Source organism: Nocardioides sp. AX2bis, from assembly GCF_902506435.1.
Taxonomy (GTDB): Bacteria; Actinomycetota; Actinomycetes; order Propionibacteriales; family Nocardioidaceae; genus Nocardioides.
Map to the genome: position 1 here is coordinate 136,459 of NZ_LR733215.1, position 57,671 is coordinate 194,129.

At 74.5% G+C, this 57,671-nt stretch carries 49 protein-coding genes (1 of these 49 running past the window's edge); 31 read left to right on the forward strand and 18 right to left on the reverse strand.

Going from position 1 to position 57,671, the window contains the following annotated elements; translation table 11 throughout:
- Window positions 1–79 precede the first annotated feature (79 nt).
- From GV155_RS00710 to GV155_RS00740, 7 genes are all read left to right on the forward strand, one after another.
- Entirely contained in the window at window positions 80–970 is an 891-nt protein-coding gene (locus GV155_RS00710) for an ABC transporter substrate-binding protein (RefSeq protein WP_160004347.1), read from the forward strand.
- On the forward strand, window positions 967–1,827 hold the full coding sequence (locus GV155_RS00715) for an amino acid ABC transporter permease (RefSeq protein WP_160004349.1): 861 nt from the start codon (window positions 967–969) through the stop codon (window positions 1,825–1,827). Before GV155_RS00710 ends, GV155_RS00715 begins: the two co-directional genes overlap by 4 nt.
- Window positions 1,824–2,576, forward strand: a complete 753-nt coding sequence (locus GV155_RS00720; protein ID WP_160004351.1) for an amino acid ABC transporter ATP-binding protein — start codon at window positions 1,824–1,826, stop codon at window positions 2,574–2,576. Before GV155_RS00715 ends, GV155_RS00720 begins: the two co-directional genes overlap by 4 nt.
- A 153-nt stretch (window positions 2,577–2,729) precedes the next feature.
- On the forward strand, window positions 2,730–3,917 hold the full coding sequence (locus GV155_RS00725) for a CaiB/BaiF CoA transferase family protein (protein ID WP_160004353.1): 1,188 nt from the start codon (window positions 2,730–2,732) through the stop codon (window positions 3,915–3,917).
- 3 nt (window positions 3,918–3,920) lie between these two features.
- Window positions 3,921–4,655, forward strand: a complete 735-nt coding sequence (locus GV155_RS00730) for a glutamine amidotransferase (RefSeq protein ID WP_160004355.1) — start codon at window positions 3,921–3,923, stop codon at window positions 4,653–4,655.
- Window positions 4,656–4,752: 97 nt separating this feature from the next.
- Window positions 4,753–4,953 carry a CsbD family protein gene (locus GV155_RS00735; protein WP_160004357.1) on the forward strand — a complete coding sequence of 67 codons (201 nt, stop codon included), beginning with the start codon at window positions 4,753–4,755 and terminating at the stop codon, window positions 4,951–4,953.
- Between the two features lie 89 nt (window positions 4,954–5,042).
- On the forward strand, window positions 5,043–5,753 hold the full coding sequence (locus GV155_RS00740) for a CPBP family intramembrane glutamic endopeptidase (protein WP_160004359.1): 711 nt from the start codon (window positions 5,043–5,045) through the stop codon (window positions 5,751–5,753).
- Window positions 5,754–5,775: 22 nt separating this feature from the next.
- Here the strand turns inward: GV155_RS00740 and GV155_RS00745 are convergent, their stop codons facing one another.
- Together GV155_RS00745 and GV155_RS00750 are read right to left on the reverse strand one after the other, a co-directional pair.
- Window positions 5,776–6,675, reverse strand: a complete 900-nt coding sequence (locus tag GV155_RS00745) for an NAD(P)H-binding protein (RefSeq protein ID WP_160004361.1) — start codon at window positions 6,673–6,675, stop codon at window positions 5,776–5,778.
- 59 nt (window positions 6,676–6,734) lie between these two features.
- Entirely contained in the window at window positions 6,735–7,490 is a 756-nt protein-coding gene (locus GV155_RS00750) for a MerR family transcriptional regulator (protein WP_236553780.1), read from the reverse strand.
- 154 nt (window positions 7,491–7,644) lie between these two features.
- On the opposite strand from GV155_RS00750, the gene GV155_RS00755 reads away from it, so the two are divergent.
- The 6 genes from GV155_RS00755 to GV155_RS00780 all read left to right on the forward strand — a co-directional run bounded on the left by GV155_RS00755 (window position 7,645) and on the right by GV155_RS00780 (window position 17,469).
- Complete coding sequence (locus GV155_RS00755) at window positions 7,645–8,856, forward strand: acetyl-CoA C-acetyltransferase (RefSeq protein WP_160004363.1); 1,212 nt, start codon at window positions 7,645–7,647, stop codon at window positions 8,854–8,856.
- Between the two features lie 52 nt (window positions 8,857–8,908).
- Entirely contained in the window at window positions 8,909–11,131 is a 2,223-nt protein-coding gene (locus tag GV155_RS00760) for a 3-hydroxyacyl-CoA dehydrogenase NAD-binding domain-containing protein (RefSeq protein ID WP_160004365.1), read from the forward strand.
- A gap of 182 nt (window positions 11,132–11,313) precedes the next feature.
- Window positions 11,314–14,382 carry a S8 family serine peptidase gene (locus GV155_RS00765; protein ID WP_160004367.1) on the forward strand — a complete coding sequence of 1,023 codons (3,069 nt, stop codon included), beginning with the start codon at window positions 11,314–11,316 and terminating at the stop codon, window positions 14,380–14,382.
- 165 nt (window positions 14,383–14,547) lie between these two features.
- Window positions 14,548–15,222 (forward strand): ABC transporter ATP-binding protein, encoded by a 675-nt coding sequence (locus GV155_RS00770; protein WP_236553781.1) that lies wholly within the window; start codon window positions 14,548–14,550, stop codon window positions 15,220–15,222.
- The gene (locus tag GV155_RS00775; protein ID WP_160004369.1) at window positions 15,197–16,735 is read left to right on the forward strand and encodes a hypothetical protein; all 1,539 of its coding nucleotides are present in this window, start codon (window positions 15,197–15,199) and stop codon (window positions 16,733–16,735) included. Before GV155_RS00770 ends, GV155_RS00775 begins: the two co-directional genes overlap by 26 nt.
- Before the next feature lie 26 nt (window positions 16,736–16,761).
- Window positions 16,762–17,469: a histidine phosphatase family protein gene (locus GV155_RS00780; RefSeq protein WP_160004371.1), complete on the forward strand. Its 708-nt coding sequence runs from the start codon at window positions 16,762–16,764 to the stop codon at window positions 17,467–17,469.
- A gap of 27 nt (window positions 17,470–17,496) precedes the next feature.
- Here the strand turns inward: GV155_RS00780 and GV155_RS00785 are convergent, their stop codons facing one another.
- Window positions 17,497–18,273: an SDR family oxidoreductase gene (locus tag GV155_RS00785; RefSeq protein ID WP_160004373.1), complete on the reverse strand. Its 777-nt coding sequence runs from the start codon at window positions 18,271–18,273 to the stop codon at window positions 17,497–17,499.
- A 25-nt stretch (window positions 18,274–18,298) separates the two neighbouring features.
- Window positions 18,299–18,922, reverse strand: coding sequence for an RDD family protein (locus GV155_RS00790; RefSeq protein WP_160004375.1), 624 nt, complete (start codon window positions 18,920–18,922; stop codon window positions 18,299–18,301).
- A 134-nt stretch (window positions 18,923–19,056) separates the two neighbouring features.
- Here GV155_RS00790 and GV155_RS00795 point away from each other — a divergent pair, with 134 nt between their 5' ends.
- The 5 genes from GV155_RS00795 to GV155_RS00815 are packed head-to-tail and all read left to right on the forward strand — an operon-like array spanning window position 19,057 to window position 24,466.
- Window positions 19,057–19,638, forward strand: a complete 582-nt coding sequence (locus tag GV155_RS00795; RefSeq protein ID WP_160004377.1) for a PadR family transcriptional regulator — start codon at window positions 19,057–19,059, stop codon at window positions 19,636–19,638.
- Window positions 19,635–19,784, forward strand: coding sequence for a hypothetical protein (locus GV155_RS00800; protein WP_160004379.1), 150 nt, complete (start codon window positions 19,635–19,637; stop codon window positions 19,782–19,784). The genes GV155_RS00795 and GV155_RS00800 overlap by 4 nt, the downstream gene beginning before the upstream one ends.
- Complete coding sequence (locus tag GV155_RS00805; protein ID WP_160004381.1) at window positions 19,781–20,500, forward strand: ABC transporter ATP-binding protein; 720 nt, start codon at window positions 19,781–19,783, stop codon at window positions 20,498–20,500. Before GV155_RS00800 ends, GV155_RS00805 begins: the two co-directional genes overlap by 4 nt.
- Window positions 20,497–23,136, forward strand: a complete 2,640-nt coding sequence (locus GV155_RS00810) for an FtsX-like permease family protein (RefSeq protein ID WP_160004383.1) — start codon at window positions 20,497–20,499, stop codon at window positions 23,134–23,136. The genes GV155_RS00805 and GV155_RS00810 overlap by 4 nt, the downstream gene beginning before the upstream one ends.
- 52 nt (window positions 23,137–23,188) lie before the next feature.
- Window positions 23,189–24,466, forward strand: coding sequence for an endonuclease/exonuclease/phosphatase family protein (locus GV155_RS00815; RefSeq protein ID WP_160004385.1), 1,278 nt, complete (start codon window positions 23,189–23,191; stop codon window positions 24,464–24,466).
- Between the two features lie 42 nt (window positions 24,467–24,508).
- Here the strand turns inward: GV155_RS00815 and GV155_RS00820 are convergent, their stop codons facing one another.
- Window positions 24,509–25,216 (reverse strand): M50 family metallopeptidase, encoded by a 708-nt coding sequence (locus tag GV155_RS00820; protein ID WP_160004387.1) that lies wholly within the window; start codon window positions 25,214–25,216, stop codon window positions 24,509–24,511.
- A gap of 588 nt (window positions 25,217–25,804) precedes the next feature.
- Between GV155_RS00820 and GV155_RS00825 the strand changes: the two genes are divergently transcribed.
- From GV155_RS00825 to GV155_RS00860, 8 genes are read left to right on the forward strand one after another with little or no spacing between them, the layout of a single operon-like run.
- Complete coding sequence (locus GV155_RS00825) at window positions 25,805–26,422, forward strand: TetR/AcrR family transcriptional regulator (protein WP_328820777.1); 618 nt, start codon at window positions 25,805–25,807, stop codon at window positions 26,420–26,422.
- Window positions 26,419–27,228, forward strand: coding sequence for a TIGR03084 family metal-binding protein (locus GV155_RS00830; protein ID WP_236553783.1), 810 nt, complete (start codon window positions 26,419–26,421; stop codon window positions 27,226–27,228). The genes GV155_RS00825 and GV155_RS00830 overlap by 4 nt, the downstream gene beginning before the upstream one ends.
- The gene (locus tag GV155_RS00835; RefSeq protein WP_236553785.1) at window positions 27,221–29,011 is read left to right on the forward strand and encodes an acyclic terpene utilization AtuA family protein; all 1,791 of its coding nucleotides are present in this window, start codon (window positions 27,221–27,223) and stop codon (window positions 29,009–29,011) included. Before GV155_RS00830 ends, GV155_RS00835 begins: the two co-directional genes overlap by 8 nt.
- A complete protein-coding gene (locus tag GV155_RS00840) occupies window positions 29,008–30,165 on the forward strand; it encodes an acyl-CoA dehydrogenase family protein (protein ID WP_160004389.1) in 1,158 nt (385 codons plus the stop codon). Before GV155_RS00835 ends, GV155_RS00840 begins: the two co-directional genes overlap by 4 nt.
- Window positions 30,162–31,829: an acyl-CoA carboxylase subunit beta gene (locus tag GV155_RS00845; protein ID WP_442938792.1), complete on the forward strand. Its 1,668-nt coding sequence runs from the start codon at window positions 30,162–30,164 to the stop codon at window positions 31,827–31,829. Before GV155_RS00840 ends, GV155_RS00845 begins: the two co-directional genes overlap by 4 nt.
- Before the next feature lie 9 nt (window positions 31,830–31,838).
- On the forward strand, window positions 31,839–33,854 hold the full coding sequence (locus GV155_RS00850) for an ATP-binding protein (protein WP_160004391.1): 2,016 nt from the start codon (window positions 31,839–31,841) through the stop codon (window positions 33,852–33,854).
- The gene (locus GV155_RS00855) at window positions 33,851–35,014 is read left to right on the forward strand and encodes an acyl-CoA dehydrogenase family protein (protein ID WP_160004393.1); all 1,164 of its coding nucleotides are present in this window, start codon (window positions 33,851–33,853) and stop codon (window positions 35,012–35,014) included. Before GV155_RS00850 ends, GV155_RS00855 begins: the two co-directional genes overlap by 4 nt.
- A 54-nt stretch (window positions 35,015–35,068) precedes the next feature.
- Window positions 35,069–36,160, forward strand: a complete 1,092-nt coding sequence (locus GV155_RS00860) for a YihY/virulence factor BrkB family protein (protein ID WP_236553787.1) — start codon at window positions 35,069–35,071, stop codon at window positions 36,158–36,160.
- Between the two features lie 40 nt (window positions 36,161–36,200).
- Here GV155_RS00860 and GV155_RS00865 read toward each other — a convergent pair whose 3' ends face one another.
- From GV155_RS00865 to GV155_RS00900, 8 genes are all read right to left on the reverse strand, one after another.
- A complete protein-coding gene (locus GV155_RS00865) occupies window positions 36,201–37,052 on the reverse strand; it encodes a DUF1295 domain-containing protein (protein WP_236553789.1) in 852 nt (283 codons plus the stop codon).
- A gap of 124 nt (window positions 37,053–37,176) precedes the next feature.
- Window positions 37,177–38,460 (reverse strand): SAM-dependent methyltransferase, encoded by a 1,284-nt coding sequence (locus GV155_RS00870; RefSeq protein WP_160004395.1) that lies wholly within the window; start codon window positions 38,458–38,460, stop codon window positions 37,177–37,179.
- A complete protein-coding gene (locus GV155_RS00875; protein WP_160004397.1) occupies window positions 38,457–39,845 on the reverse strand; it encodes an SAM-dependent methyltransferase in 1,389 nt (462 codons plus the stop codon). Before GV155_RS00875 ends, GV155_RS00870 begins: the two co-directional genes overlap by 4 nt.
- Window positions 39,842–41,920, reverse strand: a complete 2,079-nt coding sequence (locus GV155_RS00880; protein WP_160004399.1) for an FAD-dependent oxidoreductase — start codon at window positions 41,918–41,920, stop codon at window positions 39,842–39,844. The genes GV155_RS00875 and GV155_RS00880 overlap by 4 nt, the downstream gene beginning before the upstream one ends.
- Window positions 41,920–42,663 (reverse strand): anti-sigma factor, encoded by a 744-nt coding sequence (locus tag GV155_RS00885; RefSeq protein ID WP_160004401.1) that lies wholly within the window; start codon window positions 42,661–42,663, stop codon window positions 41,920–41,922. The genes GV155_RS00880 and GV155_RS00885 overlap by 1 nt, the downstream gene beginning before the upstream one ends.
- Window positions 42,660–43,322, reverse strand: a complete 663-nt coding sequence (locus GV155_RS00890; RefSeq protein ID WP_328820778.1) for a sigma-70 family RNA polymerase sigma factor — start codon at window positions 43,320–43,322, stop codon at window positions 42,660–42,662. Before GV155_RS00890 ends, GV155_RS00885 begins: the two co-directional genes overlap by 4 nt.
- 46 nt (window positions 43,323–43,368) lie before the next feature.
- Window positions 43,369–44,064: a fasciclin domain-containing protein gene (locus GV155_RS00895; protein ID WP_160004403.1), complete on the reverse strand. Its 696-nt coding sequence runs from the start codon at window positions 44,062–44,064 to the stop codon at window positions 43,369–43,371.
- 120 nt (window positions 44,065–44,184) lie between these two features.
- Window positions 44,185–45,738, reverse strand: coding sequence for a molybdopterin-dependent oxidoreductase (locus GV155_RS00900; RefSeq protein WP_160004405.1), 1,554 nt, complete (start codon window positions 45,736–45,738; stop codon window positions 44,185–44,187).
- Window positions 45,739–45,897: 159 nt separating this feature from the next.
- Here GV155_RS00900 and GV155_RS00905 point away from each other — a divergent pair, with 159 nt between their 5' ends.
- Window positions 45,898–48,138 (forward strand): HelD family protein, encoded by a 2,241-nt coding sequence (locus tag GV155_RS00905; RefSeq protein ID WP_201300007.1) that lies wholly within the window; start codon window positions 45,898–45,900, stop codon window positions 48,136–48,138.
- On the opposite strand, the gene GV155_RS00910 is transcribed toward GV155_RS00905, so the two are convergent.
- Complete coding sequence (locus GV155_RS00910; RefSeq protein WP_160004409.1) at window positions 48,071–49,531, reverse strand: MFS transporter; 1,461 nt, start codon at window positions 49,529–49,531, stop codon at window positions 48,071–48,073. The two genes, GV155_RS00905 and GV155_RS00910, sit on opposite strands and share 68 nt — an antisense overlap.
- 84 nt (window positions 49,532–49,615) lie before the next feature.
- Between GV155_RS00910 and GV155_RS00915 the strand changes: the two genes are divergently transcribed.
- Genes GV155_RS00915 through GV155_RS00925 form a run of 3 tightly spaced genes read left to right on the forward strand, consistent with a single transcriptional unit; the run spans window position 49,616 to window position 53,446 of the window.
- Entirely contained in the window at window positions 49,616–51,568 is a 1,953-nt protein-coding gene (locus GV155_RS00915; RefSeq protein WP_160004411.1) for an anthranilate synthase family protein, read from the forward strand.
- Between the two features lies 1 nt (window position 51,569).
- Complete coding sequence (locus tag GV155_RS00920; protein WP_236553791.1) at window positions 51,570–52,181, forward strand: anthranilate synthase component II; 612 nt, start codon at window positions 51,570–51,572, stop codon at window positions 52,179–52,181.
- Complete coding sequence (locus GV155_RS00925; RefSeq protein WP_160004413.1) at window positions 52,178–53,446, forward strand: anthranilate synthase component I family protein; 1,269 nt, start codon at window positions 52,178–52,180, stop codon at window positions 53,444–53,446. The genes GV155_RS00920 and GV155_RS00925 overlap by 4 nt, the downstream gene beginning before the upstream one ends.
- Window positions 53,447–53,449: 3 nt before the next feature.
- Here the strand turns inward: GV155_RS00925 and GV155_RS00930 are convergent, their stop codons facing one another.
- Both GV155_RS00930 and GV155_RS00935 read right to left on the reverse strand, forming a co-directional pair.
- Window positions 53,450–54,886: a HAMP domain-containing sensor histidine kinase gene (locus tag GV155_RS00930; RefSeq protein WP_236553793.1), complete on the reverse strand. Its 1,437-nt coding sequence runs from the start codon at window positions 54,884–54,886 to the stop codon at window positions 53,450–53,452.
- Between the two features lies 1 nt (window position 54,887).
- Window positions 54,888–55,607, reverse strand: a complete 720-nt coding sequence (locus GV155_RS00935) for a response regulator transcription factor (RefSeq protein ID WP_236553802.1) — start codon at window positions 55,605–55,607, stop codon at window positions 54,888–54,890.
- Between the two features lie 164 nt (window positions 55,608–55,771).
- Between GV155_RS00935 and GV155_RS00940 the strand changes: the two genes are divergently transcribed.
- Entirely contained in the window at window positions 55,772–56,287 is a 516-nt protein-coding gene (locus GV155_RS00940; RefSeq protein ID WP_160004417.1) for a PKD domain-containing protein, read from the forward strand.
- On the opposite strand, the gene GV155_RS00945 is transcribed toward GV155_RS00940, so the two are convergent.
- Together GV155_RS00945 and GV155_RS00950 are read right to left on the reverse strand one after the other, a co-directional pair.
- The gene (locus GV155_RS00945) at window positions 56,278–57,135 is read right to left on the reverse strand and encodes a fructosamine kinase family protein (RefSeq protein ID WP_160004419.1); all 858 of its coding nucleotides are present in this window, start codon (window positions 57,133–57,135) and stop codon (window positions 56,278–56,280) included. The genes GV155_RS00940 and GV155_RS00945 overlap by 10 nt on opposite strands.
- Window positions 57,132–57,671, reverse strand: partial view of a low molecular weight protein-tyrosine-phosphatase gene (locus GV155_RS00950; protein WP_328820779.1) — the 3' portion only. Its footprint extends 15 nt past the window's final position; the window shows 540 of its 555 coding nt (coding positions 16–555); the start codon falls outside the window, past its right edge; its stop codon occupies window positions 57,132–57,134. The genes GV155_RS00945 and GV155_RS00950 overlap by 4 nt, the downstream gene beginning before the upstream one ends.

Below are 57,671 nucleotides of genomic sequence, written 5' to 3' on the forward strand. Positions count from 1 at the left end.
TCGTGACCCCGGCCACGCCCGGCGCCCACCCCCGTGGACGCGGGCTCCCGTACGCCTCCGCGCGGCCTACGATCCACCCATGCTGCTGCGCCGCCCCGCCCGAGCCGCCCGGGTCTCCCTCGTCACCGTCCCGCTGCTCGTCGCCGCGCTGGCCTGCGCACCGGTCGAGGAGACCGCCGAGGACACCAGCGGGGACGCCGCGGCCCCGGCCGCCGACGAGTGCACGCCCGACCAGCTCGAGACGCAGACGGCCGGGACGCTGACGGTCGGCACCGACTCGCCGGCCTTCGAGCCGTGGTTCGTCGACAACGACCCGACCAACGGCGAGGGCTACGAGTCGGCGGTGGCCTACGCGGTCGCCGAGGAGCTCGGCTTCGCCGAGGACGAGGTGGAGTGGGTGAAGGTGGGGTTCAACTCCTCCTACGCCTCGGGCCCGAAGACCTTCGACTTCGACATCAACCAGATCTCGATCACCCCGGCCCGCGAGGAGGCCGTCGACTTCTCCGACGGCTACTACCAGGCCTCCCAGGCCGTGGTCGCGCTGGAGGGCAGCGCCGGCGCCGAGGCGGCGTCGCTCGACGACCTCACCGACCTGCGCCTGGGCGCCCAGACCGGCACCACCTCGCTGACCGCGATCCGCGACATCATCCAGCCCGCGACCGAGCCGCTGGTCTTCGACGACACCAACGCCGCCAAGCAGGCGCTGCAGAACGACCAGGTCGACGCGATCCTGGCCGACCTGCCCACCGCCTTCTACATCTCCGCGGTCGAGATCCCCGGCTCCACCATCGTCGGGCAGTTCCAGCCCGAGACCGGTGAGCAGGAGGAGTTCGGGATGCTCTTCGAGCAGGGCTCCTCGCTCGTGCCGTGCGTCGACCAGGCCCTGGCCACCCTGACCGAGGACGGCACCCTCGCCGACCTCGAGCAGCAGTGGCTCTCGGACTCGGTCTCGGTGCCGACCCTGCCGTGACGGACCTGCAGGCCCCCTGGGCGCCGAGCGGGCGCGAGCTCGAGCGACGCGAGGTCCGGCGCCGTCGCCGCCGGAGGTCGGTGCTCGTCGCGACGGCCGCGACGGTGCTGGTCGTCGGTGGCCTCGTCCTCGGCGTCGTCAGCTCCCCGGGCTGGCCCACGGTGCAGGAGACCTTCCTCGACCCGTTCCACGCCCGCGAGTCCTTCCCGGCGATCCTCGACGGGTTCTGGCTCAACGTCACGATGTTCCTCATCGCCGAGCCGCTGATCCTCGCGCTCGGCCTCGGGCTGGCCCTCGCGCGGCAGTCCCGGTCGCCGCTGCTGGTGCCGTTGCGCGCGATCGCCGTGGCCTGGACCGACGTCTTCCGTGGCATCCCGACGCTGGTGCTGGTCTTCCTCCTCGTCTTCGGGATGCCCTCGCTGGGCCTGCAGGGCGTCCCCACCTCGATCTTCTTCTGGGCCACCGTCGCGCTGGTCGTCTCCTACAGCGCCTACGTCGCCGAGGTCTTCCGCTCCGGCATCGAGTCGGTGCACCCCTCGCAGCTGGCCAGCGCCGACGCGCTCGGCCTGTCCCGGGGCCAGGCGATGCGCTTCGTGGTGGTGCCGCAGGCCGTCCGCCGGGTCGTGCCCCCGCTGCTCAACGACTTCGTCTCGCTGCAGAAGGACACCGCGCTGGTGGCCTCGGTGTCGCTGTTCGACGCGCTCTTCAGCGCCCGCGACTACGCCAACTTCAACTTCAACTACACGCCGTACGTCGTGGTCGCCGTCTTCTTCGTCGTCCTCACGGTCCCGCTGGCCCGCCTCACCGACGCCCTCGGTCGCCGCTACGCCGAGCGCGAGCGGGCGGGCGCACGATGACCGGGGGGACGGCCGGCCCGCTGCTGGAGGTCCAGGCGCTGCGCAAGACGTACGGCGCCAGGCTCGTGCTCGACGACGTCGACCTGAGCGTCGGCGCGGGCGACGTGGTCTGCCTGATCGGGTCGTCGGGGTCGGGGAAGTCGACGCTGCTGCGCTGCGTGAACCTCCTCGAGGACATCGACGACGGCCGGATCCTGCTCGAGGGCCGCGAGATCTCCGACCCGCTGGTCGACCAGCGCGAGGTCCGCTCGCGGATGGGCACCGTGTTCCAGGCCTACAACCTCTTCCCGCACCTGACCGTGCTCGACAACTGCACCCTCGCGCCGCGCCGGGTGCACGGCGTGGCCCGCCGCGAGGCCGAGACCCGGGCCCGGGCCCTGCTGGAGGAGTTCGGCCTCGCCGAACACGCCGGCCAGCACCCCGACCGGCTCTCCGGCGGCCAGCAGCAGCGGGCCGCGCTCGTCCGGGCCCTCTGCACCGAGCCGAGCCTGCTGCTCCTCGACGAGATCACCGCCGCGCTCGACCCCGAGCTGGTCGGCGAGGTGCTCGCGATCGTGCGCCGCCTGGCCGAGCAGGGCACCACGATGGTGCTGGCCACCCACGAGATGTCCTTCGCCCGCGAGGTCGCCACCACGGTCTGCTTCCTGCACGAGGGCCGGATCCTCGAGCAGGGACCGCCCGAGCAGATCCTCACCGCGCCGCGCGAGGAGCGTACGAGGCAGTTCCTGCGCCGGGTCCTGCCGGGCTGAGCGTCATCCCGGCCCGGGGCTGGACGGGCAGGTTTCGAACATGTCGGCCTTTGCAAAGGCCGACATGTTCAGAAGTCCCCGGCCGACCGGGGACTTCGCGGCGCCCAAGACCGTGACACCGCCGGTGTCAGCGACCGTGCCAGGATGCGGGGCATGGCGGACCAGGAGCAGCAGGAGCAGCAGCCGTACGCGCTGGGGCGCGGCACCGGACCGCTGCGCGGGGTGAAGGTGGTGGAGGTCGCCGGGATCGGACCCGGTCCCCACGCCGCGATGATCCTCGCGGACCTCGGCGCCGACGTGATCCGCGTCGAGCGGCCGGGCGGCTCGTTCCTGGTCGGCGGGCCCGACGACCTGCTCAACCGCGGCCGGCCGAGCGTGGCCCTCGACCTCAAGCAGCCCGAGGCGGTGGCGACCGTGCTCGACCTCGTGGAGGGTGCCGACGTCCTGCTGGAGGGCATGCGTCCCGGGGTGACCGAGCGGCTCGGGCTGGGACCCGCCGACTGCCACGCCCGCAACCCGCGCCTGGTCTACGGCCGGATGACCGGCTGGGGCCAGGACGGCCCCCTGGCCGCCGCCGCCGGGCACGACCTCAACTACGTCGCGCTGTCCGGCGCGCTCTTCGGCCTCGGCCAGGACCCCGCCCGCCCGCACTTCCCGACCAACCTCGTCGGCGACTTCGGCGGCGGGTCGACCTACCTCGTGATCGGCGTCCTCGCCGCGCTGCTGGAGGCGCGTCTGTCCGGGCAGGGCCAGGTCGTCGACGCCGCGATCGTCGACGGCACCGCCCACGTCAACACCATGACGGCGGCCTTCGTCGGCGCCGGCACCTTCCGCGAGGAGCGCGCGGTCAACCTGCTCGACGGCGGCGCGCCGTACTACGACCTCTACGCGACCTCCGACGGCGAGCACATGAGCGTCGGGGCGCTCGAGCCGCAGTTCTTCGCCGCCTTCCTCGACCTGCTCGGCATCGCCGACGTCAGCCCCGGGCAGGCCGACCTCGACCGGTACGACGAGATGCGCGACCTGATCACCGCCCGTTTCGCCTCCCGCACCCGCGCGGAGTGGACCGAGGTCTTCGAGGGCACCGACGCCTGCGTCGCCCCCGTGCTGCGGATCAGCGAGGCCCAGCAGCACCCGCACCTGGCCGCCCGCGGCACCTACGTCGAGCACCACGGCCGGGTGCAGCCGGCGCCCGCACCGCGCTTCTCGCGCACCGCCGCGACCCTGTCCACGCCGCCGCCGGCCCGCCCCGGCACCCAGACCCGCGAGGCGCTCGCGGCCTGGGGCGTCACGGACGTCGACGGCCTGCTGGAGCGCGGCGTCGCGGTGCAGGCCGACTGACCCGTGCGCCCCTTCCTCTTCCTCGGCACCCGCGCCGAGGACCTCGCCGCCGACGGGGAGTACGACGCGGTGCTGCGCTTCACCGGTCTGGCCGAGCGCGACCTGCGCCGCGTCCGGCTCGAGCGCGACGAGCTGCCCCCGCTGGAGCTCGACGACTGGTCGGGCATCGTGCTGGGCGGCGGGCCGTACAACGTCAGCGACCCCGACGAGCTGAAGTCGCCCGCCCAGCACCGGGCCGAGGCACGGCTGGCCGACCTCGCCGAGCAGGTGGTCGAGGCGGACTTCCCCTTCCTGGGCGCCTGCTACGGCATCGGCACCCTCGGGCGGCTGCGCGGCGGTGCCGTCGACCGGACCTTCGGCGAGCCGATCGGCGCGGTCACCGTCACCCTCACCGACGCGGGTCTCGCCGACCCGCTGACCGCCGACCTGCCGGGGTCCTTCGACGTCTTCCTCGGCCACAAGGAGGCCGTCTCGGCCCTGCCGGGCGGGGCCGTGCTGCTCGCCACCGCACCGAGCTGCCCGGTCCAGGCGTTCCGGATCGGCACCCGCGTCTACGCCACCCAGTTCCACCCCGAGCTGGACGTGGACGCCCTCTGCACCCGGATCGAGGTCTACCGCCACCACGGCTACTTCGAGCCGGCTGCGGCCGAGGCCGTCAAGGCGGCGGCCCGCACCGCGACCGTCACCGAGCCGACCCGGCTGCTGGCCCGTTTCGTCGAGCTCTTCGCCCGGCGCTGAGTCCCCTCCATCCGGGGGAGTGCGGCGCTGGGGTGGCGTGGTTCAGTGAAGACATCGAGCGCGGCACCGGCCGCGCCCCCCGAAGGAGGCGACGAGCATGGCGATCGGCGACAAGGCTGAGAACAAGGGCGAGAACCTCGGCGGCAAGATCAAGGAGGGCACCGGCAAGGCGACCGGCAACGAGCGCCTCGAGGCCGAGGGCAAGGGCGACCAGGCCTCCGCCAACCTCAAGGACGGCGTCGAGAAGATCAAGGACGCCGCGAAGAACATCGTCGGCGGGGACAAGAACAAGCACTGACGCAGCACCGCCGGAGCGAGGGGCGGGCACGGTCCGCCCCCCGCACGGACCATCACCCCTCCTCTCCGTACAGTCGGGGACGAGGGGTGATGTGTGTGCAGGCCTGGTTGCAGCGAGCGCTGTGGGACGTCGTCCCGCGCGACCACCGGCAGTCCCAGCGGGACCTGAGGCGGCGCCAGCTGATCACGGCGGGGTTCGTTCTGGCCGGTGCCGTGGTGCTGGGCTTCCTGCTCCGCCTGGAGCCCGGGAGCACGGCGTTCTACGTCACGTCACTGGTCGTCGCGGCCGTGTGGTTCGTCGGCGCGTTCGCCTCCGGCCCGCTCCACCTCGGGCGGATCCCGATCGGCACCGACCTGTCCGGGCCCACCAAGCGCCCGATCACCGCGCCGCTGGCGCTCGGCGCCGGGCTGGCGGTGTTCTTCGTCGCCGGGGGCCTCGTGGTCGCCCAGATCCCGTGGCTCTCCGACCAGGTCGCCAAGGTGATCTCGTACGCCGACGCCGGGTCGCTGCCGCTGCTCGTGGCGATCACCGCGATCAACGGCATCGCCGAGGAGCTGTTCTTCCGCGGCGCGCTCTACGCCGCGATCACCAAGTACCCGATCCTGTGGTCCACGCTGGCCTACGTCATCGCCACCGCGGCGACCGGCAACATCATGCTGGCCTTCGCCGCGATCCTGCTCGGCCTCGTCGTCGGGCTCCAGCGCCGGGCCTCCGGCGGCATCCTGGCGCCGATCATCACCCACTGCGTGTGGTCGATCAGCATGCTGGTGACGCTGCCGTACATCTTCGGCACCGCCTGAGCCTGCCCAGGGGGGCGTCGGGTCAGGCGGGCCTGGACTCCGCGATGGCGCGACGCACGGCCTCCTGGTAGGCCACCGGCTCACCGGGGACGATCTCCCGGATCCGCTGCTCGGTGACGACGACCTCGGTGGCCATGGAGTCGATCAGGTTCTTGCCGGTGGTGGCGTCGACGTCGGTCACGAAGCCGATCCAGTGCGACGACAGCTTCGGCGTCAGCACCGGCACCGTGACCACGAACGGCCGACGGCCGTTCATCACCTCGGCCGCCTGCTGGAGCATCTCGAGGTAGCTGAGGACCTCGGGGCCGCCGATGTCGAAGGTCTGCCCGAACGCGGCCTCGCAGTCGACCACGCCGGCGAGGTAGCGCACGACGTCCTCGATGGAGATCGGCTGCGTCTTGGTCTTCGCCCACTTCGGCACCACCATCGCGGGCAGGTGCTTGACCAGCTGGCGGGTGATCTCCCACGAGATCCCCCCGGCGCCGACCACGATCGCCGCCCGCAGCACGGTGACCGGGACGCCGGCCTCGCCCAGCAGGGTCTCGACCTCGCGGCGCGAGCGCAGGTGGGCCGAGAGCTCGCCGTCCTCGTCCCCGAGGCCGCCGAGGTAGACGATCTGGCGCACGCCCGCCTCCCGCGCGGCGCGGCCGAAGGAGCGGGCGGCCTCGGCGTCCTTGCGCTCGAAGTCGTTGTCGTCGAGGGAGTGGACCAGGTAGACGGCCACGTCCACGCCGGCCATCGCGGCCTCGAGGCTGGGCACGTCGGCGACGTCGCCGTAGACCGCCTCGCCGGGGCCGGTGTAGCCGCCGGGGCGGCGCGTCATCGCGCGCACCGTGCGGCCCTGCTCCACCAGCGCCGGGACGAGGCGCGTACCGACGAAGCCGGTCGCGCCGGTGACCAGGACCGAGACGGAGTCAGACATGGGCCCAACATAGGTGCCGGACCCGGCCCGCTGCCTCGCCCCGGCGGGTCAGCGGAGCGTCAGGGCTCGGGTACGGGCGGCTCGCGCCGCGCCGACCGCTCGGCGCGCTCGGCGATCCCGGCGCGCTTGGTCTCGTCCATCCCGAGCTCGTAGGCGTGCACGAGGCCGTTGATCGACAGCGGCTTGAGCCGCTCCACGACGTCCTGGATCGTCTCGGGGGTCGCCCCGGACTCCTGGTAGACCGGCCAGACCCGCGTGCGGAACACGTCGTACAGCTCGCGGGCCACGGCGCGCCCGTGCTCGGCGTAGACCTCGGCAGCCGCGCGCGCGGCCTCCAGGGGGAAGCCGACGTCGAGCAGCCCGAGGCCGATCGAGAGCTGCGAGACCGCGACCTCGTAGTGGTTCGGCGGACCGGTGGGACCGACGGGCCGGACGATGCCGAGGGCCCCCAGGGTGTCGACGTCGGTCTCCTCGAGCGGACGCCCCGCGCGGCTCTCGAGGTCGCCGCGCGACATCGTCACCGGCAGGTCGGCCTGCCACGGCGCGAGCATCGCCCGGCGCAGAGCGATGTCCTCGGGGCTGGCGTCGTCCGGGATGCCCCCGACGTACCGCTCGATCGCGGCCAGCGTGAAGCCGTGGCTCTGCAGCTCCTGGACCAGCTCGAGCCTGGCCAGGTGGTCGCGGCCGTAGAAGCCCGACCGGCCCCGGCGCACGGGCGGCGGCACGAGGCCGCGCGAGGTGTAGAAGCGCACGTTGCGCACGCTCATCCCGACCCGGGCGGTGAGCTCCTCGAGGGTCAGCAGGTCCTCGTCCACCCGCCCCACCTCCCTCCGGGCCGGCCACGGCGCCGGGCCGCTGGTGACCCATGCCACAGGATCTGCTTGACCACGATGACAGTGATGGTGTCACAATCGGCGTACGCGGTCGTCGGGGACCCGGCCCGCGGCGCACTCGACACCTGGGACGGTCATGGCAGAAGCATTCGTGTACGACCACATCCGCACGCCGCGCGGCAAGGGCAAGGCCGTCGGCAGCCTCCACGAGGTCAAGCCGGTCGACCTCGCGGTCGGCCTCCTGCAGGAGGTGCAGCGCCGCAACCCGGGCCTCGACCCGGCCCGCGTCGACGACGTCGTGCTCGGCGTGGTCTCCCCGCTGGGCGACCAGGGCGGCGACGTCGCGAAGACCGCGGCGCTGGCCGCCGGCTACCCCGACACCGTCGCGGGCGTGCAGCTGAACCGCTTCTGCGCCTCCGGGCTCGAGGCCGTGAACCAGGCCGCGCAGCGCGTGCGCAGCGGCTTCGAGGACCTGATCCTCGCCGGCGGCGTCGAGTCGATGAGCCGGGTGCCGATGGGCTCCGACGGCGGCGCCTGGGCGATGGACCCGGCCACCGCGCTGACCACCGGCTTCGTGCCGCAGGGGATCGGCGCCGACCTGATCGCCACCCTCGGCGGCTGGACCCGCGACGACGTCGACGCCTACGCCGCCGAGTCGCACCACCGCGCCGCGAAGGCGTGGGCCAACGGCTACTTCGCCGGCTCCGTGGTCCCGGTCAAGGACCGCAACGGCATCACCGTGCTCGAGCACGACGAGATGGTCCGCCCCGACACCAGCCCCGAGAGCCTGGCCGGCCTCAAGCCGTCCTTCGCCGGGATCGGCAAGGACGCGGGCTTCGACGACGTCGCCCTGGAGAAGTACCACTGGGTCGAGAAGATCGACCACGTCCACCACGCCGGCAACTCCTCGGGCATCGTCGACGGCTCCGCCATCGTGGCCATCGGCTCCGAGCAGGTCGGCAGCGACCTCGGGCTGACCCCCCGGGCGCGGATCATCTCGGCGGCCGTCTCCGGCGCCGACCCCACGATCATGCTCACCGGCCCGGCGCCGGCCGCCCGCAAGGCGCTGGCCAAGGCCGGCCTCGAGGTCGGTGACATCGACCTGTTCGAGATCAACGAGGCGTTCGCCGCGGTGGCGATGCGCTTCATGCAGGACCTCGACATCTCCCACGAGATCACCAACGTCAACGGCGGCGCGATCGCCATGGGCCACCCGCTGGGCGCCACCGGCGCGATGATCCTCGGCACCCTGGTCGACGAGCTCGAGCGCCGCGACCTGCGCCGCGGCCTCGCCACGCTGTGCGTCGGCGGCGGCATGGGCATCGCGACCATCGTCGAGCGCGTCTGACCGCGGCCCGCCGCCGCCCGCACCCCGCCCCGCAGACCCCGAAGGACTCCCCGTGAGCACCAGCACCACCGAGCAGACCCGCACCGCCGTGCGCTACGAGCGCGACGCGGACGGGATCGTCACCCTAACCCTCGACGACCCCGACCAGTCCGCCAACACGATGAACGACCTCTACCGCGACTCCATGGCCGCGGCCGTGGCCCGGCTGCACGACGAGCTGGCCGCCGACGGCGACAGCATCACCGGCGTGGTCGTGGCCAGCGCGAAGAAGACCTTCTTCGCCGGCGGCGACCTCAAGCAGATGGTCACCACCACCCGTGACGACGCGCCCCAGGTCTTCGCCATGGCCGAGGACGTCAAGGCCTCCCTGCGCCGCCTGGAGACCTTCCCGCGCCCGGTCGTCGCCGCGATCAACGGCGCCGCGCTCGGCGGGGGGCTCGAGATCGCCCTGGCCTGCAACCACCGGATCGCCCTGGACCACCCCGCGACCCAGCTCGGCCTGCCCGAGGCGACGCTCGGGCTGCTGCCCGGCGGCGGTGGCGTGACGCGCGTGGTGCGGATGCTCGGTCTGCAGACCGGCCTGATGGAGGTCCTCCTCCAGGGCGCCCGCTTCAAGCCGGCCCAGGCGCTGGAGAAGGGCCTGGTCGACGAGCTGGTCGCCACCCGGGAGGAGCTGCTGCCGGCGGCGCGGGCATGGATCGCCGCCCACCCGGACCAGGCCGCGAACCCCTGGGACGTCAAGGGCTACAAGATGCCCGGCGGCACCCCGCGCACCCCGGCGCTCGCGCAGTTCCTGCCGGCCTTCCCGGCCCTGCTGCGCCAGCAGACCAAGGGCGCGGTCTACCCCGCCCAGCGCGCGATCCTCTCGGCCGCGGTCGAGGGAGCGCAGGTCGACTTCGACACCGCCTCGCGGATCGAGTCCCGCTACCTGACCTCCCTGATCACCGGTCAGAACTCCAAGAACATGATCCAGGCGTTCTTCTTCGACCTCCAGGCCATCAACTCCGGGTCGCTCCGTCCGCAGGGCATCGCGCCGTGGCGCCCGACCAAGGTCGGGGTGCTCGGCGCCGGGATGATGGGCGCCGGGATCGCCTACTCCTGCGCCCGCGCCGGGCTCGAGGTCGTGCTCAAGGACGTGGCCCAGGCCAACGCCGACAAGGGCAAGGCCTACTCCGAGGGCCTGCTCGACAAGGCGATCGCCAAGGGCCGCTCGACGGAGGAGAAGAAGGCCGAGCTGCTCGGCCGGATCACCGCCACCGAGGACCCCGCCGACCTGGCCGGCTGCGACCTGGTCATCGAGGCCGTCTTCGAGGACCCCTCGCTCAAGGCGAAGGTCTTCGCCGAGGTCGCCCCGCACGTCGACGCCGACGCGCTGCTGTGCTCCAACACCTCGACCCTGCCGATCACCGGCCTGGCCGAGGGCGTCGACCGCCCGGCCGACTTCATCGGGCTGCACTTCTTCTCCCCGGTCGACAAGATGCCGCTGGTCGAGATCATCCGCGGCGAGAAGACCACCGACGACGCCCTGGCCAAGGCCTACGACGTCGTGCAGCTGATCAAGAAGACCCCGATCGTGGTCAACGACAGCCGCGGCTTCTACACCTCCCGCGTGATCGGCACGATGGTCACCGAGGGCCTGGCGATGCTCGCCGAGGGCGTGCACCCGCGCAGCCTCGAGCGTGCGGCGACGCAGGCCGGCTACCCCGTCGGCACGCTCCAGCTCTCCGACGAGCTCAACATGGAGCTGATGGCCAAGATCGAGAAGGCCACCCGCGACGCCCACGAGGCCGAGGGGCGCGAGGTCGTGGAGCACCCCGGCCAGGCCGTGGTGCGCCGGATGATCGAGCTCGGGCGTCCCTCGCGGCTCAAGGGCGCCGGCTTCTTCGACTACGCCGACGGCCGTCGTACGGGCCTGTGGCCGGGGCTGGCGCAGGAGTTCCCGGTGGCCGAGCAGCAGATCCCGCTGGTCGACGTGCAGCAGCGGATGCTGTTCGCCGAGGCGCTCGAGACCGCGAAGTGCTTCGAGGAGGGCGTGGTCACCTCGGCGGCCGCGGCCAACATCGGCTCGATCATGGGGATCGGCTTCCCGCCGGCGACCGGGGGCGCCGCGCAGTACATGACCGGCTACCAGGACCCGGCCGACGACACCGCCGAGATCGGGCTGGCCGCGTTCGTGCGTCGGGCCGACGAGCTGGCCGAGGCGTACGGCGAGCGCTTCCGCCCCACGCCGTGGCTGCGCGAGCTGGCGGCCTCGGGCGGCTCGTTCCCGGTCTGAGCGGGCAGGGACCCCGGGCGGGAGCGCAGGACGTCCCGTCCGGGGGGCCGCACACAGAAGATCCTGCGTGATCACGGCCGGGACCCTTGACTTCGTCAACCCCCGGACGGAGGCTGCGAGCAGTCGTGTTCACGACCGGACGCTCGGGGTCCGGCGCGCGGCCGGTCCCCAGGGAGATCCACGTGTCCAAGCCCCACCCCGGAGGCGCCGCACGCCGGCGCACGCTCGGCGCCCTCTCCGCGGGGGTGCTCGCGGCCGGCCTGGTCGCGACGCTGTCGCCCGGCCAGGCCGCCCAGGCCGCCGACGAGGCCGGCGGGCTGCGCGAGCTCGGACCGGGCGCCGCCGACCTGCGGTCGACGGCGACCTTCGAGGACGGCCGCTACATCGTGCTGCTCACCCAGCCGAGCATCGCGGCCTACGACGGCGGCACCCAGGGGCTCGCGCCGACCAGGGCCGTGCCCGGGGAGTCGCTGCGCACCACGACGTCGGCGTTCGGCGACTACCGCTCCTTCCTGGCGCGCCAGCAGCGCAGCACCGCCGCCGCGGTCGGGGCCAAGGTGGTCCGCAGCTACACCGTGGCCACCAACGGCTTCGCCAGCGAGCTCACCGCCGAGCAGGCCGCCGAGCTGTCGGCCGACAAGGCCGTCTACGCCGTCGTGCCCGTCGAGGCCCGGTCGATCGACGCCCGGGACAACACGGCCTCGTTCCTCGGCATGTACGGCAAGGGCGGCGTGTGGAAGCAGCACGGCGGCTCCCAGGCCGACGCCGGCTCGGGCATCGTGGTCGGTGACCTCGACACCGGCATCTGGCCCGAGAACCCCTCCTTCTCCGGCGACCCCCTCAGCTCGGCCCCGACCGGGGAGTGGGGGGCCACCGTCGACCCGCTCGGCAACACCACCATGCGCAAGTCCGACGGCGGCACCTTCCGCGGTGCGTGCGAGACCGGCGAGGAGTTCACCGTCGCCGACTGCTCCACCAAGCTCATCGGCGCCCGGGCGTACCCCGACAGCTTCGTGTCGACGGTCCCGGAGGACGAGTACTCCCCGGCGGAGTTCCTCTCCCCGCGCGACGGCGGCGGCCACGGCAGCCACACCGCGAGCACCGCGGCGGGCAACGTCGTCAAGGACGTCACCGTCGACGGGATCGACTTCGGCGAGGTGACCGGCATGGTCCCGGGCGCCTCCATCGCCTCCTACAAGGTCTGCTGGGAGGACACCGACCCCGACACCGGCGGCTGCTACACCGACGCCATCCTCTCCGCGATCGACGACGCCGTGCGTGACGGCGTCGACGTCATCAACTTCTCCATCTCCGGCGCCCTGGACACGGTCGTCGACCCCGTCGAGATCGCCTTCGCCGGCGCCGCGGACGCGAGCGTCTTCGTCGCCGCCTCCGCCGGCAACAGCGGCCCGACCGCCTCGACCGTGGCCCACAACAGCCCGTGGCTGACCACCGTGGCCTCCTCGACGTACCGCAACTTCGAGGGCACCGTCGAGCTCGGTGACGGCAGCACCTACCTCGGCGCGATGGTCGACCGTGAGGGCCTGCCCGAGCAGACCCCGCTGGTCGACGCCGCCGACTCCGCCGCCGCGGGCGCCGACCCGGGCGACGCCGCCCTCTGCGGGCCGGACACCCTGGACGACGCCGCGGTCGACGGCTCGGTCGTGCTCTGCCTGCGCGGGACCTACGACCGCGTGGCCAAGTCCGCCGAGGTCGAGCGGGCCGGTGGCGTCGCGATGGTCCTGGTCAACCCGGGCGCCGGCAGCCTCGACGCCGACCTGCACACGGTGCCCACGGTGCACCTGCCCGACACCGCCCTGGACGACGTCTCGGCCTACCTCGACTCCACCGACGCCCCGACCGCGGCGCTGCTGCCGGGCAACGAGTCCGAGGAGGCCAGCGCGCCGCTCCCGGCCGTCTCGGGCTTCTCCTCCCGCGGCCCGGCCCTGGCCAACGACAGCGACATCCTCAAGCCCGACATCACCGCGCCCGGGCAGAGCGTGCTCGCGGCCGTCGCCCCGCCGTCCAACAGCGACCGTGACTTCGACCTCTACTCCGGCACGTCGATGGCCGCCCCGCACATCGCCGGCCTCGGCGCCCTGCTGATGGCCGAGAACCCGACCTGGACCCCCCAGATGGTGCAGTCGGCGATGATGACCACCGCGACCAGCACGCGTACCGCGACGGACAAGGCCTCGCGCGACGCCTTCGCCCAGGGCGCCGGCCAGGTCACGCCGGCCGACATGTTCTCCCCCGGGCTCTTCGTCACCTCGACGCCCAAGCAGTGGTACGGCCTGATCACCGAGCAGGGCTACGACACCGGCGTCGAGAGCCGCAGCGCCCGGACGGTCAACCTGCCCTCGATGGCCGACCACGCCGTGGTCGGCTCGACCACCTTCACGCGCAGGGTCACCAGCCAGGTGGCCGGCACGTGGAAGGTCCGCGGCAAGGTCCCGGGCTTCGACGTCCGGGCGGTCACGCCCACGGTCACCGCCGCGCGGGCCGGGGTGAAGCGGAAGGTGACGATCGAGTTCACCGCGAAGCCCGGCACCACGCTGGAGACGTGGCGCAAGGGATACGTCACCCTGACCGGTCCCACCCGGGTCCGGATGCCGGTCGCGCTGCGACCGACCGCCCTCTCGGCGCCGGACGTGGTCACGGGCACCGGGACCACCGGGTCCACCGACGTCACCATCACCAGCGGCAGCACCGGCGAGATCGACCTGACCGCGGTGGGCCTGACCCCGGCGCAGTCGGTCGAGAACGCGGTGCCCCAGGGGTCCGCCCAGGGCTACTGCGTCCCGGTCACGGCCGGCAGCGAGCTGCTGCGGGTTGACCTCGACACGGCCGACGACACCGCGGACCTCGACCTCTACGCCATCCCCACCGACGCGGAGTGCACCGCGGCCACGGGCCCCGAGGTGGCCGCGGCCACCGGGTCGGCCGACGAGACGCTGAGCATCGAGGAGCCCACGGCGGCGGCCTACGTCCTGCAGGTCGACGGCTACGCCGCCGGCGACGCGGGTTCACCGATCGACTACCGCCTGGACGCCTACGACCTGGGTGCCGCGACGAGCGAGGGAGACTTCACCGTCGACCCCGACCCGCTGCCGGTCACCCAGGGCGAGGAGTCGACCTACACGGCGTCCTGGACCGACCTGGCCACGGACGGCCGCTACCTCGGCCTGGTCCGCTACGGCGACACCGGCCTGTCCACCGCGGTGGAGGTCTCCACGCTCGGCGAGGAGTGACCGGGCGTCAGACCTGGCCAAACCGCTCCGCGTGAGGCGGGCGGCGGGCGAGGATGGGCCGGTGAGCGCCGCCCGCCTCACGCGGGTACGGGGTCCTCCGGGCCCGCCCCGGAGGACCCCGTACCGGTCCCCGCGGACGCGCCGGTCGTCGTCCGCGACCTGCACGTGCGCTTCGGCGCCGTCGAGGCGGTCGGCGGGATCAGCCTGACCGCCGCCGCCGGGCGGGCCACGGCCCTGCTGGGACGCAACGGGGCCGGCAAGTCCACCACGATGCGGGTGCTGGCCGGGGTCGTCCCGGCCACCTCCGGCGAGGTCCGCGTGGGTGGCCTCGACGTACGCCGCGAGCGGCTCGCCGTGCAGCGCCTGGTCGGCTACTGCCCCGACGTCGGCGGCCTCGTGCCGCGCGCGACGCCCTGGGAGCACCTGCAGCTGGCCGCCCGGCTGCGCCGGCTCGGCCCCGGCTGGGAGGACCGCGCCCGTGACCTGCTCGAGCGCTTCGAGCTCGGCGGCGTGGCCCACCGGGTGACGTCGGGCTTCTCCCACGGCATGGGCCGCCGGCTCTCGGTGGTGCTGGCCGCGGTGCACGAGCCGCCGGTGCTGCTGCTCGACGAGCCCTTCGACGGCGTCGACCCGATCGGGGTCGAGGCCACCTTCGACGTCGTCGCCGACGCGCGGGCCCGCGGTGCCTGCGTGCTGGTCTCCACCCACCTGCGCGAGCTGGCCGTCGAGGTCTGCACCGAGGTGGCGGTGTTGCGTGCCGGTGCGCAGGTGGCGACGCTGCCCGCGGCCCGGATGCTCGGGGAGGACGGCGCGCGTGAGTACCGCAGCCTCCTGGACTGACACGGCCCGCCGGGAGGCCCGCAGCTCGCTGGTCGACGTCGGCCACCTGGTCCGGTTCCGGGTCGGGACGCTGCCGCGCCGCACGCTGCGGGGGGGCCTCGTCGGGGTGCTGGCCCTCACCGCGGGCAGCGCGACGGTGCCCGCGTGGGTGCCCGGGGCCGGGGACCCCGACGGACGCGCGAGCGACCTGCTCCTGCTGCTCGGCACCGGCCTGACCTCCTTCCTGCTGCTGGGCGTGCTCGCCGCGGCCACGGGCGGCGGTGGGCGGGAGCTGATCGCGCGCGACCACGCCGCGGCGTACCCCGTCGGGCCCACGACCGACCACCTCGGCGCGCTGCTGCTGGCGCCGCTGACGATCGCCTGGCTGCTGCAGGCGTGGCTGCTCCTCGGGGCGACGGCCTACGCGCTCGGTCCCCGTCCGCTGCTGGTCTCCGCCCAGGTCGTGGTGGTCCTCTGGCTGCTGGCGGCGACCGCGGTGGCGCAGCTGGTCGGGTGGACCCTGGAGGCGCTGCGCCGCGGGCCGTACGGCGTCCCGCTGGTGCGCGGCCTGGGGCTGGCGGTCGTCCTCGCGGTCACCGGGCTGGTGGTCACGGACCGGCTGCTGCCCCTGCTGGACGCCTCGCCGACGACCGTCGTGGTGATCGGGCTGGCGTCGACGCCCGGGGTGCGCTGGGCGCTGACGGTCGCGGGCCTGCTGCTCGCCCTCCTGGTCGCCGTGGCGCTGGGCGCCGTGCCCGCCCACCTGGCCGCGCGGCGGCTGCCGGTCGACGAGGCCCGCGCCGAGACCGGGACCCACCGGGCGCGCCCGGCGCCGCGCAGCGACCTCGCCGCGCTGGTACGCCTGGACCGCGCCTCGGTCTGGCGCGCCGTGCCGACCCGGCGCGGGGTGCTCGTCCTGGCCGGCGGCCCGGGCCTGGTCGCGGTGCTGGGGGACCTCCCGTGGGAGTCGGTGACGGTCCTGCCCGGGCTGGTCGCCTCGGGGGCGGCGCTGCTCTTCGGTGTCAACGCGTGGTGCCTCGACGAGCGGGGCGCCCTGTGGCGCGAGAGCCTGCCCGTCGACCCGGGCACCGTCTTCACCGCCCGCGCCCTGGTGCTGGCCGAGCTGCTGCTGGTCGGCTCGCTGGCCACCGTCGCGCTGGCCGCGACCCGTGCCGGGGTGCCCACCCCCGGCGAGGCCGCCGCGGTCGTGGCGACGCTGGCCGTGGTGCTGGTGCAGGTGGTGGGCGCCTCGATGCGCTGGTCGGCCGCCCACCCTTACCCCGCCGACCTCCGCTCCGCGCGCGCCACCCCGGCCCCGCCGCTGGCGATGGTCGGCTACTCCGCCCGCCTCGCGCTCGCCACGACCCTCACCGGGGTGCTGTTCTCGCTGCTGGCCCGGCTGCCCGGCTGGCACGTCCCGCTGCTGGTCGCGGTGCCGATGCTCTGCTGGTCCGCAGCCCGGCTCGTGCGCCAGCACCGCGCGTGGGCCGACCCGCTGGTGCGGGCGCGGGTCGTGGGAGCGGTCGCGGGGTAGGGCGCCGGGCCCGCTAGCCTGCGCGGGTGACCCTGGTCCTGGTGGTGCGACACGGTCAGGCCTCCTTCGGCGCCGACGACTACGACGTCCTCTCGGACCTCGGGTGGGAGCAGGCGCGGGCGCTGGGCGCCCACCTCGCTGCCCAGGGCGTCCGCCCCGCGGCCGTCGTGCGCGGCACCCTGCGGCGCCAGCGCGAGACCGTCGAGGGGATGCTCGCCGGTCTAGCCGACGCGGGCGCGCCGGGGCCGGAGCTCGACGCGGTGCGGGTGGACGGCGGGTGGGACGAGTTCGACCACCTCGGCGTGGTCGCGGCGCACCCCGACCTGCCGCAGGGCGGCACGGCGTCCCTGGACCGCCGTGAGTTCCAGCGGGTCTTCGTCGAGGCCACCGGCCGGTGGGCGCTCGACGAGGCCGGCGAGGGCGACTACCCGGAGACGTTCGCCGACTTCGTCGCGCGGTCCCGCGGGGCGCTGGCCGACGCGGTGTCGCTCGGCGAGGAGGCCGGCGGGGTCGTGGTGGCGGTGACCTCCGGCGGCCCGGTCGGGGCGGTCGCGGCCGGGCTCGTCGACCCCGACGGCACGGACCGGCCGACGCTGGTACGCCTGTGGGAGCGGTTCAACACCGTCTGCGTGAACTCCTCGGTCACCCGCGTCCTGGTCGGTTCGACCGGCACCCGGATGCTCACCTTCAACGAGCACACCCACCTGGACCGCGCGCGGGTGTCGTACCGCTGAGCGACCCGGACCCGGACCCGGGCCCGGTCAGACCATCCGGCGCAGCAGCGGCTGCGGGGCGTGCCGAAGCACCAGCGACAGCGGGGCCCACGGCAGCGGCGGCACGCACGCCGAGGCGACCCGCTTCTCGATGGCGGCGACCATCGACCGGACGCCCTTCTCGGTCGACGACATGAGCGGGCTGGAGCTCGCCTCGACGTCGTTCATCTCGGAGACGATGTAGCCGGGGTAGAGCACGGTCAGGTCGATGCCAGGGACGCCGCGGCCGGCGCGGCCGTCGCCGAGCTCGGTGCGCAGGCCCTCGACCAGGTGGGCCACGAAGGCCTTCGAGGCGGCGTAGGTCGTCACGGTCCGCGGCAGCCCGCGCAGCGCGGCGATCGACGACACGACCACGAGGTGGCCGCGGCCGGCGGCGCGGAACAGCTCGACCGCCGACTCGACCTGGGCCAGCGCGCCCAGCACGTTGGTGGTGGCGGTCTCGCGGTTGGCCGCGTCCCCGCCGGTGCCGAGCGGGGCGCCCTTGCCGAGCCCGGCGTTGACCACGACCCGCTCGACGCCGCCGGTCGTCGTGAAGCGGTCGTCGAAGTCCCGGAAGCAGGCGCGGACGGCGTCGGGGTCGGTGACGTCGAGCGCCGCCACCTCGACCCGGCGGTCGGGGTGGGCGGCGGTGATCTCGGTCCGCAGCTCCTCGAGGCGGTCGGTGCGACGCGCGCACAGCGCGAGGTCGTGGCCGCGGGCGGCGAGCTGGCGCGCCATCTCGGCGCCGAGCCCGGAGGACGCGCCGGTGATGAGAGTCGTGGTCATCGCCGCAGTCTGCCGGGCCGCGGCGTCAGCCCTTCGGCTGGTCCAGCACGATGGTGCCGACGATCTTGTCGGCGAAGGTCTGCCGCTTCTTGTCCCACAGCGGCCAGAGGTAGCCGAGGTAGAAGAACCCGTCCAGGACGTGGCAGAGCTGGCGCACGAAGGTCATCCCGGCCCCCAGCGGCCGACCGGTCTCCTCCTTGAGCAGGATCGTGCCGAGGGCGCTCTTGCCGAGCGAGCGCCCGGTGCGACCCTGGCGGAAGACCACGTTCCAGATCCCGAAGACGATCGCGGCGAGGTAGAGCACGATCGCCAGGACCAGGAACGGTCCGCCGAAGCTCACGTCGGTCCCGAACGCGACCTCCTCGCCGTTGGCGTTGACGAAGGTCTGGGTCGCCGTCTCCTCGCGCGACATGACGAAGAAGACCGCGGCCAGGATGAAGAACGGGAGCATCACCAGCCCGTCGACGAGCGACGACCCGACCCGCTTGCCCCAGTGGGCGTACGGCGCGCCGTGACCGGCCGGGGTGTCGTACGGCCCGCCGCCGTACGGGTTGGGCTGCTGGCCGTACGGGCCCGGCTGCTGCCCGTACGGGCTGGCCGACTGGCCGTAGGGCTGCTGCGGCGGAGGCTGGGGGGCGTCGTAGGACATGTCGCGGACCGTAGTCGGCCGCGGCGTCGCTCCCGGCCGATCGCGAGGAACTGCTTGACACCGGTCTGGACATACCCGGTATACATCTCCTGTGCATACCGAGTAGGTCGGGTGCCGGAGAGGACGTGGTCGTCGTGTCGGTCAAGCAGGCGTTGCTCGCGCTGCTCCAGGAGCAGCCGATGTACGGCTACCAGCTGCGGGTGGAGTTCGAGCAGCGCACCGGGGCGACCTGGCCGCTCAACGTCGGGCAGGTCTACACGACGCTGACCCGGCTCGAGCGCGACGGCCTGGTCGAGGGCGCCGGCGAGGACGGCGAGGGGCACGTGGTCTACCGCCTGACGGACCAGGGCAGCGGCGAGGTCGCCGCCTGGTTCACCACGCCGGTGGAACGCACCCAGCCCCCGCGCGACGAGCTGGCGATCAAGCTCGCGCTGGCCGTCACCGTGCCCGGCGTCGACGTCGGCACGGTGGTGCAGCAGCAGCGTTCGGCGACGATGCGGGCCCTGCAGGACTACACGCGCCTCAAGCGGCAGGCCGGCGACGACCTGGCGTGGTCGCTCGTGGTCGACTCCCTGATCTTCGCCGCGGAGGCCGAGGTGCGCTGGCTCGACCACTGCGAGGCGCGGCTGCGCCGGGCCGCGATCGAGGGCCGGCACGCCGCCGCGTCGAGGACCGCCGACGCCGCCCGGCCCGGCAGCGACGCGGTGCGGCCGTGACGCCCGAGGTCGCCGCGCGGCTGCTGCGCGACGAGCGCCGCTGGCTGGCCGGCAGCCGGGAGCGGCTGCGCGCCGTACGCCCCCGTGGTCGTCGCGCCCGCCCGGCGCCCGCGCCCGCCCCGACCCCGACCGAGGAGACCCGATGACCGCCGTCCTGCAGCTGACCGACGTGACCCGCGTGCACGGGGAGGGCGCCACGGAGGTCCGCGCGCTGGTCGGCGTCTCCTTCACCGCCCACGCCGGCGAGCTCGTCGCCGTGATGGGTCCCTCGGGGTCGGGCAAGTCGACCCTGCTGACGCTGGCCGGCGGTCTCGACCAGGCCAGCTCCGGCCGCGTCGAGGTCGAGGGGGTCGACCTCGGCGCGGCCGGCCAGGCCGAGCGGGCCCGGCTGCGCAGGACCGCGATCGGCTACGTCTTCCAGGACTTCAACCTGATCCCGGCGCTGACCGCGGCCGAGAACGTCGCCCTGCCCCGCGAGCTCGACGGCGAGCGCCGTCGCTCGGCGCGCGCGGCGGCGCTGCGGGCGCTGGAGGAGGTGGGCGTCGCCGACCTCGCCGACCGGTTCCCCGACCAGATGTCGGGTGGCCAGCAGCAGCGGGTCGCGATCGCCCGCGCCGTGGTCGGCGAGCGCCGCCTGGTGCTGGCGGACGAGCCCACCGGGGCGCTGGACACCGAGACCGGCGAGGAGGTGCTGCGGCTGCTCCGCGAGCGCTGTGACGCCGGCGCCGCCGCGGTGATGGTGACCCACGAGGCCCGGCACGCCGCCTGGGCCGACCGGGTGGTCTTCCTGCGCGACGGCCGCGTCGTCGACGACACCGGCGCCACCCCGGTCGACGCGCTGCTCGAGCCGAGCGCCCGGTGAGCCGGGGCCGGGTGGGCGGCTGGGTCACCGGGTGGCGGGTCCCGCTGCGGATCGCGCGCCGGGACGCCCGCCGCGCGCGGGGGCGTACGGCCCTGGCCCTGACCCTGCTGGCGCTGCCCGTGCTCGCGGTCACCACCGCGGACACGCTCTACGCCACGAGCTCGGTGACCGGTGCGGAGTCGCTGGAGCGGCGGCTCGGCGCGGCCGAGGCCCGGATCGACCTGCACGGGACCGGGCAGGCGTTCCAGACCGCCGACCCGGACGAGGCGTCGCAGTGGTCCGGCGGGGGCGCGCCCGACCGCGCCGCGGTCGCCGCCGTCCTCGGCCTGGAGGACCTGGACGCGCAGAGCGTCCCGCTGCGCGAGGGATCGGTGCGGTTCGAGACCGACCGCGGCCGGGACGACGCGCAGGTGCTGGTGACCGACCTGGGGGACCCGCTGACCGACGGCCTGGTGCGGCTGACCGAGGGCCGGCTGCCGACCTCGACCGACGAGGTGGTGGTCAACGCCCGGGTCGACGCCCGTGGCCCGGGCGTGGGGGAGGACCTGGTCCTGGCGTCGGGTGACGCGCTGCGCATCGTCGGCGAGGCCGAGTCCGCCGCGATCGTCGGCCGACCCTTCGCGGCCGCCCTGCCCGGCGCCGCGCTGGAGCCCCGGGGTGCGTCCTCCCTCCTGGTCGGCGGCGACCCGGTCTCCTGGGCCCAGGTCCGCGAGCTCAACGACCTCGCGGCGACCGTGGTCTCGAGGGCCGTCCTGGTCGACCCGCCGCCCGACAGCGCGCTCGCGCCCGAGGTGCGCACGGGGATGGGGCTCGTCGACGACGCCGCGATCACCGCCGCGGTCCTGATCGCGGTGATGGTGCTGATCGAGGTGGTGCTGCTGGCCGGACCGGCCTTCGCCGTCGGTGCCCGTCGCCAGGCGCGGACCCTGGCGCTCGTCTCCGCGGCCGGCGGTTCGCCGCGGGACTCCCGCCGGGTCGTGCTGGGTTCCGGGGTCGTGCTCGGTGTCGGAGGGTCGGTGATCGGCGTGCTGGTCGGGCTCGCGGCCGCGTGGGCGCTGCGCCCCGTGCTCCAGGGCTACTCGACCAGCCGGCTCGGCCCGTACGACGTCGAGCCGCTGCACCTGGCGGCCGTGATGGTGTTCGGGCTGGTCAGCGCGTTGCTCGCGGCCGCCGTGCCGGCCTGGCTGGCCTCGCGCCAGGACGTCGTGGCGGTGCTGGCCGGCCGGCGCGGGGACGCCACGCCGTCGCGACGCTCGCCGGTGGTGGGCCTGGTGCTGGTGGCGCTGGGCGCCGGCCTCGCGACGTACGGCGCCCGCGCCGACCAGGGTGGCGAGAACGCGATCGCGGTGGCCGCCATCGTCTGCGTCCTCGGGATGCTGCTGCTGGTCCCGGTCGTGGTCGGCGCGGTCGCCCGGGCCTCCCGCGGGCTGCCGCTCGCGCTGCGCTTCGCGGCCCGGGACGCCGCGCGCCACCGGACCCGCACCGTGCCGGCGGTGGCGGCCGTGGCCGCCACCGTGGCCGGCGTGGTGGCGCTGGGCATCGCGACCAGCAGCGACGAGGCGCAGTCGGCGGCGGGCTACGTCGCGGCGCTGCCCGTCGGCGACGCGGCCGTCTCGCTCGGCTACGGCCCCGAGGGCCGGGCCGCCGACGCAGCAGAGGTCCGCGCCACGCTGCTGTCGGCGCTGCCTGCCGAGGCGGCCGGCCGGGTGGAGGAGGTCCGGGGCGTGGTGGCCGACGGCTTCCTCGAGCTGCGGGCGCCCGGTGCGGGCATCCTGCTGTCGTCGACCAACGGCGTCCTCGCCGGCGACCTGCTGGTCAGCGAGGCCGGCCTGCCGTCCTACCTGCGCGGGGTGGAGGACCTCTCGACGGAGCAGCAGGCGCAGGTCGACGAGGTGCTGGCCGCCGGTGGCGTGGTCGCCCTGAGCGACACCGGTGCCGCCGACGTCGACGAGGTGCGGGTCGTGGACTACCCGGCCCGGCGCGGCGACGCCGAGCGCACCACGCTGCCGGCCGTCGCCGTCCCGGTGACGGCGGGCGAGGCGAACGTCCACGGCGTGATCTCGCCGGCGGGGGCGCGGGCGGCCGGGCTGGAGCCGGCCACCACGGCGCTGGTGGTCCGCGGCGGCCTCTCCGCCGAGGAGGCGCAGGACGCCAAGGAGGCCGTCGCCGGGCTGCCCGGTCCGGCGAGCCTCTACGTCGAGCGCGGCTACCAGCCGCCCGAGGAGGTGCGGATCCTCCAGCTGGTGCTCGGCGGGCTCGGGGCCGTGCTGATGCTCGGCGGCACCCTCACCGCGACCTTCCTGGCGCTCTCGGACGCCCGCCCGGACCTGGCCACCCTCGGCGCCGTGGGCGCGGCACCGCGGACACGTCGCGCGGTGGCGGCGGCGTACGCCCTGGTGGTCGGCGCGGTGGGCTCGGTGCTCGGGGCCCTGGTGGGGCTGGTGCCGGGGATCGCCGTCACCTACCCGCTGACCCGGCCGATCGACTACGGGTTCGGCACGACGGGGCCGGCGCACTACCTCGACGTGCCGTGGGTGCTGCTCGGGGTCGTCGTGGTGGGCCTGCCGCTGCTGAGCGCCCTCGTGGTGGCGGTGGCGTCGCGCTCGCGGCTGCCGCTGGTGGCCCGGCTGGAGTGATCGTCACCTGCTGTTCGCCCGGGTGTCGGCGGGGTCGGGCAGGGTGGGGGCCATGACGCGTACCTCTCGGGCGCTCGGCGCCTCCCTGCTGACCGCGGCGCTCGGCGTCGCCCCGCTCCTCGCCGTGCCGGCCGCCTCCGGTGAGCCCGGCCCCGCTCCTGCTGCGGCGGCCGGCGGGCGCGAGGGGAGGGCGCCGGAGGTCCGGTTCGCGACTTTCAACGCCTCGCTCAACCGCGCGACGGAGGGCGAGCTGGTCGCCGACCTGTCCACGCCGGACGACACCCAGGCCGCCGCCGTCGCCGAGGTCGTGCAGCGGGTCCGCCCCGACGTGCTGCTGGTCAACGAGTTCGACTACGACGACGCCGGCGAGGCCGCCGACCTGTTCCGGGAGAACTACCTCGAGGTCCGCCAGGGTCCGGCCGGCGACCGCTCGCGCGCGATCCGCTACCCCTACGCCTTCACCGCCCCGTCCAACACCGGCGTGGCCAGCGGCTTCGACCTCGACAACAACGGGTCCGTCGGGGGTGGCAACGACGCCTTCGGCTTCGGTGAGTTCGAGGGCCAGTACGGCATGCTCGTGCTCAGCCGCTACCCGATCGCGCAGCGGCAGGTCCGGACCTTCCAGGACGTCCTGTGGAAGGACGTCCCCGGCGCACGGCTGCCCGACGACCCGGCCACCGAGGCGCCCGCGGACTGGTTCACGCCCGAGGAGCTCGACGTCGCCCGGCTCTCCAGCAAGTCGCACTGGGACGTCCCGGTCCGCGTCGGCGGCAAGACCGTGCACTACCTCGTCTCCCACCCGACGCCGCCGACCTTCGACGGCGCCGAGGACCGCAACGGGCTGCGCAACGCCGACGAGATCCGCTTCTGGGCCGACTACGTGCGCCCCGGCCGCCGCGGCGACTGGATGGTCGACGACCAGGGCCGCGAGGGTGGCCTCGCCGGCGGGACCGACTTCGTGATCGCCGGCGACCAGAACAGCGACCCGAACGACGGCGACTCCGTGCCGGGCGCGATCCAGCAGCTGCTCGACCACCGCCGGATCACCGACCCGATGCCGCGCTCGGCGGGTGCGCGCGAGGCAAGTCGGCTGCAGGGCGGTGCGAACCTCGCGCACGAGTCCGACCCCCGCTACGACACCGCGGACTTCAACGACGACCCTGCGCCGGGCAACCTCCGCGCCGACTACGTCCTGCCGCGCCAGGGCATGAAGGTGACCGGGTCCGGGGTGTTCTGGCCCCGTCAGGCCGACCCGCTGTCGCGGCTGACGGGCACCTTCCCGTTCCCGACGTCCGACCACCGCTCGGTGTGGGTGGACCTGCGGCCCTGAGGTCCGTGGGTCTGCCCGTCGGGCTGCCCGTCGGGCTGCCGGTCAGGCCGTCAGGAGGAGCCGGGCTGAGAGGGCTGCGGCGCCGAGCGTGACGAGCACGAGCACCGCGACCCAGACAGGGGCCGGCACGTGGGTGAGCCGGGCCAGCACGTCGGCGTCCGAGGTGCGCGCCCGCTCGCGGCGGCGGTCGCGGCCCAGCTCGACGGCCGCGCGCACCGCTCCCAGGAGCAGGAACCACGTGCCGACGTGCGCCGCAGCGGACTGCCACCGCGGCTCGGCCCACCACGACACGGCGGCGACCAGGGTGAGGGAGACGCCGACGGCGAGCAGCCCGTACGCGTTGCGCACCCACAGCAGCAGGCCCGCGAGCAGGAGCACTGCCAGCCACAGGACCGCGAGCGCCCGCCCGTCCGCCAGCAGCACCGCGGCGCCCAGGCCGAGCAGCGCCGGTCCCGGGTAGCCCGCGAAGGCGGTCGCCACCATCCCCGGGCCCCGTGGTCGTCCGTGCGACAGCGTGAGGCCGGAGGAGTCCCGGTGCAGCCGGACGCCGTTCAGCCGGCGTCCCGACAGCACGGCGACCGCGGCGTGCGCGCCCTCGTGCGCCACGGTGACCGCGACCCGGGTGCGTCGCCAGGTCGAGGGCAGGCCGACGACGGCGAGCGCGACGAGGGCGCACAGCCACCGGACGGCCTGCGTCGGCGGGGCCTGGGTCCCCACCACCCCACCCCAGATCTCGCCCACGACCTCCACACCACGACCGTACGGCCGAGGTGACGCTCGCAACCGGCCGAGGTGACGCTCGCGGACAGCCGAGATGACGCTTGCGGCGCCTCGAGATGACGATTTCGGACAGGGCGGTGCCCCGTCGGTCGAGGGCGCGCACTCGCGGTGGTGGTCTCGTGACGCTCGCTGGCGCTCGCTCCTCGACCTCCGGGGTTCTGGTCTCGTGACGCTCGCTTCGCTCGCTCCTCGACCACCGGGGGCGCTGCGCTCGCTCCTCGACCTCCGGGGTTCTGGTCTCGTGACGCTCGCGGACAGCCGAGATGACGCTTGCGGCGCCTCGAGATGACGATTTCGGACAGGGCGGTGCCCCGGTGGTCGAGGGCGCGCACAGTCGCGGTGGTGGTCTCGTGACGCTCGCTTCGCTCGCTCCTCGACCACCGGGGGCGCTGCGCTCGCTCCTCGACCTCCGGGGTTCTGGTCTCGTGACGCTCGCTTCGCTCGCTCCTCGACCTCCGTGGTTGCGCTCGCTCTTCGACCACCGTGGTCCGCAGACCTCCCGGCACAAACTTCCCAACAGTCTTGACTGTTTGTTCCCACTCGCGCCACACTCCACCCGTGAGCAGCACCGCCCCCGCCCGCGTCCCCCAGGAGGAGCGGACCCGCGTCATGCGGGCCCGGCTGCTGGAGGCGACGGTTGAGTGCCTGGTCGAGCGCGGCTTCGCCGGCACGTCCACGACCCTGGTCTCCCAGCGCGCCGGAGTCAGCCGCGGCGCGCAGCTGCATCACTTCCCGACCAAGGACGCGCTGGTCGTCGCGGCCGTCGAGCACCTCTCGGAGGTACGTTGCCGCGAGCTGGTCGCCGCTGCGGCGGCCCTGCCCACGGGGGAGCGGCGTACCCGCGCGGTCCTCGGGATGCTGGCCGACCACTTCACCTCCCCGGTCTTCACCGCCGCCCTCGAGCTGTGGGTGGCGGCGCGGACCGACCCCGGCCTGCTCGGCGCCGTCGCCCCGCTCGAGCAGCGGGTCGGGCGCGAGACGCACCGGCTCACGGTCGAGCTGCTCGGCGCCGACGAGCTCGCGCCGGGCGTACGCGAGCTGGTGCAGGCCACGCTCGACCTGGTGCGCGGGCTCGGGCTGGCCGACACGATCACCGACGACGCCCGTCGCCGGTCGCGGATCCTCGACGAGTGGGCGGGCGTCCTGGACGCCGCGCTGAAGGAGCGTGCGCCGTGAGCACCGACGACCTGCTGGGCGGCCTGCTGGCCGACCTCGCCGCCGAGACCGACGCGCTGCGGGCGGTCGTCTCCGACCTCGGCAGCGGTACGCCCGGCGCCGGCTGGGCCACGCCCACCCCGGCCCCCGGCTGGACCGTCGCCCACCAGGTCGCCCACCTGGCCTGGACCGACCGGGCCGCCACCCTGGCGGCCACCGACAAGGACGCCTGGGACGCGCTCGTGCTCGGCGCGCTGGAGGACCCCGACGGGTTCGTCGACCGTGGCGCCGAGGAGCTCGCCGCGCTGCCGACCCCCGACCTGCTCGCCACGTGGGGCCACGGCCGCGAGCAGCTGGTCGCCGCGCTCCGCGACCTCCCCGCCGGCCACAAGATGCCGTGGTTCGGTCCCCCGATGTCGGCGGCGTCGATGGCGACCGCCCGCTTCATGGAGACGTGGGCGCACGCCCTCGACGTCCGCGAGGGCCTCGGGGTCGCGGTCGAGCCCACCGACCGGGTGCGTCATGTCTGCCACCTCGGCGTCCGCACCCGCGACTTCGCCTACGCCACCCACGGGCTGACCCCGCCGCCCGATTTGTTCCACGTGGAACTGACCTCTCCGTCCGGCGAGCGGTGGACGTGGGGCCCGGAGGACGCGACCGAGCAGGTGCGCGGCTCGGCCTGGGACCTCGCCCGCCTGGTGACCCAGCGGGTCCACCGCGACGACACCGACCTCGTCGCCACCGGGGACGAGGCCGACCGGTGGCTGGGCATCGCCCAGTGCTTCGCCGGCCCCCCGGGCGCCGGGCGGGTGAGCACCCGTGGCTGACCCGCTGCCCCCCGCTCCGACCGACGTCCTGCGCGTCGGCAACTGCTCCGGCTTCTACGGCGACCGGCTCTCGGCGATGCGCGAGATGCTCGAGGGCCGCACCACCGGCCCCGACGGCACCGCCCGCCCGCTCGACGTCCTCACCGGCGACTACCTGGCCGAGCTGACCATGCTGATCCTCGGCCGCGACGCGATGCGCGACCCCTCCCTCGGCTACGCACGCACCTTCGTGCGCCAGCTCGAGGACACCCTCGGCCTGGCCCTGGAGCAGGGCACCCGGATCGTGGTGAACGCCGGCGGCCTCAACCCCGCCGGCCTCGCCGAGCAGGTCCGCGAGGTCGCCCGCGGGCTCGGCCTCGACCCCGCCGTGGCCCACGTCGAGGGTGACGACCTGCGCGACCGGGCCGACCAGCTCGGGCACGCCGGCGCCCTGACGGCCAACGCCTACCTCGGCGGCTTCGGCATCGCCCGGGCGCTCGACGCGGGCGCGGACGTCGTGGTCACCGGCCGGGTCACCGACGCCTCCCTGGTCGTCGGCGCCGCGGCCTCGCACTTCGGGTGGACGCCCGCCGACCACGACGCCCTGGCCGGCGCGGTCGTCGCCGGCCACGTCCTCGAGTGCGGCACCCAGGCCACCGGCGGCAACTTCTCGGGGTTCACCCGGCTGCCGCGCCGCCATCTCCCGCTCGGCTTCCCGCTCGCCGAGATCGAGGCTGACGGGTCCTGCGCGGTCACCAAGCACGACGGCACCGGCGGCGCCGTCACCCTCGACACCGTCACCGCGCAGCTGGTCTACGAGATCCAGTCGACGCGCTACCTCGGCCCCGACGTCACCACCGAGCTCGACACGGTCCGGCTCGAGCAGGTCGGCGAGGACCGCGTCCGTGTCTACGGTACGCGTGGCCAGGCGCCGCCGGCGACCCTGAAGGTCTGCGTCAACGAGCTCGGCGGCTTCCGCAACTCCTTCGAGCTCGTCCTGACCGGGCTCGACCTCGACGCCAAGCAGGCGTGGGTCCACGAGCAGCTCGACCACCGCCTCACCGCCGCCAGCGTCACCTGGACCCGCGGCATCACCCCCCGCGCCGACGCCGAGCGCCAGGAGGACGCCGCCTGCGTCCTGCGCTGCACCGCCCTCGACCCCGAGGCCGACCCCGTGGGCAAGGCGTTCACCGGCCCCGTCGTCGAGCTGGCGCTGGCGTCGTACCCCGGCTTCACCCTCACCGCGCCCCCGGCGCGGCCCACGCCGTACGGCGTCTACCGCCCGGCGTACGTCGACCGCGCCGCCGTCACCCACACCGTCGTCCTGCCCGACGGCACCCGTGAGGTCGTGCCCGACCCGACCGACCTGGCGCCGCCCGAGCCGCCAGAAAAGCCGGACGACCACGGACGCCGGGCCTCGCCGTACCCCGCCCCCGCCGACCGCCTCACCCGCCGCCAGCCGCTGGGCACGTTCGTCCACGCCCGCTCCGGCGACAAGGGCGGCGACGCGAACGTCGGCTTCTGGGTCGCCCACGACGTCCCCGGCGACGCCGAGAAGCGCGACGACCGCGTCGCCTGGCTGTTCAAGGTGCTCAGCCCCAAGAAGATCCGCGAGCTCGTCCCCGAGGCGGTCGACCTCGACGTGGACGTCTACCTGCTGCCGCTGCTCGGCGCCGTCAACGTGGTGGTCCACGGGCTGCTCGGCGAGGGCGTGGCCGCCTCGACCCGTACCGACCCCCAGGCCAAGGCGCTCGGCGAGTGGCTGCGCAGCCGGATGGTCCAGATCGAGGAGCGACTGCTGTGAGCACACCCGCACCCGCACGATCCGAGGTCCACGAGCTCGGCGCCGCCTTCGTCCGGCGCGAGGTCGTGCCCCACCTGGACGCCTGGGAGGAGGCCGGCGAGGTGCCGCGCGCGCTGCACCGCACGGCGGCGGAGCAGGGCCTGCTCGGCCTCGGCTTCCCCGAGAGCGTGGGTGGTCAGGGCGGCACCCTGCTGGACACCGTCGACCTGCAGGAGGGGATGCTCTCGGCCGGCGCGTCCAGCGGTCTGCTCGCGGCGCTGCTGACCTCCGGCATCGCCCTGCCGCACCTCGTCGCCGCAGGGTCCCCCGACCTCGTCGACGCGTTCGTACGACCCACGCTGGCCGGGGAGCTGATCGGGTCGCTGGCGATCACCGAGCCCGGCGGCGGCTCCGACGTGGCGCGGCTGCGGACCACGGCGCGCCTCGAGACCGACGATCAGGGTCGCCCGGCCTACGTCGTCCACGGCGGCAAGACCTTCATCACCTCCGGCGCCCGCGCCGACTTCGTCACCACGGCGGTCCGTACCGGCGGTCCCGGTCACGCCGGCATCTCCCTGCTGGTCGTCGAGGCCGGCACGCCGGGCTTCACCGTCGACCGCAGCCTGCGCAAGATGGGCTGGCACTGCTCCGACACCGCCGAGCTCGGCTACGCCGGGGTACGCGTGCCCGCGACCCACCTGGTCGGCCGCGAGGGTGACGGGTTCGCCCTGATCGCCGGCGCGTTCGTCTCCGAGCGGGTCGCGCTGGCCGTCCACGCCTACGGCATCGCCGCCCGCTCCCTGGCGCTGGCCGCGGCGTACTGCCGCGAGCGCGAGACCTTCGGGAGGCCACTCGTGGCCAACCAGGTCGTGCGCCACCAGCTGGTCGAGATGCACCGCCAGGTGGAGGTCGCCCGCAGCTACACCCGCGAGGTCGCCCGCCGCCACGACGCCGGCGAGAACGTCGTCGCCGAGGCCTGCCTGGCCAAGCAGACCGCCTGCGAGGCCGCCACCTTCGTCTGCGACCGGGCGGTCCAGCTGCACGGCGGCGCCGGCTACCTGCACGGCGCCGAGGTGGAGCGGCACTACCGCGACGCCCGGATCCTGCCGATCGGCGGCGGTGCGACCGAGGTGCTGACCGACCTGGCCGCGAAGCTGCTGGGGTACGCCTCGTGAGCGCCGAGCCGGGTCTCGAGACGCTCGCTGGCGCTCGCTCCTCGACCACCGGGGCCCAGGCCAACCGGGAGGCGATGGAGGCCAAGCTGGCCGACCTCGCCGTCGAGCAGGCCAAGGCGGTGGCCGGGGGCGGGGAGAAGTACGTCGCGCGCCACCACGCCCGCGGCAAGCTGATGCCCCGCGAGCGGATCGAGCTGCTCGTCGACGAGGGCTCGGCGTTCCTCGAGCTGTCCCCGCTGGCCGGGTGGGGCTCCGACTTCACCGTCGGCGCCAGCATCGTCACCGGGATCGGGGTCGTCGAGGGCGTCGAGTGCGTCATCACCGCCAACGACCCGTCGGTCAAGGGCGGCGCCAGCAACCCGTGGACGGTCAAGAAGGCCTTCCGCGCCCACCAGGTCGCGGAGGAGAACGGGCTGCCGACCATCGCCCTGGTCGAGTCGGGCGGCGCCGACCTGCCCACGCAGAAGGAGATCTTCATCCCGGGCGGCAAGACCTTCCGCGACCTCACCCGCAGCTCGGCGCAGAAGCTCCCCACCATCGCGCTCGTCTTCGGCAACTCCACCGCCGGTGGCGCCTACATCCCCGGGATGAGCGACTACACCGTGATGGTCAAGGAGCAGGCCAAGGTCTTCCTCGGCGGCCCGCCGCTGGTGAAGATGGCCACCGGCGAGGAGTCCGACGACGAGTCGCTCGGCGGTGCCGAGATGCACGCACGCACCTCCGGCCTGGCCGACTACCTCGCCGCCGACGAGCACGACGCGATCCGGATCGGGCGCCGGATCGTGGCCCGGCTGAACTGGCGGAAGCCGGGCCCGACGGCGGTCGGTCTCGTGACAGGCGCTGCGCGCCTTCCTCGACCACCGTCGTACGCCGGTCCCGACGCCGACCCCGAGGAGCTGCTCGACCTCGTCCCGGCCGACCTGAAGGAGCCGTTCGACCCCCGGGACGTCATCGCCCGCGTCTGCGACGGCGTGAGCGCGACGAACGGGGTGGCCTTCGACGAGTTCAAGCCCCTCTACGGCACCTCGCTGGTCACCGGCTGGGCCCGCATCCACGGCCACCCGGTCGGCATCCTGGCCAACGCCCAGGGCGTGCTGTTCAGCGAGGAGGCGCAGAAGGCGACGCAGTTCGTACAGCTGGCCAACCAGACCGACACGCCCCTGCTGTTCCTGCACAACACCACCGGCTACATGGTCGGCAAGGAGTACGAGCAGGGCGGCATCATCAAGCACGGCGCGATGATGATCAACGCCATCTCGAACTCCTCCGTGCCCCACCTGACGGTGATCCTGGGCGCCTCCTACGGCGCCGGCAACTACGGCATGAACGGGCGGGCCTACGACCCCCGGTTCCTGTTCACCTGGCCCAGCGCGAAGTCGGCCGTGATGGGCCCCGCCCAGCTCGCCGGCGTCCTGTCGATCGTGGCCCGCGGCTCGGCCGAGGCCAAGGGGCAGGTCTACGACGAGGAGGGCGACGCCGGGATGCGCGCCTACGTCGAGCAGATGGTCGAGGAGGCCTCCCTGCCCTACGCGCTGTCCGGGATGCTCTACGACGACGGCGTCATCGACCCCCGCGACACCCGCACCGTGCTCGGCATCTGCCTGTCCGTGATCGAGAACAAGACCTGGTCCGGCGCCGCCGGCTACGGCGTCTTCAGGATGTAGGGGACCGTGATGATCCGCAGACTTCTCGTGGCCAACCGCGCCGAGATCGCCTCCCGCGTCTTCCGCACCTGCCGCGCGCTCGGCATCGAGACCGTCGCCGTCCACAGCGACGCCGACGCCGGGCTGCCGTACGTCGCCGAGGCCGACTTCGCGGTACGCCTGCCCGGCTCGACGCCGGCGGAGACCTACCTCGACGCCGCGCTGCTGGTGGAGGTCGCCGGACACCACCGCGTGGACGCGATCCACCCCGGCTACGGCTTCCTGTCCGAGAACGCCGACTTCGCGCGCGCCGTCGAGGCCGCCGGCCTGACCTGGGTCGGACCGACGCCTGCGTCGATCGAGGCGATGGGTTCCAAGATCGGGGCGAAGCAGCTGATGCGCGACGCCGGCGTCCCGACGCTGGAGGCGCCGGCGGACCCCACTGCCGCCGACCTGCCGCTGCTGGTCAAGGCCTCCGCCGGCGGCGGCGGGCGAGGGATGCGGGTCGTCCGCGACCTCGCCGACCTCGAGCGGGAGGTCGCGGCCGCCGAGGCCGAGGCGCTCAGCGCCTTCGGCGACGGCACCGTCTTCGTCGAGCCGTACGTCGAGCTCGGCCGCCACGTCGAGGTCCAGGTCGTCGGCGACGGCCGCGGCGGCGTGCTGGTGCTCGGCGAGCGGGACTGCTCGGTCCAGCGCCGCCACCAGAAGGTGGTCGAGGAGTCACCCGCCCCTGACCTGCCGGCCGCCACCCGGACCGCCCTGCACGACGCCGCCCGCGCGGCGGCGGCGGCGATCGACTACCGCGGCGCGGGGACGGTCGAGCTTCTCTACGACCAGGCGGCCGACCGGTTCTTCTTCCTCGAGATGAACACCCGGCTCCAGGTCGAGCACCCGGTCACCGAGCTGGTGCACGGGGTGGACCTGGTGGCGATGCAGCTCGAGGTGGCCGAGGGTGCGGGTGGTCTCGTGCCCTTCGAGACGCCTCGTCCCTCGGCTCCTCAGGAACCAACGCTCGCTGGCGCTCGCTCCTCGACCGGCGGGGTCGGGCACGCGATCGAGGTGCGCCTCTACGCCGAGGACCCGGCCGAGGACTACCAGCCCCAGAGCGGGCGGCTCACCGCCTTCGAGATCCCCGTCGAGGCCGGTGTCCGGGTCGACGCGGGGTACGCCGCCGGCGACACCGTCTCCACCTTCTACGACGCGATGCTGGCCAAGGTCGTGGTGCACGCCCCGACCCGCACCCAGGCCGCCCGCCGGCTCGCCGGGGTGCTGCGCCGGTCCCGCATCCACGGCGTCCGCACCAACCGCGACCAGCTGGTCGCGGTGCTGACCTCGGCCGACTTCCTCGCCGGGAGGCTGACCACCCGCTTCCTCGACGACCACCCGGAGCTCGCGCGACCGTCCGTCCGCGGCGCCGACGCCGCGATGCTGGCCGCCACCGCGGCCCGGGTCGCCGACCTCGACGCGCGGCGGACGGTCCAGGCCGGGATCCCCACCGGGTGGCGCAACGTGGTCGCCGCGCCCCACGTGGCGCGCTGGGACCGCGGGTTCCCCGACCCCGACGAGACCCCGTGGCTGGCCGGCGACCCGTACCCGGTCTTCCCGCAGGCCGACTTCCAGGTCACCGGGATCGCCCGCACCGAGGCCCCCGGCTCCGCATCCAGCACCCGGGTCGACTACGTCTGGGAGGGCGTCCACACCCACGCCGACGTCACCTTCGACGACGCCGTGCCGGTCGGCCGCCGCCCGGTCGACGTCGACGGCGCCGGCTGGCACCGCCGGCTGCACGAGGTCCCGCGCTTCGTCGACCCCGCCGACGCGGTGGCCAGCGGGTCGCTGCTGGCGCCGATGCCGGGCAGCGTCGTCTCGGTCCTCGTCACCCACGGCGCGCAGGTCACCGCCGGTCAGCCCGTGCTGGTCCTCGAGGCGATGAAGATGCAGCACACCGTGACCGCGCCGCACGACGGCACGGTCGTCCAGGTCGACGTCACGCCCGGCACGCAGGTCGCGGCCGGGGAGGTCCTAGCAGTGGTGGAGGAAGCATGAGCAACGCATACACCGAGTCCGAGGAGCGCCAGGAGCTCCGCAAGGCCGTCGCCCGGCTGGCGGGCACGTACGGCCGCGAGTACTTCACCGAGAAGGCCCGCAACGGCGGCAAGACCACCGACCTCTGGCTCGACATCGCCAAGAACGGCTACCTCGGCATCAACGTCCCCGAGGAGTACGGCGGGGGCGGCGGCGGCATCGGCGACGTCGCGGCCGTCTGCGAGGAGCTGGCCGCGCAGGGCTGCCCGCTGCTGCTGATGGTCGTCAGCCCGGCCATCTGCGGCACGATCATCGTCCGCTACGGCACCGAGGCGCAGAAGCAGCGCTGGCTGCCCGGCATCTGCGACGGCACCGGCACGATGGCCTTCGCGATCACCGAGCCCGACGCCGGCACCAACACCCACAACATCACCACGAACGCCCGCCGCGACGGCGACACCTGGGTGCTGAACGGGCGCAAGATCTGGATCTCCGGCGTCGACGAGGCCGAGAACGTGCTGGTCGTCGCGCGCGCCCACGACGCCCGCACCGGGAAGGTCAAGCCGGTCCTCTTCGTCGTGCCGACCGACGCCGACGGCTTCGAGGCCACCGTCATCCCGATGGAGATCGTCAGCCCCGAGAAGCAGTTCCAGGTGTTCCTCGACGACGTGCGGCTGCCCGCCGACGCGGTCGTCGGCGACGAGAACGGGGGGCTCGTGCAGCTCTTCGCCGGGCTCAACCCGGAGCGGATCATGGCCGCGGCGTTCTCCCTGGGCCTCGCGCGGTACGCGCTGGGGAAGGCGACGGCGTACGCGAAGGAGCGCACCGTGTTCCAGACCCCGATCGGCGCCCACCAGGCGATCGCCCACCCGCTCGCCGAGAGCCACATCGAGATCGAGATGGCGCGGCTGATGAACGCCAAGGCGGCCGCGCTGCTGGACTCCGGCGACGAGACCGGGGCGGGGGAGGCGGCCAACATCGCCAAGTACGCCGCCGCCGAGGCGGCCGTGCACGCCGTCGACCGCGCGGTGCAGACGCACGGCGGCAACGGGATCAGCCAGGAGTACGGCATGGCCGGCCTGCTGGTCGCCGCCCGGGCCGGGCGGATCGCGCCGGTCTCGCGGGAGATGATCCTGAACTACGTGGCGATGCACAGCCTGGGGCTGCCCAAGTCGTACTGACGCCGGGGTCGCGTCGAGGCAGGTCAGGGGGCTCGGGGCGGATACCGTACGGGCGTGTCCGACGTCGTGAGCAGGGCCGACCGCTTCCAGCGGCGGCACCGCGTCGTCGGCGTCCCGATCGGGATCCTCTACAAGTTCTTCGACGACCAGGGCAACTACCTGGCCGCGATCCTGACCTACTACGCCTTCATCGCGATCTTCCCGCTGCTGCTGCTGGCCTCGACGATCCTCGGCTTCCTGCTGCAGGGCAACCCCGAGCTGCAGCAGCAGGTGCTGACGTCGGCGCTGGCCAACTTCCCGATCATCGGCGACGAGCTCGGCCGTCCGGAGCGGCTGCAGGGCTCGGCGCTCGGCGTCACGGTCGGCATCCTGGCGGCGACGTACGGCGCGCTCGGCCTCGGCCAGGCGATCCAGAACGCGATGAACATCGCGTGGTCGGTGCCGCGCAACAGCCGGCCCAACCCGTTCCTGCTGCGGCTGAAGAGCCTGGCGCTGATCACCACCTCCGGGGTGGCGGTGCTGGGCGTCACGACGGTCTCGGTGCTCGGCTCGAGCACCGACGTGCTCGGCGCCGACCTGGCCGGGATCGTGCGGCTCGGCATCTCGCTGGTGACCACCGTCGCCGTCGGCCTCGGGCTCACGGTCCTCTTCCGGCTGGCCGCCTCGCGCCGCCACGGCTTCGGCCGCTCCGCGCCGGGTGCCTTCGTCACGGCGGTGCTGTGGCAGGGCCTGCAGTACGTCGGGACGATCTACGCCCAGCGGGTCGTCGCGGAGACCACCGGCGTCAACGCCACCTTCGGGCTGGTCCTCGGGCTCGTCGGGATCATCTACATCGCCTCGCTGATGGGCGTCCTCGGCATCGAGGTCAACGTGGTGCTTGCTCGCCGGCTTTGGCCGCGGGCGCTGCTGACGCCGTTCACCGACGCCGTCGACCTCACCGACGCCGACCGCCGGGCCTACGCCGCGTACGCGCAGATGCAGCGTCACAAGGGCTTCGAGACGGTCACCATCCGCTTCGACCAGCGCAACGGCGACACCCACGAGTTCGTCCCCGACCCGGACTCCCCCAAGGACCAGGTGGAGACCGGGTCGATGCCGGTGGTCACGCCGAGGATGCAGGAGGAGGCGCGGGCGCGTCGGGAGTAGCAGCCCCACGCGCCCCGTACGCCACGTCGCGGCCCGGGGCTCAGCCCCGCGAGGCCGACTTCTTCACGCCCGGCGGGAGCGGGAAGAACAGCGGGACGCGGGCGGCGTAGTCGTCCCATCCCTCGCGCTGGCTCATCTTCTTCTCCAGCAGCTTGGCGCCGGTGACGTTGCGGATGAAGAACGTCATCGCGACCGGGGCGACCACCGTGGCCAGGCCGACGGCCCAGCCCGACGCGAGGCCGGCGGCGAGCCACAGGCCCCACCAGACGGTGGCGTCGCCGAAGTAGTTCGGGTGCCGGGTCCAGCCCCACAGGCCGCGGTCCATGACCGTGGGCCGGGTCTCCTTCGGCTCCGCCTTGTACGCGGTGAGCTGCCGGTCGCCGATGGTCTCGAAGGCCAGGCCGACGGCCCACACCAGCGCACCGAGGACCAGGACCGGCCAGTACGCCAGGTCGGTGACGGCGCCGACCATGACCGGGAGCGAGACGACCCACATCGCCGTGCCCTGGACCACGAAGACCCGCTTGACCGCCGTGGCGAGGCCGACCTCGGCCAGGGAGCCGCCGAGCATCTCGGCGTAGCGCGGGTCCTCCTCGCCGGCGTGCTCGCCGTTGAAGCGGGAGCGCACGTGCCAGGCCAGCCGGCCGCCCCACAGGGCCACGAGGACGAGGACGAACCACCGCTGGAACGTCGCGTCCCCACCGTCGGGTCCGAGCAGCTGGCCGACCACCGCGGAGACCAGGGCCACCACGACGAACCCGGAGCCCCAGGCCACGTCGACGACCGCGACCACGCCGAGCTGCTGGCCGCGGATCGCGGTGAGGGCCATCACCGCGACCACGGTGGCGGCGCCGAGGGCGAGGACGAAGACGATCAGGGGGAAGGTGCTCACGCCCAGAACGTAGCCGGGCGTCCCGCGGTGCCCCTCGCCCGTTCGCGCAGGACGCTGCCACACGTTCGTGTGGTGATCCGGGCCCGCCAGCCACACGAACGTGTGGCAGCGGCGCGGGACCGCCTCACCAGGCCCGTTCGCCCGGCAGGGTGTGCGCCGCCCCGGGCCGCACCATCAGGATCTGGTCGACGCCCATCCGGCCGTCGCGGAAGGCCATCGACCCGCCGACGAGGTAGAGCCGCCACACGCGGACGACCTCCTCGCCGACCAGCTCGGTCAGCCGCTCCACGTTGGCCTCGAAGCGCTCCAGCCAGCCCGCCACGGTCAGCACGTAGTGCTCGCGCAGGGCGTGCACGTCGCGCACCTCGAGCCCGCCGCGCTCCAGCATCGCGACGGTCTCGCCGACCGGGCGCATGTACATGTCGGGGGCGATGAAGGACTCGATGAACGGGCCGCCGCCGGGCCACCTGCCGGTGCGTGACATCTGCTGGATCAGCACCCGTCCGCCCGGTCGGACCGCCCGGCACAGCACGGAGGCGTACGTCGGGTAGTTGTCCTGCCCGACGTGCTCGCCCATCTCCAGCGAGCCCACCGCGTCGTACTCCTCGCGGGGGGAGGGGACCGCGTCGCGGTAGTCCTGGAGGCGGATCTCGACCCGGTCGCCCAGGCCGCGCTCGGCGATCCGGGCGTCGATGAACTTCTTCTGCTCGGCCGCGATCGTCACGCCGGTGACCTGGGCGCCGAAGTGCTCGGCGGCGTGCAGCGAGAGCGAGCCCCAGCCGCAGCCGACGTCGAGCATCCGCATCCCCGGCTCGAGGCCGAGCTTGCGGCAGACCAGGTCCAGCTTGGCGCGCTGCGCCTCCTCCAGGCTCACGTCGGGCTTGACGTGGTAGCCGCTGGAGTAGGCCATCTGCGGGTCCAGGATCAACGAGTAGAACTCGTTGGACAGGTCGTAGTGGTGGCTGATCGCACGCCGGTCGCGCAGCTTGCTGTGCAGCCGGCCCTTGACCTGCGCCTGCGAGTCCGGGGGGCCGGGCGGCAGCCCGATCAGGCCCAGCGCCCGGAGCTCCTTGACCGCGGTCAGCACCGCGCCGGGCGTCACCCGCGTCCCGGTCAGCTTCCGGTCGCGGGCGACCTGGAGGGAGTAGGTCAGCGCCCGGTCGAGGTCCCAGCCGTCCTGCTCGGGCACGTCGAGCTCGCCGGTGACGTAGGCCTGGGCGGCCCCCAGCTCGCCGGGGTGGCGCAGCAGGCGTCGTACGGCCGCCGGCGAGCGCAGCTCGACGAGGGGTCCGGCCGCGTCGCCGGCCTCGGAGCCGTCCCAGGCCCGGAGCCGGACCGGCAGCGGACCGCCGAGGAAGGGCTCGACGACGGCGGCGAGCCGCTCGGCGAGGGAGACGGCGGTGCTCACGAGTGCTGCTCCTTGGTCCAGACGAGCTGGTTGACGTCGATGTAGTCGGCGGCGAAGCCCGCGCGGGAGTACTCCAGGTAGAAGTGCCACATCCGCAGGAAGGTCTCGTCGAAGCCGAGCGCGAGGACCTCCTCGCGGCGGTCGGCGAAGGTCTCGTCCCACAGCCGCAGGGTCTCGGCGTAGTGGCGACCCATCGAGAGCCGGTCGCCCAGGCACAGCGAGGTGTGCTCGCGGCTCAGCTCGTCGAGGACCTGCACCGATGGCAGGAACCCGCCGGGGAAGATGTACTTGTTGACCCAGGTGTAGGTGTTGCGGGTGGCCAGCATCCGGTCGTGCGGCATCGTGATCGCCTGGATGCCGGCGCGGCCGCCGGGCACCAGGGAGCGGTCGATGGTCTCCAGGTAGGTGCGCCAGTACTGCCACCCCACCGCCTCGATCATCTCCACCGAGAGCACCACGTCGTAGGTCCCGCTCACCGCGCGGTAGTCGACCAGCTCGACGTCGACGCGGTCGGTGAACCCGGCGGCGGCGACCCGCTCGCGGGCCAGCTTCTGCTGCTCGCTCGACAGGGTGATCGTGGTGACCTGCGCGCCGCGGCGGGCGGCGCGGATGGCCAGCTCGCCCCAGCCGGAGCCGATCTCGAGCACCCGGGTGCCCTCGCCGACCCCGGTCACGTCGAGCAGCCGCTCGAGCTTGCGGTCCTGGGCCGGCTCGAGGTCGGCGGCCACGGGGCCGCCGTCCTCGCCGGCGCGGGGGGCCAGGGCGCGGTGGTGCGGGCCGACGGCGTCGAGGGCCGTGACGTGCTCGGCCTCGAAGAGCCCGCTGGAGTAGCTCAGCGTGGGGTCGAGGAACAGCTCGAACATGTCGTTGGAGAGGTCGTAGTGGTGCGCGATGTTGCCGCGCGTCTGGTCCTCGGTGTTGCGGTGGAAGGCCGGCGGCCGGGCGACGTAGAGCGCGCGCAGCTTCTGCAGCGGGCGCGGCACGAGGTCGGCCATCTCGGCGGCGAGGACGGCCAGGAACCCACCCAGGTCCTCGGCCTCCCAGACGCCGGTCAGGTAGGCCTCGCCGAACCCGATCAGGCCGTCGCTGCCGACCCGGGTGAAGAACTCCTCCGGTCGGTGCACGACGGCGACCGGGCCGCCGCGGCCGAGGGTCTGCGCCGGGCGGCTCGCCGTGGCGGCCAGCTCGACGGTGACGTCGAGGCGGCGCAGCGCGGCGGTGAAGATCCGGCGCGCGAGCCGGGAGGCGACGCGGGCCCGGGGGCCGGTCGGCACGACGTCGAGCCCGGGCCAGCGGCCGGGGCCGCGGTCGGGCCCGGGGAGGTCGGGCGAGGCGAGGTTCGCGGCGCGGGGGGCTGACGACCGGCGGTCGGGGGCGAGGGTCATCGGACACCTTCCTGGTGGTGCGCGGGGCGCGGGCGGATCGGCAGGCGGCGCAGCCACAGCCAGATCCCGTGGGCGTGGATGAGGACCGATCCGCGCAGGGCCGCGGGGGCGGCCTTGCGGGCGGCGCGACGCTGGTCGTCGGGCAGCCGCCGGCCGTCGAGGGAGGCGCTGAAGCGCGCCCCGTCGTCGGTGCTCAGGGTGACCGCGACGTGCAGCCGCTCGTCCGGCACCGGCACGGCCAGGTCGTACCACCCGTCGGTGCCGTGGAACGGCGAGACGTACATCGCCTTCTCGGTCCGGGCGCGGCCCTGCTCGTCGGGGTGCACGACGTACGCGTGCCGGTCGCCGTAGGTGTTGTGCACCTCGACCACGGTGGCGGCCAGGGCACCGGCGGCGTCGAAGCACCAGAAGACCGAGATCGGGTTGAAGACGTAGCCGAGGGCACGGGCGTTGGCCGTCATCAGGACCTGGCCGCCGCGCAGCCCGCCCTCGGGCACGGCGCCCTCGCGGTCGAGGAACGCCTCGACGTTCTCGCGGATGGTCCGCTCGGGGTCGCCGAGGTGGTCGCGGGCCTCGAAGCGGCCCAGCAGGCCGTGGTCGGGGAGGTCGTCGAGGTCGACCACCCAGGTCCGGGTGCGGTGGGTGAAGGAGCGCTGCCACGGGCGGCGGCGCGTGTGGCGCACCGTGGTCTCGAAGACGCCGGTCAGCTCCCGGCGCTCCCGGGCCGCGGCGGCGCCGGGCGCCTGCTCGGCCGTGGGCCAGGTCAGGCCGACCCGCTCGGCGGCGGCCAGGCCGGAGCGCGCGCCGTCCTCGTGGAAGCCCCATCCGTGGTACGCCCCGGCGAAGGCGACGCGGTCGCCGGAGACCTCGGGCAGGCGGGCCTGGGCGGCGACCGACTCCGGGTTGTACAGCGGGTGCTCGTACTCCCGCCGGGCGATCACCGCGGCCGGGTCGACGACGTGCTCGCCGCCGAGCGTGACCAGGTAGTGCGTGTCCGTGGGCAGCCGCTGCAGGCGGGTGAGGTCGTAGGTGACCATCACCTCGCCCGGTCGTGCGTCGGCGTCGAGCGGTCGGCGGAAGTTCCACGACGCGCGGGCGTCGGTGGCCGTCGGCAGCAGCGAGGTGTCGGTGTGCAGCAGCGCGGTGTTGGCGGAGTACGGCATCGCGGCCAGGACCTCGCGCTGGAGCGCGGTCGGCTCGGCGAGCATCGCCAACGCCTGGGACGGGTGCGTGGCGACCACGATGGCGTCGTAGGTGCTGACGTCGCCGTTGCCGTCGGTGACCTCGACCCCGTCCGCGGTCTCGAGCACCGAGGTGACCTTGGCGCCGAGGCGGACGTGCTGGAGGTGGGTGGCGACCTTCTCGACGTAGGCGTGCGAGCCGCCGGTGACGGTGCGCCACTGCGGGCTGCCGAAGATCCCGAGCATGCCGTGGTGCTCGAGGAACGTGAACAGGTAGCGGGCGGGGTAGTCGAGCGCGACCTCGGGGTCGCACGACCAGACGGCGGCCACCAGGGGCTCCATGAAGTGCCGCACGAAGTAGGCGCTGAACCGCCCCTGGCGCAGGAACTCGCGCAGGGTGACGTCCTCGACCACCGACGGCTCGGACGGCGTCCGGGCCCGGGCCACGACGGCCTTGGCCTGACGGTGGAAGCGCGGGATCTCGGCGAGCATCGCCAGGTAGCGGGGCCGGGAGAGGTTCTCGCGCGTCGGGAACAGCCCGCGCCGCCCCAGCGCCCCGGCCCACTCCAGGCCGGTCTGGTCGTCGCGGATCGACATCGACATCTCCGAGGGCTGCGTGGCCACGCCCAGCTCGGCGAACATCCGCAGCAGCACCGGGTAGGTGCGGGGGTTGTGCACGATGAAGCCGGTGTCGATGCCGAGCACCTGCTCGGTGCCGTCGGGACGCCGGTCGGTCACCTGGTGGGTGTCGGCGTGTCCGCCGAGGCGGTCGTCGGCCTCGTAGAGCGTGACCTCGGCGGTGCGCGAGGCGACGTACGCCGCGGTCAGGCCGGCGACCCCGGAGCCCACGACGGCCACGGAACCCGGGGCGACCGGGGTGGTGCGTACCTCCATCAGGCGGTCTCGAGCGGGACGTACGCGACCGGCTGCGTCGTCGGGCGCGCCGACCCGCCGGCCGGCTCGACCGTCACCCCGATCGCCTCGGCGTCGGTGGCGTCACCCTCGAGGAGCACCGTGCTGTCGGCCGCCGTCATCAGCCCGGCCGGCTCCATGTCGCCGTCGATCCGCAGCCACAGCTGGTAGACCTCCGAGCTCGGCAGCGCCGGCATGTTCTGGGTCATGATCACGGCCTGCCCGAGCTCACGCGATCGGACCACCGTGGCGGTGGCGGAGCCGTCGACCTCGGGCAGGTCGGTGGCGTGGGTCTCGGCGTCCGAGGCCGCCAGGACCGCCTCGGTCGGGTCGGGCAGCGCCTGCACGACGGCGGGCTCGTCGGCCCACGGCTGGGCCACCACGGCGCCGACGCCGACCGCGGCCACGACGGCGGCAGCGGCGACGGCGAGCAGCAGCGGGCGCCGGCGGCGGTTGCGGTGGGCGGCGAGGTCGGCGACGCCGGCCGGGGGGACCACCGGGGGGAACGGGCGGACCTGGGCCACGTCGGCCAGGACCCGGGCACGCAGCGCGGCGGAGGGGGTGGTCATGGTGGTGGTGGCCAGCTCGGCGCCGGCCTCCTGGAGGCTCGCGACCTCGGCGCGACAGTCGTCGCAGAGCGCGAGGTGCTGCTCGAACTGGGCGCGCTCGGCGTCGTCGAGAGCATCGATCGCGTAAGCGCCGGACAGCGCGTGCACGTCGGTCATGCTCTTGCTCCTTCTTCCGGTGTCTGGCCCACCCCGAGGGCGTCGCGCAGGCGGATGAGGCCGTCGCGGATGCGGGTCTTGGCGGTCCCGATCGGTAGGTCCAGCATGCCGGCGACCTCGGTGTGGGTGTAGCCACCGAAGTACGCCAGCTCGAGGGCCTCGCGCTGGATCGGGGTCAGCGTGCGGAGCGCCCCGCGGACCCGGCGCGCCTCGAACGAGGCGTGCGCCTCGTCGGCGGTGGAGTCGTGCGGGACCGTGTGGTTCTGGTGGTGGTAGCTCTCGTCCCGGCGGCTGGCTGCCTCCGCGGAGCGGACCCGGTCCACCGCACGGCGGTGGACCAGGGTGAGCAACCAGGAGATGGCGCTGCCCTGGTCGGGGTCGAACCTGGCCGCGGTGCGCCAGACCTCGAGGTAGCCCTCCTGGACGACCTCCTCGGCCTGGGCCGGGTTGCGGACGACCCGCAGCGCGAGCCCGAAGGCCCGCGAGGAGGTGGCGTCGTAGAACACCGCGAAGGCCTGGTCGTCGCCGCGGGCGGCCTGCTTGAGCAGGGCTCCCAGCTCGGCGGTGGTGACCGGGCCCGGGGGGGCCGGGGTGGTGGAGCCGGACGACGGCACCTCCGCTGAGGAGGTGCCGCCGCCCAGTGGCTCGATGGGGTTCACCGGTCCATCCTGCCGTGTCGGTCGTGCTCGCGCACGAACAACCCGATCAGGCAGCCGGCATCAGGACCTGGTCGATCACGTACACCGTGGCGTTCGCGGTCGGGATGTTGCCGCAGAGGACGGTCGCGTCGCCGCTGTCGCCGTTGGCGACGGTGACGCCCTCGTCGGCGTTGCCGGTGATGTCGAGGGTGTCCTGGTTCAGCGTGTCCTGGGTGCCGGCGATCTCGTCCGGGCCGAGCTGCTCACCGATGACGTGGTGGGTCAGGATCTGCGTGAGGAGCTGCTTGTCGGCGAGGACGGACTTCAGGGTCTTCGGCGGGATGGCCGCGAAGGCGTCGTCGGTCGGGGCGAAGACGGTGAGCGCCTCGGCGTCGTTCAGGGTGCCGACCAGGTCCGCGGCGGTGGCGGCCTCGACGAGGGTGCCGAGCAGCGGGTTGGTGCTGGCGGCGGTGCCGACCGGGTCCTGGACCATGCCGTCGAACGAGCCGGGGCCCGAGGTCGGGATGGCGCTGCAGGCGTCACCGAAGGTGTCGGCACCGGCGCCGGCGGCGGCCTCGGACTCGGCGGGCTCCTCGGAGGGGGTCTCCTCCTCGGCCGGGGTCTCGGCCTCGGAGGGCGACTCGGAAGCGGTGTCGCTGCTCTCGGTCGAGGTGGCGTCGTCGCCGCAGGCGGCGAGGGTGACGGAGAGGGCGATCGCGGAGGCCGCGAGGCCAGCGTTACGGCGGATGTTCGTGGTCTTCATGGGGGTGCCTTTCCTGCGGGGGTTTCTCGCTGATGTCGGGTGTAGTTCGGTGCGGGGGGTGGGACGGATTGGTCGGATCGGGGGTGGGTGGAGAGTTTTTCCGTCCCGGTCCGACCGGGATCAGTCGGAGACGGAGATCTGCAGCAGGTGGATGCCGCTGGAGCCCTCGGGGAAGGGCTGCGCGACCTCGGTGATCTGCGGCTCGCCGTCACCGTCGGTGACGCGGGCCGCCACGGAGTGCAGGCCGGGCGTGGCGTCCCAGCGGTAGAACCACTGGCGCCAGTAGTCGTTGTCGACGTCCGGGCCGAGCTCGGCCTCCTCCCAGCCGCCGTCGTCGACCTTGACCTCGATCTTGGCCACGCCGCCGCGCGTCTGGGCCCAGGCGACGCCGCCGACGATGACCTCACCGGGCGCGACCTCTTCCGGGAGGCCCTGGGGCGTGTCGATGCGCGCCGAGGGCTTGATGGGGGCGTCGGTCGCCCAGTCGCGCTGCGTCCAGTACGCCTCCTGGGCGGCGTAGGTGGTCAGCGTGATCCGCTCGATCCACTTGGTCGCGCTGATCATCCCGTAGAGGCCGGGGATCACCATCCGGGCGGGGAAGCCGTGCTCGCGGGGGAGCGGCTCGCCGTTCATCCCGATCGCCAGCATCGCGTCGCGGCCGTCGGTGGCCAGCTCGAACGGGGTCGAGATGGTCATCCCGTCGACGTCGGTGGAGAAGAGCTGGTCGGCCTTGGTGTTGTCGATCCCGGCCATCTGCAGCAGGGACATCAGGGGCACGCCGAGCCAGCGCGCGCCGCCGACGAACTCGCCGCCGACGCTGTTGGACACGCAGGTCAGGGTGATGTCACGCTCGATCAGCTCCATCGCGGCGATGTCGTCGAAGGTCAGCACGACCTCCTGGTCCACGTCGCCGTCGATGGTCAGGGTCCAGTCCTCGACGTCGACGATCGGGACGTCGAGGCGCGTGTCGACGCGGTAGAAGTCCTCGTTCGGCACCTGGAGCGGGGTGATGTCGGGGTAGGTCCGCTCCAGGCCGGCCGGCAGGGCCGGGAGCGGCTGGGCGGCGGCGGGCAGCGTGACGTCGGCGGGGGCCGAGCGGAGCCGGCCGACCAGGCGCCCGGCGCCCGCGAGGGCGGCGGCGAGGACGACCATCGATCCGGCGCCGAGGAGCACCCCGCGTCGACCGACGCCGGGGGACGGGGAGGCGCTGCGCGCGGCGCCGTCGTCGGCGGCGGTGGCGGGTCGGGCGCGGCGCGCCAGGCGGTCGAGCAGCGCCAGGGCGGCCACGCCGACCACCGCGGTGGCCACGGCGGGCACGACGTCGACGGCGCCGGCGCCGGCGTTGGTCAGGGCAGCGGCCGCCGCGATCGCGACGAGGACGACCAGCAGGGCCGCTCCGAGGACGAACCGGCGACGGGCGAGCACGCCGGCCAGGCCGGCGAGCAGCAGCACGCCGACGATCACCGACCCGATCAGGATCGCCTTGTCGGCGGCGCCGAAGGTGCGGATGGCCCACTGGGCCAGGGGGACCGGGGTGCGGTCGATGACCGCGGAGCCCACGGCGAGGACGGGTGAGGAGGCGGGGGAGGTGAAGGCGGCCACGAGGTGACCGGCGCCCATCCCGACGAGGGTGGCCAGCACGCCGAAGGCGGCGTAGGCGGAGCGGGATCTCATAGGTGGTGTTCGGAGCGGAGGGCCGTTCGGATGGGCCTGCGGGCCCGGGGGTGCGGGCGGTGGCCGCCGGCTCGCAGGGTCGTAGGATGGGCGACCGCGAGAGCGGCCCCGACGGAGCCGCTCGCGGTCGTCCGGCCCGCGTTCTTGGGGGGAGCATCCGTGTCCGAGGAGCTGGTGGAGCGCGAGGTCGCTCACGAGCAGGCCGTGGTCGACACGGTGTACCTGCGTCTCGACGAGGCCGGGGTGGCCGCCCAGCGGCTGGCCCGGGAAGGTCACGAGCGCGGTCGGATGGGCCACGAGGGCGGGCTCGTCGAGCGCGACGCGATGGTCTTCCAGGCCGCCCGGCGGATCGCCCAGCTCGACGCGGCCCGCGAGGGCCTGGTCTTCGGCCGGCTCGACCTGGACCCGGCCACCGACCCCGAGCCCCGCTACATCGGCCGGCTCGGCCTGCGCGACGCGGACCGCGAGTCGCTGCTGGTCGACTGGCGTGCCCCGGCGGCGGCGGTGTTCTACCAGGCCACGGCCGCCACGCCGTCCGGCGTCGTGCGCCGCCGGGTGCTGCGTTCGGCCGGGCGCACCGTGGTCGGGGTGGAGGACGAGCTGCTCGACACCGAGGCCGCGGCCCGGCTCGAGGCCGAGGGCGTCGAGCTGCCGGTCGTGGGCGAGGGCGCGCTGATGGCGCAGCTCTCCCGCGCCCGGGACCGGACCATGCACTCGATCGTGGCCACCATCCAGGCCGAGCAGGACGAGGCGATCCGCGCCCCGAGCCGCGGCGTGGTGACCATCTCGGGAGGCCCGGGCACCGGCAAGACCGTGGTCGCGCTGCACCGCGCGGCGTACCTGCTCTACTCCGACCGGCGGCGCTACGAGACCGGGGGCGTGCTGGTGATCGGGCCCAGCGGCGTCTTCATGCGCTACATCGAGCGGGTGCTGCCCAGCCTCGGGGAGACCGCGGTGGCGCTGCGCTCGCTCGGCGAGGTCGTCGAGGGCGTCGTGGCCTCGCGCCACGACCTCCCGGCCGTGGCCGACGTCAAGGGCTCCGCACGGATGGCCGAGCTGCTGCGCCGGCTGGCGCGGGAGCCGGTCCCCGGCGCCCGGGAGACCTTCCGGACGTTCTGGCGCGACGACGTCCTCGAGCTCGGACCGCAGCAGCTCACGCGCGTCCGCCGCCAGCTGATGGGCCAGGGCTACCGCAACCGCCAGGTCGACCGGGTCGCGCCGGCCCTGCTCGACGCCCTGTGGCGCCAGGTGCGCAGCGACCGCGGTCGCGAGCGCGGCCGGGAGGCCTTCGACGACGACCTGCTCTCGCTGCCGGACTTCGTCGACTTCGCCGTCGGCTGGTGGCCGCCGCTGCACGCCGTCGACGTCCTCGGCTGGCTGCGCGACCCCGAGCTGCTGGCCCGGGTCGGGCGCGGCCTGCTCGAGGACGACGAGCAGCGGCTGCTCACCAAGTCGTGGGGCGACCACCCCGTCGCCACCGTCGCCACCGCCGCCAAGGGCGCCCTGTCGGTGCAGGACGTGGCCCTGCTCGACGAGCTGCGCTACGCCCTCGGCGACGTGCCGGCGCTGGCCCCGGACCGCGAGGACCCGATGCGGGCGGTCGACCAGGCCCTCGAGGGCCGCGTCGACCTGCAGGAGCTGACCACCGCCGCGGACCGGGAGTACGCCCCCTCGGGGCGTGCCTGGGCGGCGCCCACGGCCAGCATCGAGGACGACGGGTACGCCCACGTCCTCATCGACGAGGCCCAGGACCTGACCCCGATGCAGTGGCGGATGGTCGGACGGCGGGGGCGGACGGCGTCCTGGACGATCGTCGGCGACCCCGCCCAGTCCTCGTGGCCGGTCCCGGCCGAGGCCGAGGAGGCGCGCCGGGCGGCGCTGGAGCGCAAGGCGGTGCACGCCTTCCACCTGTCGACGAACTACCGCAACTCGGCCGAGATCTACGCCTACGCGGCCGCCTACGCCCAGCGGGTCGGCCTGGACGCCGACCTGCCCACGGCGGTGCGGTCGACCGGCGTCGACCCGCGCGAGGTCGTCGCGGCCGACGAGGAGCTGGAGACGGTGGCGCGGCGCGAGGTCGCGTCGCTGGCCGAGCAGGTGAGCGGCACCGTCGGCATCGTCGTGCCGGCCGCCCGCCGCTCCGAGGTCAACGCCTGGCTGGCCTCGTGGGACGAGCGCGCCGACGACGCCCGCGGCGCCCGGGCGGCCGTCGACTCCTCCGTCGCGCCCTCGGGCGAGGACCGGGTCGTCGTGCTGACCGGCCTCGACACCAAGGGACTCGAGTTCGACGGCATCGTCGTCCTGCGCCCCCAGGAGATCGAGGACGAGTCGGTCACCGGCCGGGCCACGCTCTACGTCGTGCTGACCCGGGCGACCCAGCTGCTGACGACGGTCGGCTGAGGCGGCCCGGGCCCTTCCCCAGGAGCGCGACCACCAGCAGGGCGGCCACGACCACCATCGAGGCCACCGCGGCGCCGACCACGCCGTCGGCGTACCCCGCGGGCGAGGGGTCGGCGCGGCGTACGGCCGTGGCCAGGCTCCCCAGCAGGGCGACGCCCAGGGCGATGCCGAGCTCGGCGGCGGTCTCGGAGACGCCCGAGGCGCTGCCGGCCCGTTCGGGCGGCGCCGAGCCGACCATCCGGTCGGTGCACAGGGCCGTGACCACGCTGACGGAGAAGGCGGCCAGCGCGAAGCCCGCCATCAGCGGCGCGACCTCGCCGCCGCGGGCGGTGGCGGCGATCACGGCGAAGCCGACGAGCCCGACCACGAGCCCGGCGGCGACGACCGTGGCCGGCTGCGCCCGGCGTACGGACCAGGGCGCGACGACCGAGCCGACCAGGCCCAGCGCCACCGCAGGCAGCGTGGCCAGGCCCGCGTCGAGCACCCCGAGCCCGTAGCCGTTCTGCAGCAGCTGCAGCAGGAGGTACTGCAGGCCGGCGAAGCAGAACAGCGCCCCCAGGTGGGTGACCACGGCCCGGGCGAAGGCCGCCTCCGAGACCATCTCGACGTCGAGCACCGGCGTGCGCAGGCCGCGCTGGCGGCGCACGAACACGACCCCGGCCGCGACGCCGACGACCAGGGCGACGGCCGCGGCGGGGGACGGGCCGTCGGCGGCGGTCTCCTTGACCGCCCAGACCACCGGGACCACGGCGCCGAGCGAGAGCACCACGCTGGCCGGGTCGACCGGGTCGGGGTCGACGGCGGTGTGCTCGGGGAGCAGGAACGGTCCGACGAGCAGCAGCAGCACCATCACCGGCACGCCCATCAGGAAGACCGAGCCCCACCAGAACCGCTCGAGCAGCACCCCGCCGACCAGGGGGCCGATCGCGCTGCCGACGCCGAGGCTGCCCATCCACACCGCGATCGCGGTGGTGCGCTCGCGGGGGTCCTCGAACATCGTGCGGATCAGCGACAGCGTCGAGGGCATCAGGGTCGCCCCGGCCACGCCGAGCAGCGCGCGCGCCGCGATCAGCAGCTCGGGGGTGGGGGCGAACGCGGCTCCCACCGACACGACGCCGAACACCGCCGCGCCGACGAGCAGCAGTCGACGCCGACCGGTCCGGTCGCCGAGGGTGCCCATCGTGAGCAGGAGACCGGCGATGAGGAACCCGTACACGTCGACGATCCACAGCAGCTGCGTGGGCGACGGGTCGAGGTCGCGGGCCAGGACCGGCGCCGCCAGGTGCAGCACGGTGACGTCGAGGGCGATGATGATCGTGGGCAGCGCCAGGACCGCCAGCCCGAGCCACTCCGTACGCCCGGCGCGTCCCGGCGCCCCGACCTCGCTGCTCATCTCGGTGCCGATCATCGCAGCCCGGGGCCGAGGACCGTCCGGCCGCCGTCACGGCCCGCCGTCGCCCAGCCCTAGGCTGGCCCCATGCCTGACGCGACCGACGCCCGTGCCGCGATCGAGGCGCTGCAGGGGCACGAGGCGTGGGCGATCATCCGGCGCTCGACCCGGACCGGCGACCGCGACACCGTCGGCCTGGTCGGCGGGCGACGCTCGGTCGTCGCCTCGCTGCTCGACGTCCCGCTCGAGGACGGCCCGCCGGCCCCCGGCCGCACCGCCGACCGGTTGCTGGCCGTGCCGTTCCGCCAGGTCGCCGAGCGCGGCTTCGAGACCCACGACGACGGCACCCCGCTGGTGGTGGTCGACGTCGAGACCGAGCAGGAGTTCTCGGTCGCCGAGGTCGTGGCCGCGATCGACGACGTCGAGGTGACCTTCGCCGACCGGGGCGGGTTCGAGACCGACGACGAGACCTACGCCGGCCTGGTCCGCACGATCATCGACGAGGAGATCGGCCAGGGGGAGGGCGCCAACCTCGTCGTCGGCCGGCACTACCGCGCGCAGGTCGAGGACTGGGGCCCGGCCCGTGCGCTCGCGGTGTTCAAGCGGCTGCTGGAGCGCGAGCGCGGGACGTACTGGACCTTCTGCTTCTTCACCGGCGACCGCTACCTGATCGGCGCCACCCCCGAGCGGCACGTCAGCGTGCACGACGGCGACGTCCGGATGAACCCGATCAGCGGCACCTTCCGGATCCCCCGCGACTCGGACGCCGCCGGCCAGGCCGACCTCAAGGCCGGCCTGCTGGACTTCCTGCGCGACGAGAAGGAGGTCTACGAGCTCTTCATGGTGGTCGACGAGGAGCTGAAGATGATGTGCGACCTCTGCTCCGAGGGCGGGCAGGTCCTCGGGCCCTTCCTCAAACCGATGAGCCGCCTGGTCCACACCGAGTACCTCCTCGCCGGGCGCAGCGCCCGCGACCCCCGCGAGATCCTGCGCGACACGATGTACGCCGCCACGGTCACCGGCTCCCCGGTCGAGAACGCCTGCCGGCTGATCAGGAAGTACGAGACCTCGGGACGCGGCTACTACGGCGCGGCCCTGGCCGTCCTGGGCCGCGACCCCTCCGGGGGACCCGTGATGGACAGCCCGATCGTGATCCGCACCGCCGACGTGGACCTCGAGGGCAACCTCACCGTGACCGCCGGCGCCACGCTGGTGCGCGACTCCGACGCCCACTACGAGGTGGCCGAGACCCATGCCAAGGCCGGTGGGATCCTCTCGGCCTTCGGCCTCGTGCCGCCCGCGCCCACCCCGCAGGTCGACGTGGCCGAGCTGGTCGCCGACGAGGACGTCCTGCTGGCCCTGAACGCCCGCAACCGGCGGCTGTCCGGCTTCTGGCTGACCGACCAGGACGACGCCGCGCCCGACCCGCGCCTGGCCGGGCGGAGGGTGGTCGTCCTGGACGGCGAGGACGACTTCGTCAACATGCTGCGCCACCTGCTCGCGGTGATGGGCCTGGTCAGCGAGGTGGTCCGGCACGAGGACCTGCCGGCCGACCCCGGGGCGTACGACGGGTTCTTCGACGCCCACGACCTGGTCGTGGTCGGTCCCGGTCCGGGCGACCCGCGCGACGACGGCGACCCCAAGATGGTGCGGCTGCGGGCCGCGGTGACCGCCCTGCTCGCGCAGCAGAAGCCGTTCCTGGCGATCTGCCTGGGCCACCAGGCGCTGTGCCACGAGATCGGCGTCCCGCTGGCCTACAAGGACATCGTCTTCCAGGGCATCCAGTCCCCGGTGACCGTGGGCGGCCGGCGCGAGCGGGTGGGGTTCTACAACACCTTCGTCGGGCGACCGGACTCCTCGACGGTGCTCCCGGACGGGGTCTCGGTCGACGCCGACCCGGACACCGGCGACGTCGACGCGCTGCGCGGACCGCACTACCGCGGCATCCAGTTCCACGCCGAGTCGATCCTCACCGAGCACGGCTACGACCTCGTGCACGGCCTGGTCGTCGACCTGCTGGAGCCCGTCCTCGGGGACTGACGTGCCCGACCCGGCCCCGGCGCCCCCCGGACGCACCGTGCCCGACGTGGTGGTCGTCGACCACCACGACTCCTACACGCACAGCCTGGTGCACCTGGTCGCCGCCGTCACCGGTGTCCTTCCCACGGTGGTGCAGCACGACGAGACCGACGCCGCCACCGTGCTCGCGCACTCTCACGTCGTGCTCTCGCCGGGCCCCGGGCACCCGGACGTGCCGGCCGACTTCGCGGTCGGGGCGGCGGTGCTGCGCGGGGCGGCCGCGACCCGTACCCCCGTCCTCGGGGTCTGCCTCGGGATGCAGGGACTGGTCACGACCTACGGCGGCCGGGTCGACCGCGTCCCGCCCGGGCACGGGGTGCTGGCCACGGTCCGCCACGACGGGGCGGGCGTCTTCGCCGGCGTGCCCGACGGGTTCGACGCGGTGCGCTACCACTCGCTGGCCGCGGTGGAGCTGCCCTCCTGCCTGCGCCGCACCGCGGTCGACGAGCGGACCGGGCTGACCATGGGCGTTGCGCACGTCGACCTCCCGCAGGTCGGCGTCCAGTTCCACCCCGAGTCGGTGCTCACCGAGCACGGCGCCGCGCTGGTCTCCGGCTTCCTGGGGCTCCGGTGAGCCCGGCCGAGGCGCTCGCCGCGGTCGGGGCCCACCCGCGCAGCGCCTGGCTGGACGGGCCGTGGACCGACGGGCCCTGGCTCGGGCTGCTCGACGACGCGGACCCGTCGCTGACCTACGACGCCGCCACGCGCACCGTCACCCGGCACGCGGGCGGCCGTGCCGACGCGGTCGGCGACGACCCGTTCGCGGCGCTCGAGGACGCCCTGGCCGACGGGCCCGCGGACGCCCGGTGGGTCGGGTGGGCGGGATACGCCGCCCGCCCGGACCTGCCGGCGCTGACCGGCTGGACCGGCGGGCTGCCCGACGCGGTCTGGATGCGGCCCTCGCGCTGGGTGGCGGTCCGCCCCGACGGGGGTCGTGTGCCCCAGCACGGTCCCGGCGCCGTCGTGGGGCACACGACCTCCCCGGACGCCGAGGGGCCGCCGGGCGACGACGTGCCGGCCTGGTACGCCGCCGCGTTCGCCGAGGTCCAGGAGCAGCTCCATGCCGGCAACACCTACGAGGTGAACCTGACCTACCGGGAGGACCTGGCCTCCGACCGCGCACCGCTCGAGGTCTACGCGGCGCTGCGGACGGGCAGCCCCGCGCCGTACGCCGCCCTGGTCCGCCACGACCTCCCGGGCGCACGCGGCTGGATGCTGGGCTCGTCGCCCGAGCGGTACGCCCGCGTCGAGCTCGCCGCCGACGGGTCGCGTCGGATCGAGACCCGGCCGATCAAGGGCACCCTGCCCCGCGACGCCGACCCGGTGACCGACGCGGCGCTGGCGGCGCGCCTGGCCGCCGAGCCCCGCTTCCGCGCCGAGAACCTGATGATCGTCGACTTGCTGCGCCACGACCTGGCGGTGGTCGGGGAGCCGGGGTCGGTGGAGGTGCCGTCGCTGATGGCCGTCGAGTCGTACCCCGGGGTGCACCAGCTCGTCTCGACCGTCCGCGCCCGGCTGCGGCCCGAGGTGACGACGGTCGGGGCGCTGCGCTCGCTGTTCCCGGCCGGGTCGATGACCGGGGCGCCGAAGCGCCGCACGATGGAGGTGATCGGCGCCGTGGAGGGCTCGCCCCGCGGCCCGTACGCCGGGGCGGTCGGCTGGGTCGGCGCCGACGGCCGGGCCGACCTCGGCGTCGTGATCCGGACCCTGACCACCGCCGGCGACGACCGGTGGCAGCTCGGGACCGGGGGCGGGGTCACCGTGCAGTCGACGGCTGCCCAGGAGTGGGAGGAGTCGCGCTGGAAGGCAGCCCGGCTGCGGGCGGCGCTGCTCGGGTGAGCCTCAGCCGTCGACGGTCTCCGGCATCAGGTCGGCGCCGGGGTCGAGGGTGAGCGGCTGGCGGTTGCCGGGCAGCGTGAGCACAAAGCGCGCGCCCCCGGCGGGGGAGGAGGTCACCTCGACGTCGCCGGAGTGCCGGTGGACGGCCTGCTGCACGATCGACAGCCCCAGGCCCGAGCCGGGCATGGACCGCGACTCCTCGGCCCGCCAGAAGCGCTCGAAGACGTGCGGGCGGTCGCGCTCGGCCACGCCCGGGCCCTCGTCGTCGACGGTCAGCACGCCGTCGCGCATCCGGGCGGTGACGGTGCCGCCGGTGGGGCTCCACTTCGTGGCGTTGTCGAGCAGGTTGGTCACGGCGCGTTCCAGGGTGGCGGCGTCACCGACCACCCACCACGGCTGGACCTCGACGTCGAGGCGGATCGAGGGGGCGCGCAGGCGTACCCGGGCCACGGCGTTCTCCACCACGCCGGCGAGGTCGACGGGCTCGACCGCGGGCCGGACGCCGTCGTCGCGCGCGAGCTGCACGAGGTCGCCGATCAGGGTCGTGAGCTCCTCGATCTGCGCGCGCACGTCCTCGATCAGCTCGCGGCGCATCTCCGAGGGCAGCGCCGGGCCGAGGTCGCCCGACTCGGCCTGGCTGAGCAGGTCGAGGTTGGTGCGCAGCGAGGTGAGCGGGGTGCGCAGCTCGTGCCCGGCGTCGGCGACGAGCTGGCGCTGCCGGTCCCGGGAGGCGGCGAGGGCGGCCAGCATCTGGTTGAAGGCGGCGGCCAGGCGGGCGATCTCGTCGTCACCCTCGACCGCCATCGGGGTCAGGTCCTCGGTGCGCGCGATGTGCTCCACCGACCGGGTCAGCCGCCGCACGGGTCGCAGGCCGTTGCTGGCGACCGCCCACCCGGCCGCGCCGGCCACCGCGACGCCGAGCAGCCCGAAGACCAGCATCACGGTGCCCAGCCGGGCCAGGACCTGCTGCTGGGAGTCCAACGACTGCGCGATCAGCAGGGCCGTGCCGGCCTCGGGCGAGGGCACCGCCGCGATCCGGTAGTCCTCCCCGGTGGTCGCTGCGACGGTGCGCAGGCTGGAGGACCGCGCGCCCTCGGCGACCTCGACCTCGGGCGGCGACTGGCCCAGCGACAGCGGCGGCCCGTAGTCGTAGGTGTGCACCCGCACGTCGTCGGAGTAGAGGAACGCGATCCGGACGTCGGCGGCGCCGAGCGCCGCAGCCGGCACCTGTGCGGTGGTCAGCTGGGACAGCGTCGGTGAGGAGGCGGCCTGCTCCGCGCGGGTCATCAGCGACTCGTCGAGCGTGCTCTGCAGCTGCGAGCGGACGGTCATGTACGCCGCGTACGCCACGAGCGCGACCGTCAGGCCGACCGCCATGGTGGTCAGCCCGATCACCCGGCTGGCCAGGGACCGGCGGTAGCGCCAGACGCGCCGGCGCACCTCAGCCCGCCTTGAGGACGTAGCCGACGCCGCGCACCGTGTGGATCAGGCGGTGCTCGCCGGCCGCCTCGGTCTTGCGCCGGACGTAGCCGACGTAGACCTCGAGGGAGTTGGCGCTGGTCGGGAAGTCGAAGCCCCAGACCTCCTCCAGGATGAACGAGCGGTCGAGCACCCGGCGGGGCCGGCGCAGGAACATCTCCAGCAGCGCGAACTCGGTGCGGGTCAGGTCGATGCTGCGACCGGCCCGGTCCACCTCGCGGGTCGCGACGTTCATCGTCAGGTCGCTGAAGGCCAGCACCTCGTCGTCCTCCCCCGGGGTGGGCGTGGTCCGTCGCAGCAGCGCCCGGATCCGGGCCAGCAGCTCCTGGAGGGCGAACGGTTTGGTGAGGTAGTCGTCGGCGCCCGCGTCGAGGCCCTCGACCCGGTCGCCGACGGCGTCGCGGGCGGTGAGCACCAGCAGCGGCACGTCGTTGCCGGCCGCCCGGAGCGCGCGGGTCGTCTCGAGGCCGTCGAGCCGCGGCATCATCACGTCCATCACGACCACGGCGGGGTCCGTCTCGCCGATCACGGCCAGCGCCTCCGCGCCGTCGGCGGCGAGGCGGACGGCGTACCCGTTGAACTCCAGCGAGCGGCGCAGCGACTCCCGCACGGCGCGGTCGTCCTCGACGACCAGCACGCGCGGGCGCTCGGCGCCGGGGGTGCTGCTGGCGGGGGTGCTCACCGCTCCACTCTGCCAGCCGGGGCTGAGGTGTGCCTGAGAGTCGACGGTACGGCCCGCCTCGTGCTGCCGGTGCTGCTGGACGGGAGCCGGACCGGGGTGGCGTTGGTCTAGCATCGCGCTCGTCAGCGGGTCCTGCTCCGGGCCCCGGACACGGGGGGACGTGCATGGCTCGATCGGACCGACCGACCCTGGGGGGAGTCCCGGGCCGGCTCCCGATGCTGCTGTCGTCGGCGGTCGTGGTCGTGGTGGCCGCCGCGGTCGTCGCGGTGACCCGGACGCCCGGTGACCCGGCCGGGCCGGTGACGCTCACCCAGGTCGGGGCCGCCCGGGTCGGGGCCGCCCACGTTGGGGCCGAGACGACGCCCGGACAGGCCCCGGTGGCGTCGGTGGTGGCACGGGTGCTGCGGGTGCCGGAGCTCACCGGCGGTGGACGGCCGCCGGTCCTGGTCGGCCTCGACGCCTCCGGGTCGACCGACCCCGACGGTGAACCGCTCACCTACCGGTGGGACCTCGACGGCGACGGGCACCACGACGACGGGGCGCGGGCAGCTCCCCGGGTGCGGCTGACCGGCCGGGCGCCGGCCGTGGTCACGGTGGTGGTCCGCGACGGCACGGGTCTGACCGACGTCGCCCGCCTGCGGCTGCCCGGCGGCCCCCGGGGGTCGTGGCCTCAGAGGTAGCGGCGGGCCGCCCGCGCCGCGCGGGCGCCGTAGCCGCCGCCGAACAGGCAGGCGTGCACCAGCAGCGGGTAGAGCTGGTGGAGCGCGGTGCGGTCCTCCCACCCGGGCGCGAGCGGCGTGAGGTCGGTGTAGGCCTCGAGCAGGCGCTGCAGGTGCGGCAGCCCGAACAGCGAGAGCATGGCCAGGTCGGCCTCGCGGTGACCGGCGTACGCCGCCGGGTCGATCAGCCGGGTGCCGTGGGCGGCCCAGAGCACGTTGCCGTTCCACAGGTCGCCGTGCAGCCGCGCCGGACCCTCCTCGGGCACCAGCGTGGTCAGCCGCCCCACGAGCGCCTCCACCGAGGCGGCCTCGCGGGCGTCGACCGCGCCGCGGTCCCGGGCCAGCTTGAGGTAGGGCAGCACCCGGCGTACGGCGTAGAACTCCGCCCAGGTCGCGGCGGTGCGCTGGGGCATCGGCAGGCCGGCGATCCAGCCGTCGCCGTCGGGACCGCCGTACGCCGGGGCGCCCGCCGCGTGGGTGCGGGCCAGCCGGCGGCCGAGGTCGGCGGCGGCGTCGGTCGTGGGTCGGCCCGGCTCGACCCAGCGCAGGACCAGCGCGTCGTCGGCCACCGCGAGCACGTCGGGGACCTCGACCCCGCCGGCCGGCTCCGCCAGCCAGCGCAGGCCCGCGGCCTCGCGGGCGAACAGGCCGGGCGGAGGGGCGGTCATCGTCTTGACGAGCACGGTCGAGCCGTCCGAGACGCGCAGCTTGGCGACCGTCGCGACGTCGCCGCCGCTGACGGGGGCCGACGAGACGACGGCGACGCCGAGGAGCTCCTCGACGCGGCGCACGGCGGTGGTCCTCCTCATCCCGGGCGCTCCTCGAGCAGTGCGGGGAGGGCGGTCACGAGCACGTCGCTGACCCGGCGCACCATGCCCAGCACCTCCTCGAAGCCGTCGTCGCCACCGTAGTAGGGGTCGGGCACGTCCGCCCCGGTGCCGACGGGGTCCAGGGAGCGGAACAGCCGGACCCGGTCGGGCTCGTCGGGGCCCAGGGCCAGGGTGTCGCGCAGGTTGGCCGCGTCCATCACCAGCAGCAGGTCGTGGGTGAACCACGACGGGTCCGCGGGGTCGAGGTGGCGGGCCCGGTGGGCGGAGGGGTCCAGGCCGTGGGCGACCAGCGTGGCCGCCGCGCGGCGGTCCATCGGGTCGCCGGCGTGCCAGGCGCCGGTGCCGCACGAGGCGAGGGCGACGCGGTCGCCCAGCCCGGCCCGGTCCACGGCGTCGGCCAGGACGACCTCGGCCATCGGGGAGCGGCAGATGTTGCCCAGGCAGACCAGCGCCACGGAGTAGCGGCCGGGGACGCGTGGCTCCGGCAGCGCCGGCCCGGGGTGCTGCGACCCCGT

Excerpts from the sequence above, each read along its gene's own strand:
- GV155_RS00710 (WP_160004347.1), top strand. The coding sequence starts at position 80 with ATGCTGCTGCGCCGCCCCGCCCGAGCCGCCCGGGTCTCCCTCGTCACC.
- GV155_RS00720 (WP_160004351.1), top strand. The coding sequence starts at position 1,824 with ATGACCGGGGGGACGGCCGGCCCGCTGCTGGAGGTCCAGGCGCTGCGC.
- GV155_RS00725 (WP_160004353.1), top strand. The coding sequence starts at position 2,730 with ATGGCGGACCAGGAGCAGCAGGAGCAGCAGCCGTACGCGCTGGGGCGC.
- GV155_RS00735 (WP_160004357.1), top strand. The coding sequence starts at position 4,753 with ATGGCGATCGGCGACAAGGCTGAGAACAAGGGCGAGAACCTCGGCGGC.
- GV155_RS00740 (WP_160004359.1), top strand. The coding sequence starts at position 5,043 with ATGTGTGTGCAGGCCTGGTTGCAGCGAGCGCTGTGGGACGTCGTCCCG.
- GV155_RS00745 (WP_160004361.1), bottom strand. The coding sequence starts at position 6,675 with ATGTCTGACTCCGTCTCGGTCCTGGTCACCGGCGCGACCGGCTTCGTC.
- GV155_RS00755 (WP_160004363.1), top strand. The coding sequence starts at position 7,645 with ATGGCAGAAGCATTCGTGTACGACCACATCCGCACGCCGCGCGGCAAG.
- GV155_RS00785 (WP_160004373.1), bottom strand. The coding sequence starts at position 18,273 with ATGACCACGACTCTCATCACCGGCGCGTCCTCCGGGCTCGGCGCCGAG.
- GV155_RS00790 (WP_160004375.1), bottom strand. The coding sequence starts at position 18,922 with ATGTCCTACGACGCCCCCCAGCCTCCGCCGCAGCAGCCCTACGGCCAG.
- GV155_RS00805 (WP_160004381.1), top strand. The coding sequence starts at position 19,781 with ATGACCGCCGTCCTGCAGCTGACCGACGTGACCCGCGTGCACGGGGAG.
- GV155_RS00815 (WP_160004385.1), top strand. The coding sequence starts at position 23,189 with ATGACGCGTACCTCTCGGGCGCTCGGCGCCTCCCTGCTGACCGCGGCG.
- GV155_RS00850 (WP_160004391.1), top strand. The coding sequence starts at position 31,839 with ATGATCCGCAGACTTCTCGTGGCCAACCGCGCCGAGATCGCCTCCCGC.
- GV155_RS00855 (WP_160004393.1), top strand. The coding sequence starts at position 33,851 with ATGAGCAACGCATACACCGAGTCCGAGGAGCGCCAGGAGCTCCGCAAG.
- GV155_RS00875 (WP_160004397.1), bottom strand. The coding sequence starts at position 39,845 with ATGACCCTCGCCCCCGACCGCCGGTCGTCAGCCCCCCGCGCCGCGAAC.
- GV155_RS00880 (WP_160004399.1), bottom strand. The coding sequence starts at position 41,920 with ATGGAGGTACGCACCACCCCGGTCGCCCCGGGTTCCGTGGCCGTCGTG.
- GV155_RS00885 (WP_160004401.1), bottom strand. The coding sequence starts at position 42,663 with ATGACCGACGTGCACGCGCTGTCCGGCGCTTACGCGATCGATGCTCTC.
- GV155_RS00895 (WP_160004403.1), bottom strand. The coding sequence starts at position 44,064 with ATGAAGACCACGAACATCCGCCGTAACGCTGGCCTCGCGGCCTCCGCG.
- GV155_RS00900 (WP_160004405.1), bottom strand. The coding sequence starts at position 45,738 with ATGAGATCCCGCTCCGCCTACGCCGCCTTCGGCGTGCTGGCCACCCTC.
- GV155_RS00910 (WP_160004409.1), bottom strand. The coding sequence starts at position 49,531 with ATGAGCAGCGAGGTCGGGGCGCCGGGACGCGCCGGGCGTACGGAGTGG.
- GV155_RS00915 (WP_160004411.1), top strand. The coding sequence starts at position 49,616 with ATGCCTGACGCGACCGACGCCCGTGCCGCGATCGAGGCGCTGCAGGGG.
- GV155_RS00940 (WP_160004417.1), top strand. The coding sequence starts at position 55,772 with ATGGCTCGATCGGACCGACCGACCCTGGGGGGAGTCCCGGGCCGGCTC.
- GV155_RS00945 (WP_160004419.1), bottom strand. The coding sequence starts at position 57,135 with ATGAGGAGGACCACCGCCGTGCGCCGCGTCGAGGAGCTCCTCGGCGTC.